The following is a 57,671-nucleotide window of genomic DNA, read 5'->3' on the forward strand; positions in this document are numbered from 1 at the left end:
GAAATCAAACGTTATGTGCAGCGCGTCATCGCCCTTGACGCCCGCAACGCCAGCATTCACGGGGCCTGCAGCCTATCGGTATCGGAGACCTGCACATAACTGAGCACTGTGCATAAGTGCCCAAAGCCGAAATTGACCGAGCTCCAGCAATCAGGCTGGCTGCTGTCACCCAGATTTCGCAACCCAATGGCCGCTTCCGGCGGCAACGGTCATTCGGCGCCTCGCAGCCTGGGTGACCGCTACGCATCCGGGTCCTGACGCTCTGGGAACGTCGTCCCGCAACGCCCGAGGTCAAGGCAGCAAACAGCCCAGCTGCAGTTCTGAAGAGCTTTGAGTCGGCGCTATCTCCGCGGGCATCGCGCTGCACGGGGCGGGGGGCTTCGAGGCGCGGGTTGTGTATCGCAACGTCAGATTCAAGAACGGTGTCTGGCGCGACGTGGGCTGGTGGCAGAAGAGCCTTCGGTCGCTGGATGTGCCATCAGAGCCGGCGTCCTTCGCAAGCGCTTAGGCGCGGCCCTGCGGCCAGAACATGATGACGGCCATGCCGACGAGGCTGATGGCCGCGCCGACCCAGTCGCTCCTGGATGGTTCGATCTTGTCCACCAGCCACAGCCACAGGATGGCAACGCCGATATAGACGCCGCCGTAGGCAGCGTACACACGTCCTGCGGCCGTGGGATGCTGGGCCAGCAGCCACGCAAACAACGCCAAGCTGAGCGCTGCGGGCACCAGCAACCAGGGCGATTTGCCTTGCTTCAACCAAAGGTACGGCAGATAGCAACCGACGATCTCGGCCAGCGCCGTCATCACGAACAAACCGAAGGTCTTGAGGATTTCCATCAGCTCATTGTCCTCAGCCAGCGTTGGCAAGAACTGCTTGCTCCTCAAGTGGCTTGAGGTTCTACCTTGTCGGCCGTGTCATCAAGGAGCCCTCATGAAACCCTGGAAACTTGCTCTCGGCCTGGGCGCCGCCTGTGCCGCGTGCTGCGCGATCCCGCTGCTGGGCATAGCCGGCGGGCTCGCAGCGTTCGGAAGCGCGCTGTGGGCTTGTGCCGACGAATTCTTGCCCGCCGCCGCTGTCCTCGCCGTGATTGCGGTGGGTCTGCTTGGCGTTTGGTGGTGGCGTCGTCGTGAAGCCGCTCGCCGTGCCAAATGCGCGTGCGCCGAGGCTTGCTCGACAGAGGCCCAGCATGCTTGCGGCTGAACCAGCGCCCATCGCCTGCACGCTGGGCCCAACGGAGATGGGGCCCCGGCTGGCCAGGATTCGTCGACTCACGCAAGCTCATCTGCGGGGTCACACGCTGACTGGCTCGACGCTGCACCTGGTTTACGACCCCGCTGCCGTCGACGAGGTGGAGCACATCGTGGAACTGGAAAGAAGCTGTTGCGCCTTCCTGGAGTTCCGATTGACGTCCGGCGCCGACGCCGTTCGCCTGGACATCACAGGCCCCGAGCACGCGGCCAGCGCGCGCTGGCTGTTCTCCCAGTTCCTGCCCGATGCGAAAGCTGAAGTCGCGCCAGCTTCGGGCTGCGGATGCAAACGCTAAGCTGAGCGCATGAACAAGTCGCCAAACCGCTCCATTGGCGTGGTCGCCCAGCAGACCGGCTGCTCGGTGCCGACGATCCGGTACTACGAGGAGATCGGGCTGCTGCCACCTGGGCCGCGCACGGACGCCGGTCGACGGGTCTACGGTGACGCCGCCGTAGGTCGGCTGACCTTCATTCGGCGCTGCCGAGATTTCGGGTTCTCCATCGAACAGGTGCGCGAGCTGGTGAGCTTGGTCGACCAACCTGATCGGCCTTGTTTGGAGGTGCGCGACATCGCGGCGCGGCACCTGGACCAGGTTCGGGAGAAGCTCGCTGAACTGCAGGCGCTCGAAGCCAGCATGACCCAGTTCGTCAACAGCTGCGACACCGCCTGCGCCGGTGGAACGGCAGTCGATTGCGCCATCCTGGAAGACCTCTCGCTGCCACTCGCAGCAACCCGTGCCGCTTGCTGCGCCGGGCAGACTTGAAGCCGTTCAGAACCGCCGAGCGGCGAGGTCCGATATGAAAAAGGCCGGCGATGAAGCCGGCCCGGACTCACGTCAATGAGACCTTACAGGCAGCACAGCAACTGCTGGATGCAGCAGGCGATGTCGCCGCAGCACGCCTGTGCGGCGAAGGCTGCGGCAGAGCCGCCGAGCAGAGCGACCGCAGCGGCGATCTTGATGAACTTGGATTTCATGGATGTCCTTTCGATGGTTGATGTACTTGCGAAGCAGGCATCAACCTAATCGGGAGGGGTCCACGGTTCGCGACGCGGGCCAGCGTCGAAGGACATGGTGGCCGACGGCCAATGGGGCTCGTCCGCCGGCAGCTCCACCTTGGCTTGCGGAACAGGTGCAGGCTGCGGCGCCGCGCACGCTTGGCAGGTGGCGCTTGCGCAATGCACCATGCCCTTGCAGCCCTGAAGGCAGCAATCGCTGTAGCCGGCCGACGCGCTCGCAACCGCTTGCCCGACGAAGGTCAGGCAACCGAAGAGCACCAGGAGGACGGCAAACAGCTTGCGCATGCGTCGATGATATTCCCGGGGTGACTGCGCTGGGGATCAGGGGCTATGGACCGATTTGAGGTGCCCGCGTGCTCTCGGCATGGCCGCAGGTTCCTGCGCAGCCTCAGACAGGCCAGCAAGAATGCCGCACTGGTCAGCGGACCTGGCTGCGCCGCACCGCTGCCGCAGCTCTGTGAGTTCGCGCTGCAGCGAAGTCAGCTCCGCCATGCACCGGGAGACGTGGCCGATGTGCTCGTCAAGCAGCACGTTGACGTCCCCGCAGTTGTCCGCTGGATGGTCCTTGAAGCGCAGCAGCACTCGCACCTCGTCGAGCGACATGTCGAGCCCACGGCAGTAGCGGATGAACTGGAGCCGCTCCACATGTTTCGTCTCGTAGATCCGGAAGTTGCCTTCCGAGCGAGCTGGTGCCGGCAGCAGCCCTTCGCGCTCATAGAACCGGATCGTCTCGATGACGGTCTCCGTGGCGCGGGCAAGCTCACCGATTTTCATGAACCGTCCCTCGGCGTTCCATGTGGACACCGCGCCGACGCGATCACGCGGGCCAGGTCTGGCGGCACGGGCAGCGGCTGGAAAGGACTGATGTCGGCGCCGCCCGTGTTGCCAGTCGGCACCCAACCAAGCGCCGTCTTGGTCGCCGCTCCGATGACGCGAAGCACTTGTCCTCGCAACTCCTTCCAGACGCGGTGCCTCAGCGACCAGGCAAGCATCTGAAGGTGCACGCGGACGTGCTGGACGGTTGATGCCTGGCCGAGCACATGCGCGCGCTCCAGGTGAGTGAAGCTGGCGGCCACGGCGCCCGACGCTTCAAGACGCCGCGATTCGGCGATTTCCGCGTCGACGTGCGGCGCGATATGTCGAGAGAAGTGAGTCACGGCAGGCCCTTCAATCAGCATGGGGCGGCTCGACCTTCGCCTTCAGCAGGCGCAGACCGTTGGCCACAACGAGCAGGCTGGCTCCCATGTCAGCGAAGACAGCCATCCACATGGTTGCGGTGCCGAACACCGCCATCACGAAGAACACCGCCTTCACCCCCAGCGCGAACGAGATGTTTTGCCAAAGCACGGCGTGGGTCTTGCGGGATAGCCGGATGACGGTCGGGATGCGCTGCAGGTCGTCGTTCATGATGACGATGTCGGCGGCTTCCATGGCCGTGTCCGTGCCTGCGGCACCCATGGCGATGCCGATGTCTGCCTTGGCCAAGGCCGGCGCGTCGTTGATGCCGTCACCGGTCATGCCGGTGAGGCCGAAGCGCTTTTGCAATTCCTCGATGGCCTTGAGCTTGTCCTCCGGCAGCAGGTTCCCCCGCGCCTCCTTGATGCCAGCGTGGCTGGCGATGCTCTGCGCCGTGGCTTCGTTGTCGCCGGTCAGCATGATCGGCGTGACGCCCAGGGAGATGAGATCTGCGACGGCGGCTTTCGACGAGGGCTTGATGGTGTCCGCCACCGCAAACAGCGCGATGACGCCTTGCTCGTCCGCCATCAGCGTGACCGTGCGGCCCTGCTGCTCGTGGCGCTTCAGATCGGCTTCCAGCTCGGAGTTGCATTGCCCCCGCTCCTCGATGAGGCGATGGTTGCCGAGCACATAGGTCTTGCCGCCGATGCTGCCTTGCACGCCACGGCCAGCCAGCGCGGAGAACTGGTCGACCGCCTCGTGTTCGAGGTTCAAGCCCTCGGCGATGGCTTTGGACACCGGATGGTCAGATCGACCGGCCAGGCTTGCCGCCAACCGCAGGACTGCTGCGGCGTCGTCGCGCATGGTCTTCTGGTCGACGAGCTTGGGCTTGCCTTCGGTGATGGTGCCGGTCTTGTCCAGCGCCACCGCCTTCAGGTTTCGTGCGTCTTCCAGGTAGGTGCCGCCCTTGATGAGAATGCCGCGCCGGGCGGCCGCCGCCAGCGCGCTGACCACCGTGACGGGCGTGGAGATCACCAGCGCACAAGGGCAGGCGATCACGAGCAGCACGAGTGCCTTGTAGATGCCCTGAAGCCAGGTGACATCCGTCAGCAACGGCAGCAGCACGGCCACGGCAACAGCCAGGGCAAAGACGGCCGGCGTGTAGACCGCCGCGAACCGGTCGACGAAGCGCTGTGTCGGAGCGCGCGATCCCTGCGCCTGCTCGACCGCATGGATGATGCGTGCCAGCGTGGAGTTGGAGGCCGCAGCCGTCACGCGGACCTCCAGCTCGCCGGTCTCGTTGATGGTGCCAGCGAAGACAGGATCGCCGACTGCCTTCTCGACTGGGATGCTCTCGCCGGTGACGGGCGCCTGGTTGATGGCGCTGTCGCCCCGCGTGACCGTGCCGTCCATCGGCACGCGCTCGCCAGGACGGATGCGAACGATGCTGTCGATGGCAACCGACGCGACAGGCACCGTGGCCCAGGCGCCGCCCGGTTGCTGGACCGTTGCTTCTTCAGGCGCGAGGTCCATCAAGCCCTTGATGGCATTGCGCGCCCGGTCGACGGACCGCGCTTCGATCAGCTCGGCGATGGCGTAGAGAGCCATCACCATCGCGGCTTCCGGCCACTGCCCGATCAGGAATGCGCCGGTGACCGCGACCGTCATCAGCGCGTTGATGTTGAGCTTGAGCCGGCGCAGTGCGGCGAAGCCCTTGGTGTAGGTCTCGACGCCCGCGAGCCAGATGGCAACCACGGCCAGCACCATGCCAAGACCTTGGGTCGCCCGCGTGTCCGGGAGCACGATCTCGATGCCTTCGGCTGCGATGGCGACCAACAACGCCAATCCGAGCCGAGCCACGCCTGCGCCAATGCCATGCTCATGGCCGTCCGACGGCGAGGCCGTCGAAGTGGCCGCAGCGGCCTCAACCGGCTCAGGCTTGAAGCCGGCCCGACGAATCGCTTCAAGCGCGGTGGGCAGCACGTCCGCTGGCGCGGAAATCGTCAGCCGTCGCGCACCGAGCTGGAAGCCGAGCGACGCAATGCCGCTGACAGGCTCCAGCGCGCGCCGGATCTCGGCCTCTTCGGCTGAACAGTCCATCGTGGGAATGCGATAGGTCTTGCCGCCGGCAATTGCGGGCGCATCGACGGGCTGGGAAGTGCTGGAGCAGCTTCCGCAGGCGCCGGACGAGCAGCTGGAAGCCGCGGATGAGGTGTCGTCTGTTTTGCTCATGAATGAATTGAAAACCCTGTAGCGGCTCCAGAGTCAAGCAGTTTCTTGATCGGCTTCGGCTGTTGGCGATGCTCCATCAGTCGCGGCCCGCCGCGGCGCCATCCTGGGCGACAGCTTCGGAGGCCTCGACAAGGATCTCCCGGCCACCGTTCGCAGCAATCGCCGCCACGATGAGGCCGAGGATCAGGTCTGGCAAATTCGACTCCCACCACATCACCAAGCCCCCGGACAAGACGATTGCGAGGTTCACGATGGAGTCGTTGCTCGTGAAGATGGCCGACGCCTTGAAGTTCACGTCATCGCCCTGGTGGCGCTTCAGCAGTTTCAGGCAGACCAGATTCAGCGCGGCATTCACGGCGGCCATGACCATCATCGCCGGCCCGAGCGGTGGCTCCCCGCCGAAGAAGCGGCGCAGCACTTCCACGAGCAGCAGCGCCGCAAGGGCGATCAGCAGCCAACCGGACAGCCGGGCTGCCCGCACCTTGATCGCTGCGGCTCGGCCCACGGCGTACAGGCTGACGGCATACACCGATGCGTCGGCCAGGTTGTCCAGCGCTGCGGCGATCAACGCGGTGGAGGACGCCCACACACCCACAGCGACGCCTCCGGCGCACTGGCCCAAGTTGATCAGCAGCACCGTCAGCAGAATGCGGCGGTCGTCGGCCTGATTGGCGTCCATCGTGGATGGGACGCTCTTCTTGCCGCTCTCCTTGCCGCCGTTCATCGTGAGCTCGGTGCGGTTGGCTTCACGGGGTGCCGGCGCCCGCCTTTCCTGTGCGCGCGGCGCTGCTGACGGCGCTCCTCCTGGCGCAGTCGCTTGCGCCTGCGGTGGTGCAAGGTCGCATGGATGGTGAGTGCGATCAGCACGACGGCCAGGATGCCAGCGCCTATCGCCCAGACGGCCACGCCGGAGCCGACCGAGTCCAACATGCGTTCACCGCGGCCGTGCATGTTGGCTCAGCCGAGCAGCGCTGCGGGCAGCTTCACTTGATCGCGAATCGCAGGTTCGCCGGTTTGCGGCCTTGCAGTTCCACCGTGGCGACGATCTTCGTGCCGGGAACCACCTTGAAGCTGCCTGATGCCTGCAGGCGGTCGGCAGCGGGCTTGAGCTCGACGACCGATTGCTCAGTGCCGCTGAGGATCGTCAGCTTGGCGCGGGCGCCCTGCACGCTGACAGGCTTGCCCTTCTCACGGGCATGCAGGGTGATGGCGTCCGGCTTGGCGACGAGCTCGTACTCTGTCGGGCCCGACTCGGCCAGGATGCCGCCGTGCAAAGGCTTGTGGTCGTGACCATGCTCGTCGGCGGAGTAGGCGGGGCCGGCCAATGCGATGAGGACTGCGGCAAGGGGAGCGAAGAGTTTCATGAAGGACTCCTGTTGGGATGGGTAGTTCTGACCTACAGCGCTTCCGCCGTGCGGTCGCTGGCCAGGCGCTCGGCATCGCGCCGGCCGAACAGCCAGAACATGGCGGGCGTCAGGAAGGTGTCGAGCAGCGTCGAGCTGATGAGCCCGGAGAAGATGACGACGGCCACCGGATGCAGGATCTCGGTGCCGGGGCGCTCGGCTTCGAACAGCAGCGGCGCCAGCGCAAAGGCCGTGACCAGTGCCGTCATCAGCACCGGGCTCAGCCGCTCCAGCGAGCCGCGCACGATCATCTTCATGTCGAACTGTTCGCCCTCGAAGCGCATCAGGTTCACGTAGTGGCTCACCTTCAGGATGCCGTTGCGCACCGAGATGCCGGCCAGCGTGATGAAGCCCACCAGCGCCGCCACGGACAGTGGCTGCCCGGCCAGCGCCAGCCCGATGACGGCACCGACGAGTGCCAGCGGGATGTTGGCCATGATGAGCAGGGCCAGCCGCGTGCTCTGGTAGCGCGTGTACAGCACCACGAACATCAGCACGGCGGAGACGATGGACAGCAGCCCGACGAGGCGGGACGCCTCCTCCTGCGCCTGGAACTGGCCGCCCAGCGTCACGAAGTAGCCTTCTGGCAGCTTGGTCGTGCTGACGACGGCGCGGATGTCGGCCACGATGTCCGACAGCGCACGTCCCTGCGCGTTCGCGGACAGCACGATGCGGCGCTTGCCGTCGTCCCGGCTGATCTGGTTCGGGCCGTCGGCATCCTCGATGGTGGCGATGCGAGAAAGAGGGATGCGGCCGCCAGGTGTCTCCACCAGGATCTGGCCGAGGCCTTCGACGGTGCGTGCGGACTCGGGCAAGCGCATCACCAGTGCGAAGCGCCGGCCGTTCTCGACGATCTGCGTGACCTTCTCTCCCTCGACGAGGCTTTGCAGCATGGCCAACACCTGCGGCGCCGGCACGGCGTACTGGGCGGCAGCTGCGTAGTCGATGCGCACCTTGATCTGTGGTGCGAGCACCTGCTTCTCGATCTCCAGGTCCGCGATGCCAGGAATGGTGGCGAGGCGCGAACGCAGTGCGTCGGCTTGGCCACGCAACGTGTCGAGGTCCTCGCCGAAGATCTTGATTGCGATCTGCGAGCGCACGCCCGACAGCATGTGGTCGATGCGGTGCGAGATCGGCTGGCCGATGCCGATGGCCGCCGGCAGGTTCACCAGCCGTGAGCGGATGTCCGCATTGATCTCGTCCATGCTGCGCGTGATCTCGGACGGTGGCTTCAGGCCGACGTCCAGTTCGCTGACATGCACGCCCTCGGCATGCTCGTCCAGCTCGGCACGGCCACTGCGGCGGCCAACGTGCGTGACCTCGGGCACCTGCTTGACGAGCACTTCGGCCTGTTGCGCAAGGGCAGAGCTTTCTGCGAGGGTCACGCCGGGGTTCAGGCGAAGCCCGATCAGCAGCGTTCCTTCGTTGAAAGGTGGCAGGAAAGTCGTTGCGAAGAACGGCACCGCCGCGCCGGCCAGCACCACCGCCACACCTCCAGCCGCCAGCGCTGCGCGCGGCCGGGCCAGCACCGAAGCCAGGCCCGTGTTGTAGTGCTGCTTGAGCCAGGCCAGCAGCTTGGTGTCGCCATGGTCCAGCGACTTCATGCGCGGCAGCAGGTAAAGGCTCAGTACCGGCGTCACGGTGACCGAGACGATCAGGCTCGCCAGCGTCGAGACGATGAAGGCGATGCCCAGCGGCACGAACAGGCGGCCCTCCATGCCCGGCAGCGCGAACAGCGGCACGAACACCAGCACGATGATGATGGTGGCGTACAGGATGGCCGAGCGCACTTCCATGGTGGCCATCGCTACGACCTCCAGCGGGCTGCGGCGCTTGTGCTCGTCGTGCGTACGCTCCTCTTTCAGCCGCCGCATGACGTTCTCGATGCCGACGACGGCGTCATCTACCAGCCCGCCGATGGCGATGGCCAGGCCGCCAAGGGTCATCGTGTTGATCGACAGCCCGAAGTAGCGGAACACCAGCGCCGTGATGAGGATCGACACGGGAATCGCCACCAGCGCGATGACCGTCGTGCGGACGTTGCCGAGGAACAGCAGCAGGATGGCGGCGACGAAGATGGACGCGCCGACCAGCTTGCCCTGCAACGTCGTGATCGACGCCTCGATGAAGCTGGCCTGGCGGAAGGTCACCTGTGGCGTTTGCATGCCGGTCGGCAGCGAGCGCTTCATGTCGCCGAGCGCCGCCTCAATGCTCTCGGTCAGCGCGATGGTGTCTGCCGTCGGCTGTTTCTGAATGCCCAGGATGACCGCCGGCTGGCCGCCGAAGCCCGCGTCGCCGCGCTTGGTGGCCGGCGCGAAGGTCACGTCTGCCACCTGACGCAGCAGCACGGCCTGGCCGTTGCGTGCCGTGATGGCGAGGTTGCGCAGGTCATCGAGCCTGGAGGTGCGACCGAGGTTGCGGATCAGGTACTCGCGGCCGTTGAGTTCCAGGAAGCCGCCCGAGGTATTGGACGAGAAGCCTTTCAGTGCCGCTTCGAGCTGGTCATGCGTGATGCCGAGGTCGGCCATTCGTGCCGTGTTCGGTTGCACCTGGAACTGGCGCACCTCGCCGCCGATGGGGATCACCTGTGCGACGCCGGGGATCGCCATCAGCCGTGGGCGCAGCACCCAGTCCGCATACTCCCGCACCGCCATGGCCGAGACCTTGGTCGTGTCGATCGGGATCGCGATCTGCATGATCTCGCCCATGATCGAGCTGATGGGGCCCATGCGAGGCACGACGCCCTCGGGCAGGCCTTCCTCCATCGACGACAGCCGCTCCGACACCATCTGCCGCGCACGGAAGATCTCGGTGCGCCAGTCGAAGGTCACGTAGACGAAGGACAGGCCGGCGCTGGATGTCGAGCGCACGGACTCCACGCCCGGCAGGCCGTTCATGGTTGTTTCCAGCGGGAAGGTGATGAGTTGCTCCACCTCCTCGGACGCCATGCCGCCCGCCTCGGTCATGATGGTGACCGTGGGCTTGTTCAGGTCGGGGAACACGTCCACCGGCATGCGCGACAGCGTGAACACGCCGTAGCCGACCAGCACCAGGCTGGCGATGATGACGAGCAGCCGGTTGGCCAGGCTGCTGTCGAGTAGCCACTTGAACATGCGTGAACCTCAGCGGACCTGGTTGACCAGGCCGGCGCCTTGCACCGCCACGCGCTCGCCCGCCTTGAGGCCGGACGTGACGATGACGTTCGCACCGTCCAGCGGCTCCGTCTGTACGACCCGCGGCGAGAAGCGCTCAGGCGCTGCCTTGACCCAGACGATGGTCTGGTTGGCGGGGTTTTTCATGAGCGCGGCGGCAGGCACCGGCACGCCGGCGATCTGGCTGCGCGTCTGCGCGATCACCTTGACGGGCTGGCCGACGGCGAACGAGCCCAGCGAGCCCCCGCTGGCGGTGAAGGCAATCGGCAGCGCCTGCTCACGAAGCGCGCGCGCTGCGCCGACGAACTTCAACGTCACCTTGTCCGTGCCGCTGGCGATGAATCCGCCGGCGATGTCATTCGCGACGGCCGCGTCGAACGCCACCGCCTCGACGCGCAGACGCGCCGGGTCGACGATCTCGAAGACCAGTTCGCGCGCATCGATCACTTGTCCGGCGACGGCCTGGGAAGACGCGATGACGCCCGATGCCGGCGCCAGCAGGGCCTCGCGGCTGTTCAAACCAGCGCCGATAGCAGCAGCACGCGCGCTGAGGCTGGCGACCTCGCTCTCCGCGGCCTCGATGTCCTTGCGCGGGACGGTGTCGGCCAGCTCGCGCAGCCGGGCGACCCGCTTCTGCGCAAGATCGCGCGAAGCGCGGAGCTCGGCCAGTTGCGCCGCCTGGCTACCTCGCTCCAAGGTGTCGGAAGCCGGTACCACGTACGCCAGCACTTCGCCCTTGCGCACGGTTTGACCAAGCGCCGGGAATCCTCGCGGGCCGGACTCCAGCCGGCCGGCAACCATGGCCTGAACACGGCCGCCGGCGTTGGGGTCCATGACGATGCGGCCATTGAGTTCAACGGCGCGAGGCAGTTGCTGCTGCGTGACCTCGACCGTGCGCACACCCATCTGGCGCTGCGCGGGCTTGGGGAGGAAGACGCTGCCATCGGGCAGGCGCTGAGGACCGCCAGAGACGGTCGGTGCCGGCCCGTGGTCATGGCCGTCATCAGCAAATACCGGCATCGCAGGGGCCAACAGCAGTGCGCCGGCAATGGTCAAGGCGCAGGCGGGGAAAAAGCGGGCGGCGCGGGTCATGCCGTCTCTCCAAAACGGTTGCCGCGGCGCATGCGCTTGCGCAACGCAGCGAGGCCGCCCAGCACCACGGCGGCGCCAACACCCCAGGCGGCCCAGAACTTCCACGAGCGATCCACATGGGTGTCGGCGTGCTCGTCGGCGTGAATGTCGATCTCGCCCGCCAGCAGGTCTGACTCGTTCCCGGCCGTGATCGTTGCCGTGACCGGCGTGACGCCTGGCTTCGGCTCCTGCGCCAGCGTGGCCGTGAACTCGCCATCGCCCTGGGCCTTGGCTGCCAGCTGTGCACCGCCGATATTCAGCGACAACTGAGCACCCTTGACCGGTGCATTCGTCGGCGCGTGGTCGAGGTAGAGCGTCAACTGCTTGCCGTCGATGACGCCGACCAGCTCGAACGCTTCGGACGTCGCCGTGAAGCGCGGCAAGGCGGCTGCCGCCGGCTCCTTGGCGCCGTCACCGTGGTCGTGGCCGTCGCCAGCTCGTGCCGTGCTGGGCCAGGCGGCCCAGACGGCGAGCGGCAGGATGGTGGCGAGCGCCAGGCGTCGCAGGGGGAGGGTTTGCAACCGTAGGGAGGTCATGGTGTATCACTCGGGCAGCAGGCCCAGCGCCTGCCGCAAACTGGAAATTGCCTGGTCGACGGCGATGCGGGCGCGGGCGTTCTGCCGCTCGGCCTCGAAGGCATCCAGCTCGACGCGAAGCCGCGTCGGCAGGTCCGTCTCGCCAAGACGGAAAGACTTGTCGTAGAACGCGCGCGTGTCCCGGGTGAGGGAGGCACGGCGAGCGGTGGCTTCTTGCGCAGCGCGGGCAGCAGTCAACCGGGCTGATTGCGCGGCGATGTCCGCAGCGATGCGCTGCTGCTCCATGACCAGCAGCTGTTCGGCTTCGATCAGATCAGCCTGCGCCGTGGCCGCACGTATGCCGGACTCGCTGCTCTGGCCCAGCGGCAGGCGCAGGCCGAACGTCACGGTCTGGCCATAGCGCTCGCCCGCTCCGCCTCGCTCGCGGGTGGTCAGCAAGGTCAGTTCGGGATTGGCGCGCCGCTGCACGGCGGCCAGGCCACGCTGCTGCTGCGCGAGGCGCACCCGGTCGGACAGTTCCGCCAGCGCGGGGTGGGTTACCGCCGTTTCGGCGTTGACCGGCACGTCGGGTGAGCGTTCGCCGGGTACCGCATCGCCTGCAGCCGGGAGGGCTCCCCAGCCCTGGAGCGCGGCCTGCGCTTGCGCGACGGCGGCTTGTGCAAGAGACAGCTCGGCTTGCGCGGAGGCGAGCGCAGCATCTGCCTGATGCTGGTCGGCGCGGGACAGGTCGCCCGCCGCAGCACGGCGGCCCACGTCGGCGGCCAATGCCGCTGCGCTGGCACGGCGCGCCTCGGCCAAGCTCGCATCGAGCCGAGCGAGTTGCAGCGTCCACCAGGCTTCGCGCACCTGGCCGGCCACGCGCCATTGCGCGGCGGCCACGCGGCTGTCTACCGTGGCCAGCTCCGCATCGGCCACCGCCCGGCTGCGGCTGCGCTCGCCGGGCAGCCACAGCGGCAGGGCGACGCCGGCCTCGTACTCGCGTGCGCCGGAACTGCGGGTGAGGCGGTCGGTGCGAGCCGAGGCTTCCAGCGACGGAGCGTCGGCCGTCCAGCGCTGCGCGGCAGCTTTGCGAGCCGCAGCAGCGTCACGCCGGGCAAAAGCCGCAGCGCCTTCAGGTTGTTGCGCCCAGGCCCGCTCGAAAGCCTGGCGCAGCGTCATGGGACTGGTGACTGCGGCCGATGAAGAGGCGGCGCCCTGCGCGTGAAGCGACAGTGGCATGCCCAAGAGCGCCAGGGCCAACAAGGCACAGGTGCTGCGGATGGGAAATCTGGGGGTGCTGTGGGAGGTCGGGCGTGAAAAGCGGGGCATACCGGGCGATGAATTCCTGGGCCTTCGGCGACGCCACTCGGGAGGAGGCGCCGCATGCAGGCTCACGTTGAGCGGCACTCTAGGAAGCAGGCCACGACACAGGCCCAACGCCAAGATGACAATTTCGTAATCTGGCCGGCGCGCGCTCGGCGGCCAAAATGACCTGCATGAAGCTCTTGGTCGTGGAAGATGAGGCGAAGCTGGCGGACTACCTCAGGAAGGGCCTGACCGAGGAAGGTTTCGTGGTGGACGTGGCGCGCAACGGCGTGGATGGCCTGCACTTGGCAGCCGAAGGGGATTACGACCTGGTGTTGCTGGACGGGATGCTCCCGGGCATCGACGGGCTGGCGGTGCTGGCCGCGCTGCGCCAGAGCCAGCAAACGCCGGTACTGATGCTGACAGCACGCTCCCAGGTCGAGGACCGAGTCAAAGGGCTGCAGGCCGGCGCCGACGACTACCTCGTCAAACCCTTCGCGTTCTCTGAACTGCTGGCGCGCATCCAGGCCTTGCTGCGCCGGGGCCGCCCCGCGCAGACGCCGACAGAAGCGACCGTCCTCAAGCTCAGCGATCTGGAGCTGGACCTGATCCGACGCAAGGCCGTTCGTGCCGGCAAGCGCCTGGAGTTGACCGCCAAGGAATTCAACCTGCTGAGCCTGCTGCTGCGCCGCGCGGGCGAGGTGCTGTCACGCACGGAGCTGGCCGAGCAAGTCTGGGACATGAACTTCGACAGCGAGACCAACGTCGTCGAGGTGGCCGTGCGACGCCTTCGCACCAAGCTCGACCAGCCGTTTGACCGACCGCTGCTTCACACGGTGCGAGGCATGGGCTACGTGCTGGAAGCGCGCGAAGCGTGACGACCGCGCACACGGCACCCGGGCTGGGTGCGGGACTTTCGCGCAGCTTGGCGCTGCTGACCGGCATCGGGTTGGGGCTAGTCTGCGCCGCCGTCTATGCAGTGCTCGCATTGACGTTGTTGCAGCGCCAGGACGAAACACTCGATCAGAAGCAGGCGGCCATCGCGCAGTTGCTTGGTGAACGAGGCCCGGGTCATAGCGTGGCCGAACTTCAGCATCTGCTCAGCGACGTACTCGCCGGACATGCCGAGCTGTCACTGCGCGTGACAACTGGCGACGGTGAGGTCATGTTCGACAAGGCTTCTGCGCAAGCCTGGCCGGCCAAGCAGCGACGCTTCAACGTGCCGGTGGCCGCGACCGGGCCGGCCACTTCAGTGCTGTTGGCTTTGGATCAGCGAGGCGATGACGCGCTGCTGCAGCGTCTGGCGTGGACGTTGGCATGTACGGCCGTCGGCGGCGCGCTCGCTGTGTCCGCTGGCGCCTACTGGCTGGTCCGCCGAGGGTTGGTACCGTTGCACCGTTTGGTGGACCAGACGAGGTTGGTGACGGCTCACGATCTGGCCAGACGGCTGGACGGCTCCGGCCAGCCGATGGAGCTGCAGCCGCTGATCGAGCAGTTCAACGCGCTGCTGGGTCGACTGGATGGGGCGTACCGGCAGATGGAGGCTTTCAACGCCGATGTGGCACACGAGCTGAACACCCCGCTGTCTACGCTGATCAGCAGTTGCGAGCTGGCACTGCGCCGTTCGCGAAGCGCAGAGGAATTGCGCGATGTGCTGGGTTCCAACCTGGAAGAGCTGCACCGCATGGCCGGGATCATCGGTGACATGCTTTTCCTGTCGCACGCTGATAGCGGGTCCGACGCGCGACGCGAACGCGTGGACAGCCTGGCGCATCTGGCCAGCGAGGTGATCGATTTCCACGAGGCCGCCCTGCATGAAGCAGGGCTGAGGGCGGCGGTCGTCGGCGAGACGGCCGCTCAGGTCGATGCGCGGCTGCTGCGCCGAGCGATCTCCAACTTGCTGGGCAATGCAACGCGATACGGCCTCCCGGGCACGACGGTGACCGTGCGAGTCAACCGGGTGGATGCGTCCAGCGTCGCGGTGTCGGTGGAGAACGACGGCCCGGTCATCGCGCCGGAGCACCTGCCACGCCTATTCGACCGCTTCTACCGCGTCGACGCGGCTCGCGCCGACGCCGACCGCAACCATGGCCTGGGTTTGGCCATCGTGGCGGCCATCGCGCGGATGCACGGGGGCCGCGCAACCGCCGAATCCAGCGGCGACACGACCCGCGTCGGCCTGCTGCTGTGCGACGCCTGACGCCAGATCAGCCGCGCTCGCTCTCGGCGCGAGAAACGTAGACGATCAGGTCCGGAGCGTTGAAGTCTGCGGGGGCGATGGCCTTCAGGTCGACGCGTCCGTGGTTGGGCACCTCGAACTTCCAAGTGAACGACTTGGCGCCGCTTCGGAAGGTCACCACATCGCCGCAGTCGACATTGAGTGCTTTGATCTTCGTGACATCGACCGTCTTGCCTGCGGTGGTCGCCTCGGCAACGGGCTTGCCGAGCCAACCCTTGCTCGCAGCTTCGCGCTTGTTGTCGTGAGCCATTGCGCTCGCCGAACCGAGCCCGAGGACGGCGGCGATCAGGGCGATAGGGGCAACATGGGTTTTCATGGGGAACTCCTCGTTCGCTGTTCCGGTCGCTCTCGACATGAGGCATCCGACAGCTCAGAAGAGACTCTAGAAATCGCGCCGCGTCATCAGCCCAACGGCCAGATTACTTTTGCGTCAGCGGAGAGCTGGCCTTATCCCGGCACGCCCCCCGAGCTGACGCGGCGGGCCTTGGTGTGACAACGGGGATACCTGGCGCTGCGTGCCCGGTATCCCGTGGACAACGCTTGTGCGTTGACCCCCGCGAAGATTGGCGACTCCTTCGACACCGCAACAGCAATAGATTTAGTGCTCAGGATCAGCGGACCGCTTGATTAACAGCATGGATTCACTGCTCAAGTGCACTGGATTCCCACCATTCCAACGCCTCAAGCAGCAGACCTTCCAGCGCAAGTTGACGGCGACAGCCGAGGTCTGCCTGGTCGGACGACCGCAGCGCGCTCAACACCAGTCGTTGAGGCAGCTAACCGGCCGGGTGAGCCGACGGCTGCTTCATGCCAGGCAGCGTGAATTCGGCGGCTGATCGCCCAGGACAGCAACCGCTGCGGCCCCGTCTTTCGCCACCGATGTCGAGCTTCGGCTATGGGCACAAAGCGGCTGCGCGCGCTCCGCCATCGAATGGCAGGACCTGCCCGATAGCTGGTCCGTCGGTCCCCGCGAGCGGCAGCTTCCTGGCGCCCTAACTCAGGGCTTCATTCGACTGGCTGGCCGTCAAGCGCACAGCGCCTTACGACCGCACTGGCGCGCCAAAGCGCCCCGCGCTGAATCTGCCAAGACTACGCCGCACTGGACGAGGCACACGCACGCCACCCACCTCCTCGGAGCCGGCGCCGAGCTGACCACGGTGCGCGACAACCTCCGGCACGCCTGGTTGGTGGCCACGACCTCGATGTACCTGCACACCGACGACGTCCGACGGGCCAAGCAGGTGGCTGATCGGTTTGCGGCTCCGCGTTCGTAGCCTACATTCCCGTCGCCCACACCCACCGGACCACCCATGCCGCCAATCACCTGCGAGGCCTGCCGTCAGCCCACGCCCGCTCACGATGTCGTGAACTACGGGTCGATGGAGGGGGGCTGCCGGCAGCTCTGCGGCCGATGCTTCAACGACGCCGCCGCGAGTCGCCTTGGTCTGCAGGAGTTCGAGCACGTGGCCTTCGAACCTGTGCGTATGGTCGACGGGCGTGGCGCTGAGCACGAGTTCCGGTTTCGAACCCGGCTGTTCGGGCCCGGCGTAGCGATCGACGCGTTCGAGCTGCGCGATAGCAGCCCGGCCGGGTATCAGTTTCAGGTGATCGGCGACCCAGACGACGACCCATTGGAGTTGCTGGGCAAGTTGATTGGCAAGATGCGCCGGGCCTTGGCTCTCACACATCTGGACGACACCGACCACGGGCCGCAAGTGAATGATCGCCTGATCCTCCGTGGCACCGTGGATAGCGATCCCGACGACGATCATCGTATGCCGATGGTCATCATCGATGGTCGCGAGATCTCCTGGGACGAACTCGGCCGCATGGTGTCGACTTTCGAGGGCTGGCAGTTCAAGCTGGAGTTTCGCGACCTGAGCGAAGAGATCTGACCAGGCCGAACAAGGGTGACCCCAACGTGCTGCCCTCTGCCGGGAGCACCAACACGGCGGCTGCCGCGAGCAATCCCACCGCCGCCGAGCCAGCCCACCGCCACGCAAGATTGCGCGCACGTCTGGCATCCCGCTTAGCTCGCTCTCGGGCCTGCGCATAAGTGATCGCGGCTTGCGTCCCTGGGATGGCCTGCCAGATGTCGGTCATCTTCTCGAAAACCTCCCGGTGCACCTCAGATTGTTTCAGCCATGAACGAAACTCATCCTCCATGTCCGTGCATCTGTCGGGTCCGTGCAGACTCGCCATCCACGCAGCAGCCTCGGCGGCAATCTCAGGCGTCACCTTGCCGTGTCCGACAGGGCGCCGCCGGTGATCGTTCGCTCCGGAATCGAAACTGCTCATACGCCCCTAACCTAGCCTCAAAACCCTTTCGATCCAACTACTTTCAGCCTCTTGATCTCGTCCAGGATCAACTGCATCGGCGTTCCGAGCATCTGGCGATCTACCTCCCTCGACCGCGACGCGGTCATCTGTTCGCACAAGGTGGCGCGTGCGCGGTTGAAGTGCCTGGCAACTGAGGCTGCTGGGCAGAGCCCAGCCTGAACCGCGAGGCCGGCCACCAGTGCCCTCGCCTGCGCGCCAACGGCACCTGGCAACGTTGACAGATCCTCACCACTCTCCAAGGCAAGGCGATGGGCGACCCATCGCTCCAACAGTGAGAGAGCGCCATCAATGTCCTGCGGCGACGCGGCTGCCACGAGCGCTGCAGCGGGCCCCTCGACTTCTCGCGCCATGCCAAAGGTCGGACCCGCCGAACCGACCGCCAACGCCAACCCGTGATTGAGCTCCCACTCTCGGAGTTCGGCATCGGACGGCCGCTGCCGGATCAGGCGACCCAGCTCGTTCCTTGCCTCAAATACCGTACCCCCGAACACGCCAAGCAACGGGCGCGACTCGAAGCCGTATGCACGACGCAGTCCCAGCGTCGTCCGCAGGGACGAGCTCACGTGGTTCCTTGGGGCGGTACACAAGCCCATGGCGACAGGCCGCCAGGCCAGCATGCGGACCTCGTACTTGAGCTCAGCATCAGTCCTGATTTCGTGCGTGCGATAGCGTTCTGCGAAGACCGGTCCCCGCTCTCGTTGAAATTCACGCACCCACCGCGCCACGATGGTGGCCACCTCACGGGCCACCGCGCGCGGAGCGTCGCCCGCAGGAATCCGCGCGAGCACGTGAATCTCCCTTGGCATGAGCAGGTAGTACAGCAGCGCACGACCGCGTTGCCGGTGCGCTTGCGTCAGGCGGTCAGTGATCTTCTCCAACAGCTTTGGGCTGGACACCAGATTGCGCCCCATCGCTGCCTGCCAGCAGAGGTGCCAGGTGGTCGCACCCTGGCGGTCCGAAACGGAGTTCTCCATATCTCAATGACGTTTCAGCCGCAAAAAAACTCAGTACGAGAACCAAGCACTGGAATAAATGTTCGGTCCAGCAGCCGAAGCGGCCCTTCCCAGCACGTCCTTCCCTCGGTCACCGAACCTGGCGCGCGCAACTGAGGAGCAGCAGCGGCGCTTCCACTAGTGGGCGCGTGCAGGTTGCGAGTCGACCAACCGGCCAGCCAAATCACCGAACGCATGCGTCGATGCGCATCGGTCGAAACGCGCATCCAGGACGCCTCTCTACGCCCGGCGACAGCGCGCCGCTACGGGGCCGAACGTCGCAACTCAGCGGCTTCCGCTGTTGCGAGCAGGAGCGGGCGGCCTCAATCTTTTCATCGCCGGATGGCTTTGTGCCGACGGCTTTCCTCAACGCAACTTCAAGGAGATCGTCATGAACGAAACACCGCAACTGGAACTGGTCGACCTGGGCGACGCCAAGGAACAGACCAAGGGCGAGCTGAACAAGCCCGTGCCTGAAGACAACCACGTCGGCCAATTCCGGGACATCTGATCCCTGAGCGACCAAGAGGGGTGCGAGCTCCGCTCGCACCCCTGGCAGGATCCCAATGACCACGACATCACCGATCCAACCTCGATATCGCCTTGCCGATCACGTTCGTGCGTGCCATGTCGACGGCCAGGTGATCCTGCTCGATCTCCAGCGCGGCAAGTACATCGGTATGGGAGGACCGCTGCTTGCGGAACTCTCGAGCCAAATCCTGGGCTGGCCAACAGCCTCAACCGCCAGCACTGGCCGAACGCCCGACGACGAAGTCCACCGCGGGATCAGCGAACTGCGCCGGCAGCATCTGCTGGTCGCCGGATCATCCGCGCCTCTCGCCGAGATCGACATTGCATCGCCGCTCGAGACGCTTGCCGAATCCGGGGAAGCACTCGCCAGCGAGAGGCGATGGCGCGGCCTCGCCAGCATCGCCTGCTCGTCGTTCGTCGCCGCACGCTGGCTCAAGCGCGACAGCCTGGCCACCATCGCAAGCAACGTCAGCCAACTGCGCCCCAGCCAGATCGGCACAGCCGCGAGCTGCCCTTCGGCTGACCTGCGCCGCGCCGTTTCCAGCTATCACAGGCTGCGACCGCTGATCATGACCTCGCAGGACAAGTGCCTGCATGACTCGCTGACCTTGGTGCGCTTCCTGGCTACCAGAAGCCTGTACCCGCGCTGGGTGATCGGCGTACGGACTCGACCTTTCGCTGCCCACTCGTGGGTGCAGGCAGGCAGCACCGTCCTCAATGACCTGCATGAGCGGGTACGTGGCTTCACACCCATCCTCGTCGTGTGAGCCGTGATGTTCCGCTACATCGGCTTTGCCTGGTCACCTTCGAGCGAGGAGCAGGCTGCACTGGCTGAGCGGCTCACGGCGGCGCTGAACGCTGGGCAATGGACCCGGGCGTTCTCATCTTCGGGACTACGCGTCTACGCCATGGGCTGCAAGCCGGGCGACCACGACATCTATTCCCTGCCGGCTGGTCGAGGTGTCGTGCTTGGCCGACTTTTCCGCCGGGGAAATGCCCATGGGCGCGGCTCGCGCCACATAGAGCTGACCGAACTGGAGGCTGAGCGCATCGTGCGGTCAGACGGTCAAGCGCTCATCGATCAGTTCTGGGGGCGATGGATTGCCTTCCTACCCTCATGGACAGGCGAGAGCCGCGTGCTTCGCGACCCCACCGGCACCCTACCTGGCTACACCCTGCAGATCGACGGCGTCTGCGTCGCGTTCTCGTGGCTGGAGGATGTGAGCCAGCTCCTGGACCTACCGGCCCCGGCAGTCAACTGGGATGCAGTCGCCGCGTCGCTTGTCATGGGCCGGCTTGGCGCCTACGAGACGGGCCTTCAGGGTGTCGCCCAGATCCTGCCGGGCGAGCTCACGCCCATGAGCGTGACGGATGCCGGCCCATTGCCGCTCTGGCGCGCGGTGGAGATCGCACGGCGCCCTGTCGACCTCGACCACGCGCGGGCCGCTCAGATGCTGCGCGACGCCACGACCGAGTGTGTACGGGGCTGGATGAGCTGCTACGACAACATCGTCCTCAGACTCTCCGGCGGTGTCGACTCCGCCATCCTGTTGGGCTGCCTCTACTCCGAAGCACCGACGGCGAACATCGTGTGCCTCAACCTGTACTCGCCGGGCTCGGACAGCGACGAACGCGGATACGCGCGGCTGGCCGCGGCAGGCGCGGGATGCCGGCTCATTGAACGCCACCGGGATGCCGACTTCAGGATGGATCTCGTGGCAAGCCCGGCGCTCACGCCGCTGCCCGGCAACCATATCGGCCGCCTGGGCTCAGACCGAATTGATGCCGAAGTCGTGAACGACCACGGAGCGTCCGTCATGTTCACCGGCGCTGGCGGCGATCAACTGTTCAGCGAGAGTCGCGGCACGTGGCCGGCAGCTGACTACCTGCAGTTGCGCGGGATTGATCGAGGGTTTGCAGCCGCAGTTGCCGATGCGGCTCGGCTGGGCCGGGTCTCCTACTGGCAGTCTCTGAAGCTTGCCTTCAGGGATCGCTTCGCGCGCCGGGATCCACTGTCGGGCGTCGGGCGGTATCTGACCCTGGTGCCCGAGGAGGTCGTCGACAACATCGTTCAGAAAGCGGCTCGCTTCATCCACCCCGGCCTGCTGGAAGCGACGGATCTGCCGATCGGCAAGCTGATGCAACTCCGATCACTGTCCTGCCCCTTCGAGTACTACAACCCGTATGCGCCGGCGACCTCGCCCGAGCTCGTGCATCCGCTGATGTCGCAGCCGCTGCTGGAGCTGAGCCTGCAGCTGCCCACCTACGTGCTGACCCGGGGAGGCTATGGGCGTGCACTGGCGCGAGCGGCATTTGCAGACCGTATCCCCGCCGAGATCGCCAGTCGTCGCTCCAAAGGGGGAACAGAACAACATGCAGCCTCGGTCCTGAATCAGAGCCTGCCGCTGGTCAGAAACCTGCTGCTCGACGGTGAACTCGTCAGGCGGGGGTTGCTGGACCGGCAACGGGTCGAATCCACGCTGGCGGGCCGCCCCTCGACGAATGGCGCATACGTGACCGAGGTCCACAGCTGCTTCGCGGTCGAAGCCTGGCTCACGCGCGTCATTCGTGGTGCCACAGTGGCCACTTCCTGAGCGCAGAGCGGTCATGCCGCGCTGCCCTGACCTAGTTTCAGTGCTGCGACTGCTGGTCGAAACGGCCGACCAAACGACGCGACGCTACATGCTCGGCGCGGCGCTGTTGGTGGTCATGGGCGGCGCTCTCGCCGCGCTCTCGCCGCTCGCGCTGAAGCACCTGGTCGACGCAGTCACGTCGTCCGCGGAAACGGGATCGGCAAGCCTGGCCAATGTCGTGGTGTGCGGCGCCCTGTACGTCGCTGCGCTCTGTGGCACGCGCCTCCTGAGCGATGTACGACCGATGCTGACTGGCGCGATTGACCAGCGGCTCGTCGCGGCGCTGCGCCGCCGCTACTTCCATCACGTGTTGCACATGCCACTTGGCAGCCTGCTTGAACGCCGCACCGGCGAACAGCTGCACACCGCTGACCTCGCCTGCGCGGGCGTTCAGCTCCTCGTCACCCACCTCATCCACAGTCTTGCCCCCGTGGTCGTGGAGCTTGCGGTCATGGCTGTCATCCTTGCCCAGCTGGGGCAGTCCTTGCTCCTGCTTTCGTTTGGCGTGACGGCAGTGCTGTACCTCGTGGTGTTCGCCATTGGCGCGCTGCGGCTGACCTTCCACGCCAAGGCCGTCACGGCCGCCAGTCTGGCGGTCCACGGGCACCTTGCCGGCGGGCTGGGAAGCGTAGAAACGCTGCGCTGCTTCGGCGCCCAAAGGCAGGCCGAAGATGAACTCGCGGCGGCGTCGCATGACCTCGCCGGTCGCTGGGGGGCCTACCACCGGACCAGCACGAGCACGGCTATCGCGGCGACCCTTGTGTTTGCGATATCGCTGAGCGCGTGCATCGCCGTGACAGCCGACAGCGTCGCGCGCGGCACGCTGACCGTTGGCGGCTTCGTGCTGACCAGTGTCTACCTGCTGCAGATGGTGCGGCCGCTGGAGGTCCTCGGATCGGCCGCCCGCGACCTCTCCCGCTCGATCGGTTTCGTGCGGCCCATGCTGGACTTCCTGCGGGAGGAACCGGAGGCGGTCGTGGCAGTTTCAGCGGCAGGGCCGCAAGCAGCAAGGGTCGGCCGCGCTGCTGGAGGGGCGCCAGCCATCCGGTTCGAAGGACTGAACTTCGGCTACACGCCCGACAAGCGCGTGCTCGACGGGCTGGATCTGGACGTCGCGCCGGGGCTGACTGTGGCCATCGTGGGGCCGAGCGGATCGGGCAAGTCCTCGCTGCTGCGCCTCTTGCTGCGGTTGTACTCACCGCAGTCAGGTCGCATCCTGCTGGATGGCCAGGCAATCGACACGCTGCGGCTCGACCAACTGCGTGGTCAGATCGCGCTCGTGCCGCAGGACGCGGCCCTGCTGCACGCGTCGATTGCCAGCAACATTGCGCTCGGCGCGCCCGCAGCGGACCGCGAGAGCATCGTTCGCGCTGCGCGTGCCGCGCAGCTTCACCAGCTCATCGTGTCGCTGCCAGACGGCTACGACACGCTCATCGGCGAGCGGGGGCTGAAGCTGTCCGGTGGTGAACGTCAACGCCTGGCCATCGCCCGCGCGCTGCTGCGAAGTCCAAGAATCTTCCTGTTGGACGAGCCCACATCGATGCTGGACAGCAGGACGGAAGCCGAAGTGATGCTCGCCATTCGAGAGGCTACGGTGGGCTGCACGACGCTCATCGTTGCCCACCGCCTATCGACCGTCATGCACGCCGACGAGATCATTTTCCTGAGCGAGGGGCGCATCCTCGAGCGCGGCTCGCACACCGACCTCATCGCACGGGTCGGACCGTATGCTCAGCTGTGGCGACACCAAGTGAAAGGTGCCACCGCCCCGCCCTCACCCCACGCTGGGTAGCGGGCATCGCGGACGCCTGTCATCCGCCTTCTTCAGCACCGCCATCACATCCCAGGCCTCGTACTGCACTCGCAGCGATGCGTCAGTCTCGTTGGCGAGCAGCGGCGCGCTGCGCTTTTCACCCTTGAGCCAGAACTTGAACCAGTCGATGTTCCCCTGGAGGGAGACCATCCTCTCGCTCGGCGTCGACAGCCCATGGGAGCCGCCTGGAACGAGGATCATTTCCGCCGGCTTGTACTGGCGGCGCATCAACGCATAGATGTCCCAGAAGTTGCGGACCGGCACGCCGTAGCTCTCGATGCGCAGCGCCGCCCGGACGCAATCGGTGTTCAGCGAGGGGTCGGTCTCGACCCACTTCGCCAGGCTCGGGCGCGCCGGGATGCCGCGATTCACCGTTTCCTTGTGCCCCCAGGTGTAGTCCGAGAAACCATAGGTCAGGGCGTAAGAGAACAGCGTGTTGGCGTCGCCGTCGGCGATGGTCGCGGCGCGGATGGGCAGGTCCGAGAACGTGATCAGGTTCAGCACCTTCTCGCCTGTCGCACTCCATCCGATGACGCCCACGCGGGCCGGGTCGACGCGCCCTTCTCTTACCAGCGCGTTGACCGCACCTCGAACGCCTTCGTTGAACACGAGATTCTGGTGAACGTCATCCTTGAAGGCCGCCCTTCCCGGCTGACCACGCATCGCCAGCACCATGACGCCCTCGCGGAAGAACGCACGCCCAGGGAATGCGCTCGTGCTCGCGCGGCCGCCCAGATTGGGGCCATCCAGGTAGAAGACGTCTGGCTTGAAGTTGTAGCTCTGAATGACCAGCGGCAAACGCTTGCCCGGCACGGCATCGCTCGGTATCAGCAGTCCCCCGTTCCAGCTTCGTCCTTTGGCGTCCCGCCAGCCATACGTCGACATCGACCCCCACGTCTTTACGTCGAACTGGGGATTCAGCGTCGTGAGGCGAACCGTCTGACCTGCCGGTCCGATGGCTATGGCGTCCGGCGGTTCGTTGACGCCCTCCTGCACACGCAGGGTCCAGCCCGACGCCAGGGTGAGCGCTGCCGGCGGCACCTCCTGCCAGCTCCCACCTTCCACCCGTTGGAACTGCCGCTGCTTGCCAGCATCGATGACTTCCAATCTCTCCCCGATCGGGGCCGCACTTGCCAAACGACCATTCAGCTTGGCGACGACAGTCCAACGGTTGCTGTCCGGCCAGTACTCGATGACGTGGGATGAGGTCGACACCGGCGTCCCGTCCGTCATCGGCAGATGTGCGCCGGCGAGCACCACGGAGTTTCCAGACGGATGCCAAACCTTGTCGCGGCGGGACTGACCGCCGCCGATGAGGGAGTCATCCGGCGCATCAAGGATCGTCTGCTCCCGCGCATCGTCGAGCCGCCAGGCCACCATGCGCCTGGCCGAAAAGGACATGGCACCACTGAAGTACCCCAGGGGGTCGCGATTGACCGCTGGCCCATAGACCTTGGCCGCTTCCTCCAGGAGCGGGTACTGCCGGCTCCAGGCCTTGGTTCGATCTCGCTCGAACTTCGGCAGCACCGCCCAACGGCCATCAGGCGAGATGTTGGCCACGGGCCACCCGAGGTTGGCTTGAATGAAGGGGTCGCCGAGCGGTCGCGCCGGACTGCCCGTCCCGACATCGGCGACATAGAAGCGGAACGCCCGCACTTGCTCCTTCAGCTCCTGCTGGCCGTACATCACGCCCCGGAACCACTGGTTGCCGACAACGATGCTGTTCGCACCGTCCTTCAGGGGGGGATTGGGCACCTGCACGACGTACACCACTCGCTTCAGATCACGCGACGCCGCGAACGACTCGATCGACGTGGAAGCGCTGGTGAGCTGGGTCAGCTTGCGGGTGGGCAAGTCAAGGCTGTAGACCTGATAGACCGCCTCCTTGATCTTCGCGCGGAAGATCAGCGTCCGCTCATCGAGCCACTGCACCTGCGTCAACGCCGGGTAGCCGGCTTCATTGTCGAACTTGGCGTCGAACACAAAGGCCGGCTCCGGCGGTGCCGGACGCCGCTCGGCCAGGCGTTCAGGGGCCAAGTTCAACAGGAGGATCTCGTAGCGGTTGGCATCGGCCGCAACGTCACCCTTGCGGGTGACGATGAAGGCCCGCGTGCCTGAGGGCGAGATCTGCTGCCGCAGGCCCGCAGCGTCATTCGCGTGCGGCTGGATGATCATCTTGAACTCGACAACGTCGCGCACGGTCGGTCCAACGGCGGACTGCGCGGCGGCCGGTCCAACCGCTGCGGCGAGCAGCGCCGACAGGACGGAGAGGATGTAGAAACGCATCTGGATTGACTTCTCGAGAATGGCGCGGCCCAGCCTCCCTGCGTTTGGGGCAGGAGGGCCGCGGTGGGGTGGGTAGCGGATCTGGGAGAACTTCCGAGGCGACCCTCGGGACTACCAGTCCAGCGACAGTCGCACGCTCAGGTAGCGGCCGCGCCAGTCGGCCTGCGTGATGTCGTAGTAGGGCGCGCCCTGCGCGAACTGAGGCTCGCGATTCGACAGGTTGGCAATGCTGGCGCCGAGCGTCGCGGTCTTGAAGCCAGGCAGCAGGTCTGGCCACAACTTCTTGATGTCGACGTTGCCGGCCAGGTCATGCATCCAGAAGTCACCGAGTCGGCGCTCGCTCGTGCCGGTGTCCTTGTAGCCGCCCACGTAGCGACTCGTCACGCCGACGCTCCAGCGTCCCTGCTCTAGACCCAGCGACAGACGGCCCTTCCACTGCGGCGCCCAATAGTCGATGAACCGCCGACCGAGCCTGTCTACCGCAGCGGCGCCGGGCGCCAGGACCACGCGGTACTCGCCAGTCCGAGTCGCCCCGGCGGAGACGGTCAGCCTGCCCACCGAGTTTTTCCACGCGTAGGCTGCCTCGACATCCGTGCCCGCGACGTCAACGCGACCAAAGTTGACCTCGGTCGACTTCACGCTGGTCACGACGCCCGGCTGACCATTGGATGCCGGCGCTCGCGTCACCAGCCCAGGAAACAGGCCTTCGTAGTCCAGCGCGGATTGCGTCGCCAGCAGCGCGATCATGTCGCGGATACGCATGTCCCAATGCGTGACGCTGAAGCGCGTGCCACGCCACCCTTCAGGCTCCCAGACAGCGCCAATGCCGCGCGCCCGCCCGTGCTCGGGCGCAAGGTCATGGTTGGTCGTCCGCAGCACCGTGCCACTGGTGATCAACTCGCCGCCACGGGCGGGGTCGGTCATCCGGTAGGTGGCCGCCTGATAGGTGACATCCGGAACGTGCGTCTGAAGAATCGTCGGCGGCTTGAATGAGCTCGCCGCAGAGGCGCGGATCAGCAGGCTTCGAAACGGCCGGACCTCCAGCCCGCCCTGGTAGGTGTTCGCAGAGCCGAAGTCGCTGTAATGGTCGCGGCGCGCAGCGACCGTGAGCGCTGCCAGGCTCCATCCCGCCACGCCGTCGCCCCCGCCCTTCAGCAGCGGCGCACGGGCTTCGGCGTACACCGACGAGCTCTCGCGAGTACCCCGCGTTGCGACCGTCGTCGTGACGTCGTAGACGTCATGTGCCGCCTCGGCGCCCAGCACCGTATCCACCGAGCCGGCCGGCAGCTTGAACAACGTGCCCCGGACCTGCGCGGCGAGCTGATCCTTGCGTCCGACGCTGCGTCGAAGGTTGTCGGACCAGATCCCCCGAAGCACCGTATCCGTGGCCATCCGCCCAGAGGAAAAGGGGTTGAGCGCCGTCGCCGGGTCGGTCGATGCAAGCGCCGCCGTCCGCGCCGACGCGTTGACGGCCTCGTTCCAGCTTTGCGAACCACCGCGGTCGCTGGCAGTCGATGCCGACACCTCCGCATCCCATCCGGCGCCCAGGTCGCCCCTGACGCCAACCAGCGCGCGGGTGAAGTTCGTCTGTCGGGACAGCCCCTCCGTGCCGTTCTCCGGATCCAGCGAAGTCGTGACATTGACGGCGACGCCGAACGGATTGAAGGGATTCGTCGCCGGCACAGTGACATTGTTCAGTCGCAGCCCGATGCCGGACGCCTGCATGCGATCCCTCGCATGGGTGACCTCGCCAAATGCCCACCAGTTGCCAAAGAGCCTGTGCTCCCCAAGGGCATGAACCGCCAGCGTTTCATAGCCATGCACGAGCGCCATGCCGCCACCCGATGCCCAGACGTTGCATAGGTTCTGCGTGCCCGCAGTTGCCTGGAAGTCGGTGAGCTGGAGTGGCTGGCCCGAAGCGCGCTGCGGAATGGCGGCAACAGCGGCGCCAAGCCCGGGCAGGTTGCCCGACACGCTGCGCACCGTCCCGGGCACGCAGTAGTTCAAACGCGCATCGGTGCCACCGAACCGCCGGTAGTCGCCGTCGGTGAAGAAGTCCCGCTCCTTCATGTTCAGCGGCGTGGAGCGGCTGTAGGAAGCCATGAGCAGGAACTCCCCGTCCGCAGTCTGCCCGCCCGTCGCCAGCGACAGGCTGCCATCGCTGAAGCCGCGGCCAGACCCCAACCGGGCCGTGAGCGACTGCCCATTGATGGCCTTCTTCAGGATCACGTTGACGACACCCGCCAGGGCGTCGCCGCCGTAGACCGCTGACGAGCCCAAAGGGACCACCTCCACCCGCTCGACTGCAGCCATCGGGATGAGGTTCAGGTTGAACACGTTGCCGGTGAACGAGCCGACGCCCTGCACCTTGCGACCGTTGATGAGCACCAGTGTCGAACCCAACGGCAGCCCGCGAAGCTGGACGGTTCCCTGCCCCAACGTCGTGGCAAAGCCGCCCTCCCCGGCCGACGCCGACACCTCGGTCAACGAGGCCAGGAAACGCTGAAGGTTGGGCTGACCGCTCTTGTCGATGTCCTCACGGGTGTAGACATTCACCGGCGCGGGGCCTTCCGCATCGAGCCGCTTCAAGCGGGAGCCGGTGACCTCCACGCGCGTCAGCTCCTGCGTGGGTCCTGCGTCACGCGCTGGCCCACGCTCGCCCTCATCCGCAGTCGGCCCAGCAGCCGGCTGGTCGCCACCCCCGGCCCGAGGGCTTCGTCCGGTGGGTGTCGTCGGGCCCGCAGGTGCCGGCGCGGGCTTCACGACCACCGCGCCGTTGGGCATCTGTTCCACGGTCATGCCACTTCCCTGCAGAGCGGCCTTGATGGCGTCGATGGGAGACAGTCTCCCGGACACCGGGCGCGCAATCCGACCCTGGACGGTCTCGGGCTCGAACAAGATCGAGGTGCTGGTCTGCCGACCGATGGCTTGCAGGGCCTGGGCCATCCCTTGGGAAGGCTGCTCGATGTGGTAACGGGCCGGCTGCGCGGGCTCTGCCGCAAACGAGTGGCCCGTACCCAGGAGGATGGAGATGAAGGTGCCGATCGGCAGCGCGCTGAGCACTCTGCGGAGGGCAATGCATCGGGGGAAGTCGCGTCTCATCTGATGTCCTTGTTGTGTTTGAGTAGCCACAACAAGATGACGTTTCAGTCGAGTGCCCAGCGGCCGGGACATGTCCCTACTGAGGTTTTTCGAGCTCCAACCGTCCACCGTCGGCGCGCACCTTCAGACCATGCAAGTGCGCGACAGCCTGAGCAAATCCAGCGTTGTCTCCCGTGCGATAGAGGCCGCTAACCCGCAGACCAGACTCGTTCAGCCCATCGAGCAAAACAATCTTTGTTCGGCTGTAGCGGTTCATCTCGGCCACGGCGTCCCGCAGTGTGGTCGCATCGAAAACGGCCTCATTGCGCTTCCAGGCGGTCACCTGGTCAACGTTCGGGCGATCAACCCTAGCCGGCACGGCCCCTGCGGAGCCTTCGCCTTGACCCAGGCGCAGCCGCTCGCCCGCCCGCATGGAAACCGCCTTGCCAGGAGCCACGGCATCAGCGCTGACCTCTGCGGCACGGCGAACGTTCACCTGGCCCTCGATCAAGGTCACGGTCAACTCACGGGAGGCACTCGCGGCCGGTGACGCATATCGCACCGAGAACGCGGTGCCAACGGCAACCACCTCGCTCCCGGAGACGCGCACGACAAACGGCCGCTTCAGTTCCCTCGCGACTTCGAAGAGAGCCTCTCCGCCATGAACGTTGACGGTCCGCTGCCGGTCATCAAAGCTCACCCGCACCTCGGTCTCGGTATTGAGCAGCATCCGCGAGCCATCGTCGAGGATGACCGCGCGCTGTTCGCCAATCTCGGTCCTGAAGGCGCCCTGCGCCCACCAGTTCTGGCCGACGAACAGCGCCACCCCCAACAAGCCGGCGGAGACGGCTCCGGCCGCCCACCAGCGCGCTCCCTGACGCCCCCCCCCGGACCGAGCGGCGTTCTTCGCCGCTACGGTGTCATACGCGGTCGCAACCTTGATCTTTCCCACGTTGATCCACGCATCCGTGCAACGCTCAAAAGCCAGGCGGTGAACGGGCGAGCGCGCCTGCCACGCACGAAAGTCGCGCTCCATCTCGGCGGACCGATCAGGACCATGGAGTCGACTGACCCACACCGACGCCTCAGCGAGGATCTCTCGCGGCACCTTCTGCTTGACCGCTGGCTCCCGTGGGGTGCCGGCTGCCGGCCCCGCCATGGCTACACGTCCTCCATCCAAAGGGCCGTCAGCATCACGCCCTTGGAGATGTGCTTCTCAACCGCGCTTCTGCTGATGCCGTACTTCAGCGCAATCTCGTTGTAGCTCATCCCTTCGACCCGGCTGTCGAGGAAGATCGACCGGGTTCGTTCATTCATCTGCGCAAGGCATTCGCCAACCTGGGCCAGTTCCTCACGCGACTGGACCACGTCCTCGGCGCTGGGCCGGCCATCCACGATGACGACGTCTTCCGGCGAGACCTCTTCACCGCGGACCAGCAACGCGCGGTGCGCGTCAATCGACAGATTCAGAGCAATCTTCATCAGCAATGCTTCTGGATGATCAACGGTCTTCTCTTTCGAGAACTGGGCGAGCCGGACGTACGCGTCTTGCACCAGGTCCTCGGCATCCTGCTCTGATCGGCAGCCACGCCGCATGAGCGCGGACACGGCCCTTGAGAATACGCTGAGCCAGTCGGTCTTCATCGCAATACCCGCTACGCCAGAGTCGGTACGCCTACGGCATCGGACATTGACAGGCCTGCACCAGAGGCTCGCCTTCCGACACCGCGCGCGGCCTCCGCATTCCCGCGTTCGCGATCCAGCCGTTGCTCCGCGCGGGCGAGAGACAAGGCAACGAAATCAAGAGCGGCGCCGGAATCACTGAAGGGGCCATGCTGAAGGATCGCTCGATTCAACCGGCCGCGCACATCTGCAGCAGTCCGGTCTGCCAAACGAACCAGTCCACGCAGTTGTTCGTTTAGGGAGAAGATCGGCTCGAATCGTGCCAGGGCGTCGCCCCAGAGCTGCACGACGTCTGGGTATTTTTCACCGAGGCCGGACCCTTGAAATCTGGCCAGTTCCGAGCGTCCCAACTCGAGAGTTTCGGCTTCTGCCGCCGCTCGGAAACAGCGCAACATTTCTTGTCTATGGCGCGGGGGCACCCGAGCAGCGACCGCTTCGAGCGCTTGTTCGACAGAGTCCACGATCTCGCCGTGGCAGTAGGCCAGCTTGAACGAGGCGTCCTCTCCCGCGAGATTGCCGACGCCAAGTCTGATGAACTCCGCGCCTCGCGCCTTCAGCTCACCGAACACCGAAGACCGTGGTGAGAACGTGCCGTCCTTACTCAGCCAAGCGCCAAGCACTTCACTCTCACCATTGATCAAGCTCCCGAGCGCCCAGCAGATCACCTGCGGTCCGTCGGCGTTCGCGATGAGGCGCAACTGATCGGTGGAGCTGAAGACTGCCGCGATATAGCGGCGACAGAGTGGCCGCGATAGCCAACTGTTGGCTGAGTAGGTGTTGCCCATGTCACGATTAGTAGGTTCGCGATTAGTGGACACTACCACACGATGTTGGGGCCATGGAACCCCTGCGCCTGCTGTTTGGACAACGTGTCGCCGCTTTGCGGCGCGCGGCTGGCTACAAGCAGGATGAGTTCGCCGAACGCTGCGGTTTTGCTCGCTCGTACATGTCGCGAATTGAGACGGGCGGCGCGAACCCATCGCTGGATGCGATTGAGGTCCTTGCACTTGCGCTCAAGGTACCTGTGAAAGAGCTGTTCCCATAGGCTAGGTACGGGGCGTGCGATGACAGCAGCGCCTCTGCCGATTGCAAACGCTAGATTGACGACGGTCTCCGCGCCGATCCGCTATGCAGCAGCGGAGGCGTTCGTCTGCAGTGCGTGGTCATCCATGCGTTGAAAGCACTGCTCGAAAGCGCAGACAGGCATCGGGCTGGCGCCATGTTTATGCTTGCCAGCGGCCTGATCATGATCTCCGCTGGCATCCTGGTGCTCGTCGTCAGCTGGCTGATCCGCCACAGAGCCAGGCGATCCCCGCCTACATCCAAATGAGCCTGAGCGGGATGCGATGCCGCCGCCGCGGCCGCTACCTTGACCATCTACACGCCCGATGGAAACAGCCATGAACAACCTCGTTCCCGGTCCCGCACCTGGTGATCACCAGAAATCTCCTGTCGAGTTGCCGACCGAGCCGGACAAACCTGCGGACGCACCCAGTACGCCGCAGCCTGAGGACAGCCCCGGACACGCCAACGCAAAGGCCATGCCCGACAGGCGCGCGCAAAGCGTCGAGGACCCAGAAGCCGACGGCAGCGATCGGGCTGACCGAGACCGAATCGCCGCGAGGCTCCGGATCCTGACTGGTTCAGCGCCGTGCCTTCATCCGGCGACGCGGTTGAACACCAGATAACCCGTGGTGCCGCTGATCGCCGCGCCGACCGGCGCGCCGAAGCCGCCACTGATCAGCATCGGTATCCGGACTTTTCGCGGGCTGTGAGCCTGCTGCCCTGCTGGCTTTCGCCAACGAGCTCTCAGTCGACGAATCGAGCTTGGGTACTCGCTGCGCGCGCCGGATCGCAACGCCGAATCCAGCGCACGCCGCCATCCGATGCCGGCCTAGATTCTTCACATCAATACATCGGAGCAGCGTCGTGCAGTTGAACTCGACCGTCCCCAGCGCGCCTCAGAATGAAGCCGATCCGGCCGACACCTTGCGACTGCCAAAAGTTCGGGAACGCACCGGCCTCGGCCGCTCCACCATCTATCGACTGATGGGCCAAGGGCTCTTCCCCTGCGCGGTCCAGCTCGCCCCAAGAGCGATCGGCTGGCACAAGGCAGACATCGATGCCTGGCTTGCCTCGCGGCCGAAGACGCCCCACTGACTAGCAGCTCGCAGCCAGGTCGACTATGTCGGCAGCGCCAGCTTCATCACAGCCCACACGACCAGCAGGAGGGCAACCAGCCGCGCCCATCGCCAAGTGGTGAAGCGGTAGCGGTGATTGACGAGTACCGCGCTGCACAGTCGAAACGCCGCGCACAGCGTGGCAACGGCTACGGCAGGTCGAACCAGGCCGTCAGCAGCGGGCACGTGCAAAACGAGCAACAGCAAGGCAAAAGGCCACGCGACGGCGTCAATAGCCGCCAGCAGCCGCCTGCAAGGCCAGTAAGCAGCATCGGGCCTGAGCTCTCTCGCGATGACGACAAACATGGTGGCTCCGTAGGATGCGGGCACCCTGCCCGGCCGCTCTATGGAACCACAGCCGCGGGCGGTGTAGGTACTGCACGGAAACCAATCGTAAGAGTGCTTTCGTTCGGCCGAATTGGGACAGCTTTGGACGATTCAGGCGGCGGAAACCTCCGTGACCGAACAAGCTGCGACGGCAGCTTCTCTCGTGCAACACGAAGTAGCAACCATGCACTTGTTCGGTCCACTGCGAGGCATGGGACGTGACTGCCCCTCGGGAGAGCGACGACGCGCCGCAGCTATCTTCGGATCAGGCCATGAAGCCAAGAAGTACGGCGTCAAGATCTGACTTGCTCACCGGAACTTTCACCGCTCATGTTTTCTCGGTTTGACGGCTGGGGAATACCGATTGGGCCCGGTGCTAAAGTGCCCAGCCCGTTTTACCCTTGCCACCGGTCAGTGACCGCCTCGACACCCAAGCCTTCCAAAGCGACCAAAAGCAGTCGTCACAAATTGCCGACGCTCGCTGATGTCGCGCGAGAAGCTGGCGTGTCTGATGTGGCGGCATCCTGCGCGATCAACGCCGGGAGAGGTTCAACTCGCGTTTCAGCGGAAACCCGCGAACGGGTGCTGGCGGCAGCGAAGCGCCTGCGCTACCTGCCAAACGCGACGGCGCGTGCACTTAGCCGTCAACGGACCAACGCCATCGGCTTCGTTGCGAACATTGCCTATGAGGAGCCAAACCTTTACTTCCAGGAGCTTTTCAACGGCGTCGTGCGGGGCGCGACTGAGGCCGAGCAGACCACATGCATCTTCCCACTCAGCGGTTGGGATGAAGCGCCGAAGCGCATCCCCGCGCTGTGTGACGGCCGGGTCGACGGACTGATCGTTCTAGCGCCGCATCTCGAAGATGACAGCACGACCTGGCTGCCACCCCATACGCCCTTGGTCACGATCCATGCAGGAGCGCACCTGCAGGCCCAGGTGAACGTCGAGGCGGACGACGAGGCGGGCGGTTTTGCCATCGTGGACCATATGTTCAACCTTGGCTATCGCCATATCCTCTGCGTGGGCGGACCGCCGCCCAACAAGAGCGCCGACCGCCGTGTCGATGGCTTTTTGCGTGCGCATGCCAAGAACGGAGTGGAAGTTGCTTTCGACCACGTGATCCGCACATGGTTCACTGTGGCGGACGGTCGACAGGCGATGGAGAAGTGGCTGCAGGCCCACCACGGTGAGCAACTGCCCGAGGCCATCTTCTGTGGCAACGACGACATCGCCTTCGGATGCATGGAAGCACTCGAGGCCCGAGGGTTGAACGTACCTCGGGACGTCTCGATCGCTGGCTTCGACCATACCTTGCTGGCCCGCACATTGCACATGGCAACCGTGCGTCAGCCCCTGCTCGAGATGGGTCGCCAGGCGGTCACCGTGCTCATACAACTGATCGAGGCGCAGAGAGGTGGAGGGCCCTACGAGGGCCCGCGCAACATCGTCCTGCCCGTCGAGATTGTTGCGGGTCGGACATTGGCCGCAGCCCCCCGCAATGCGCCGCTGACGATCCTCTGAACTTACGCGGGCACGCGGGTCGCGGCGCCGATGGGTTTTCCCTGATTAGTTCGACGTTCGATCGAAATATGATGGCCATCCGGTATGACCAAATCTGGTTTTTCTGGCGACCATTGCTTCGTGGTATGACCGAATATATTTTTGTCCGATTGATTCGACGCCGAATCACTTCGGACCGAATTTGTTGGAGCGGACCTGACCGCATCAGCCGAGGGCCTTTCACCGCCAGCCACGTCCAACGCCCTCCTCATCAGCCCATGTCTGACCTCTCTCTCAGCCCCCGGCAAGCCAAGCCGCATGCGCTCGTTGGCGACTTGCGCGACCCGGCCGGTCGTTCCAGGGCCAAGACTGGCCACGCGGAGGTCTGCCCCGAGTTCACAGCCGCGCCACCAATGCGCCTGACTGGATGGATCGACATTGGCGAGACCGCAGCCGCCGAGGATGCGCACGACTCCGTCCAACAGTCGCAAGCCGTCGTGCCTGCGCCTTATTGGCGAAGCCCGGACCGCAGGGTCTGGTGCTGGAGCCGCCACCGAAATTCATCGTCATTGTCGGGATGTAGGCCCACGCACTGAGCCACGTCCTTCCATAAAGCTCGTGTCCGGAGGAGACAACCGGCGGAGCACTTTCAAACTTGAAAGGTAGAACATGAGAACCTTGATACCAGCCCTGCTGCTCGCCTTCGGGGCGAGCGCAGGTAGCCTCGCGCAGGCGCAAAGCTGCGGCAGCGGCGGCGGCGCCACCGTCTGCCTCACGGCCACCGGCACGGCCAGCAACGTCCAGCTTGGCTGGACCGTCAGCGGCAGCGTCACGGCGCTGGAGGTCTACCGCGACACCGATGCCAACCCCGCCGGCCGCACCCGCATTGCCGTTCCAGGTAGCAGCGCCAGGAGTTACACCGACGCCTCGGGCAGCACCGGCACGCGCTACTGGTACTGGGTGAAGTTCACGACCAACGCCGGCAGCTACAACTCCGGCTCGGCCAACGCCACGCTCGGCACCGCCTGCACGCCGACGGCCATCACGCCCCACATCAACGCCAACGGCGCGTGGGCGCAGACGTCATCGGCCACCATCAAGACCGGCGCCTCGGCCACCCTCGGCCCGCAGCCGTCGTCCGGCGGCACTTGGAGCTGGAGCGGCTGCGGCACCGCCGGTGCATCGCGCGAGCAGACCGTCCAGCCGCCTGCAGCCTGCATGGCCACCGCCACCTTCACCAACAGCTGCGGCGCCAAGACCCAGCAGGCGTTCTCCATCAAGGTGGGCACCTGGACGAGCACGAAGTTCGGCGGCGGCGGCTATGTCACCGGCCTGGTCTTCCACCCGACCACGCCCAACCTGCTTTACGCACGCACCGACATCGGTGGCGCCTACCGCTGGAACCAGCCCACATCGACCTGGCTGCCCATCACCGACGGCGTGGGCTTCGGTGGCGGAGAGGCCCGTTTCCACGGCATCGAGAGCATCGCCGTCGATCCGACCGACGACCAGCGCGTCTACATGGGCGCCGGCATGTACACGCCCGAAGGCAACGGCCGCCTGTACATCTCCGGCAACCGCGGTGACCAGTGGACCCACGTCGCCCTGCCCTTCCCGCTGGGCGGCAACAACCCCGGCCGGGCCATCGGTGAACGCCTGATGGTAGACCCCAACAAGCCGTCGACGCTGTTCTACGGCTCGCGCACGGCCGGCCTGTGGAAGAGCACCGACTCGGGCCTCACCTGGGCGCAGGTGACGTCACTGTCCAGCGCCAAGCTGACCCAGGACCAGGTCAACGCCTTGGGCGGCACCAGCGCGATGGGCGTCGAGACGGTCGTCTTCGACACCGGCACCAAGGGCAGCGGCACGGCCACGCAGACGATCTACGTCCCGATCGCGCCGGACTATGTGCAGACAGCGGGCCTGGGTTCGAATCTGTACAAGTCGACCAATGGCGGTACGTCGTGGACCGCGATCTCCACCCCCATCTCCGGCTACCACATCCCGCACATGGTGCGCGCCGCCGATGGCATGTTCTATGTCGTGTTCACCAAGGGGACCGGCCCGGGCGCAGAAGGTCCCGCGCGGCTGTACAAGTTCGACGGCACCAACTGGACCTTGCTCCACAGCAACGACTCAGCCGGCTACGGCGGTGTGTCGGTCTCCGGCACCGGCGCGACCACGCGCATTGCGCTGGGTGTCACCAACACCTGGGGCAACTACAGCGGCCAGCAGATCATCCAGCTGTCCGACAACGGCGGCCAAACCTGGCGCGAGATCGCGGCCACCATGCCGCATACGCCGGCCGACGCGCCCTTCTGGGGCTGGCCCGACGACATCGAGATCAATCCTGCCAACCGGGATCACATGCTGTACGGCCATGGCGGCGGGGTCTGGGAAACCCGCAACGCGTCCTCGGCCACGCCGAGCTGGATCGAGTTGAATGACGGCATCGAGGAGACGGCCGTGCTGGGCCTGGCCACGCCGCCGGCCGGTGCCACGTATACCGTGATCAACAGTTCGGGCGACGTCGGCGCCTGGGTGCACACCAACCTCTCGACCAAGCCGACGCTGACGCCGGCCACCGAATGGAGCAACAGCTTTGCCGCCGACATGGCGTGGTCGGACCCGCAGTACATGGCCACCATCGGCGTGCACCTGGGCAACAACTCCGGCTTCGGCATGTGGTCCGGCGACGGCGGCAAGACCTGGGCGAAGTTCGCCAGCTACCCGACGGGCGTCGCCGCCAACACGGGTGGTGAAGCGAGCATCGCCATCACCGGGCGCAACAGGGCGATCTGGGCGCCTGGCAACTCGGTGCCGTCCTACACCCTGGACAACGGCGCCACCTGGGTGCCGACCAACCTGCCGGCAATCAACAGCGTCTTCCCCCGCGCTTACCACCTGGTCGCGGATCGCAAGAACCCGAACAAGGTCTATGCCTACGATTCCGGTGGCCACTGGTGGGGCACGCCGGGCAAGGTCTATGTGTCGACGGACGGTGGCCGCACGTTCACGCTGAGCCAGGGATCGGTGAACGCAGGGCTGGCGCCGAACTACTTCGGCAACACCTCGCTGGCGGTCAACCCCAACGTCGAGGGCGAGCTGTGGCTGGCCGACGGCCATGCGGTGTATCGCTCGACCGATTCGGGTGCGACCTGGACCAAGCTCAGCCACTTCGCGTCGATCTTCACCGGCAACCCCTGGGCCCACGTGAACGGCGCCTCGGCTGTGGCGCTGGGCAAGGCCAAGGCCGGCAGCGGCTACTCGGCGGCGGTCTATGTCGTGGGCGTGATCAACGGCGTGTGGGGCGTGCATCGCTCCGACGATGCCGGCGCCACCTGGACGCGCTTCAACGACGACGCCAACCAGTTCGGCGGCATCGGCGTGATGGCGGCCGACCAAGCCATCTACGGTCGGATCTACATCAGCGGTACCGGCCGAGGAATGCTCTACAGCAACTGAAGCAAAGGTCGGCAGGCTGGCGTCCAGATCATGGCGCCAGGCCTGCCGACACATAACGCTCGTGACCGGAGGAGACAACCGGCCGAGCACCTTCACTGAAAGGTAAACCATGAAAACCTTGATACCCGCCCTGCTGCTTGCCTTCGGCGCGAGCGCAGCCCCATTGGCACAGGCGCAGAACTGCGGCAGCGGCGGCGGCACCACCGTCTGCCTGACCGCCAACGGCACGACCAACAACGTCCAGCTCAACTGGACCGTCAGCGGCAACGTCTCGCGCCTGGAGGTCTACCGCGATACGGACAGCAACCCCGCCGGCCGCAGCCGCATCGCGGTGCCGGCCAGCAGCGCCAGGAGCTTCGCCGACGCCACGGCCGCCGACGGCACGCCCTACTGGTACTGGGTCAAGTTCACGACCAGCGCCGGCAGCTACAACTCCGGTGCGGCCACCGCCAAGCGCAGCAGCAGTTGCCCCGCCACGGCGGTGACGCCCTACATCAGCGCCAACGGCTCCTGGACCCAGACTTCATCGGCCACGATCAGCGCCGGCAACTCGGCCATCCTCGGCCCGCAGCCCATCACCGGTGGCTCGTGGAGTTGGAGCGGCTGCGGCACCTCGGGCTCGGCACGCGAGCAGATGATCACGCCCGTCGCCAGCTGCTCGGCCACCGCCACCTACACCAACAGCTGCGGCGCCAAGACCTTGCAGCCGTTCGCGATCACCGTGGCAGGCTCCATGCGTGACCTGACGAGCGTCCAGCTGTCGCAGCAGATGTCGCCGGCCTGGAACGTGGGCAACTCGCTGGACGCCTCGCCCAACGAGACCAACTGGGGCAACCCGCGGATCAACCAGCAACTGATCAACGCGGTGAAGGCGGCCGGCTTCAAGACCATCCGCCTGCCCGTCAGCTGGAACCAGTACGCCGACGCCGACGGCAACATCAGCCCGACCTTCATGGCGCGTGTCACCGAGGTCGTCGGCTATGCCCGCAACGCCGGTCTCTACGTCGTGCTGAACACGCACCACGAAGGCAGCTGGCTGATCCCGACCTACGCCTACCAGGCGAGTGCCAACGCACGCCTGGCCAAGCTGTGGACGCAGATCGCCAACAACTTCAGGAACCACGACGACTACCTGCTGTTCGCCGGTACCAACGAGGTGATGGTAGCGGGCGACTACGGCCCGCCGACGGCCGAGTACCAGGCCGTCCAGAACGGCTTCAACCAGGTCTTCGTCGACACGGTGCGGGCCACGGGCGGCAACAACGCCAAGCGCCACCTCGTCGTGCAGGGCTTCAACACCAACATCGACTCGACCTTGAACGGCTTCATCAAGCCTGCCGACTCCGCGACGAACCGGATGTTCCTGGAAGTGCACTTCTACGACCCGTTCAACTTCGCGCTCAATGACAAGAGCACGATCTGGCAATGGGGTGCCATCGCGACCAACCCGGCCGTGACGGAGACCTGGGCCAACGAGGCCTACGTCGACGCGCAGTTCCAGAGGCTGAAGACCCGCTACGTCGACGCCGGCATGCCGGTGCTGATGGGTGAGTACGGCGCGATCCTGAAGTCCGAGTACGACCCGGCAGGTGTCTACCGCACCTACTGGACCAAGTACGTGACCAAGTCCATGTTCCAGCGCGGCATCGTCCCGGTGTGGTGGGACAACGGCTACGACGCCAACCACCAGTTCGGCCTGTTCAACCGCACCACCGGTGCGCAGTACTACCCGGACCTGATCAAGGCCATCGTCGACAGCGCGAAGTAGAGCGCGGGTGGGGCCCGCCCCACCGATGCGTGCGGGATGCCTCGGCGTCCCGCGCCATCTCTTTTTTCGGGCTCTGCGTCTTCAATGAGCAGCAGCCCTCTTCCTGACAAAAAGCCATGCCCCAGCAACTCTCCCGCCGTTCCCTGCTTCAGGCCACGGCCGCCACGATGGGCGCCGCCGGCCTGCCTGCCGCGCAGGCCGCGCCCTCGCCCTTCAAGCCAGCCTGGGATTCCATCGTCGGCGGCTACCGCACGCCCGACTGGTTCCGCGATGCCAAGTTCGGCATCTGGTCGCACTGGAGCGCGCAATGCGTGCCCGAGATGGGCGACTGGTATGCCCGCGAGATGTACATCCAGGGCAACTGGCAGCACGACCACCACATCAAGACCTACGGTCACCCGACCCAGGTCGGCTTCATGGAGATGAACAACCGCTGGAAGGCGGAGAACTGGAACCCCGAAGCGCTGATGGACCTGTACGCGAAGGCCGGCGCGAAGTACTTCGTCTCGCTCGCCAACCACCACGACAACTTCGACGCCTACGACTCCAAATATCACGCCTGGAACTCGGTGCGCGTGGGCCCCAAGAAGGACATCGTCGGCACCTGGGCCAAGCTGGCTCGCGCCAAGGGGCTGCGTTTCGGCGTCAGCAACCACTCGGCGCATGCCTGGCACTGGCTGGCACCTGCCTATGGGTACGACCCCGAAGGCCCGCTGGCCGGCCAGCGCTACGACGCCTTCAAGCTGACCAAGGCCGACGGCAAGGGCAAATGGTGGGAAGGCCTGGACCCGCAGGACCTCTACACAGGCCGCAACATGGTCATGCCCGACGGCATCAGCACCGTGCGCACCGCCAAGGAATGGCATGAACGCAACGACCGCGTCTGGGACGAGAAGGCCCCGCCGCACAACCCGGCGTTCACGCGCCAATGGTTCCTGCGCTGCCGTGACCTGATCGACAGCTACCGGCCCGACCTCGTCTATTTCGACAACTCCGGCCTGCCACTCGGTCAGGCCGGCCTGGACATCGCGGCGCACTACTACAACGCCAGCATGGCCTGGCACGGCGGCAAGATGGAGGCCGTCATCAACGCCAAGGAGATCCCGCACGAGTGGCGTGGCGGCGTGGTGGAGGACGTCGAGCGCGGCCAGCGTGCCGACATCGAGCCGCTGCCCTGGCAGACCTGCACCTGCATCGGTGAATGGCACTACAAACGGAGCTACTTCGACGGTCACAGCTACAAGTCGGCGGCCAGCGTCATCCACCGCCTGGTGGACATCGTCTCCAAGAACGGCAACCTGCTGCTGTCCATCCCGCAGCGTGGCGACGGCAGCATCGACGCCGACGAGCGCAAGATCCTGGAAGGAATCGGCGAATGGATGGGCCGCAACGGCGAGGCCATCCATGGCACCCGGCCGTGGCGCACCTTCGGCGAAGGGCCAACGCGGATCGGCGGGGGCATGTTCAGCGAGAACCAGGTCAAGGACTTCACCGCCCAGGACATCCGTTTCACGGCCAAGGCGGGTGCGCTCTACGCCATCGGGCTGGCCTGGCCGACGAACGGCGTCATGCGCATCGCCGCGCTGGCGCAGGACTCGGCGCTGGCGCCCGGCGCGATCGAGCGCGTCGAAGCCGTGGGCTCCACCGACAGCCTGCCCTTCAAGCGCACGCCGCATGGGCTGGAAGTGCGGCTGCCCGAAGGCCTGGCCGGCACCCCCGCGATCGGGCTGAAGGTCCGCGGCCCGGGCCTGGCATGAGCAGCCGCCTTTTCGCTGAAAGCACGCCATGACACCGAAACTCTCCCGCCGCTCGCTGCTGCAGGCGACGGCCGCCACGATGGGCGCCGCCGGCCTGCCGGTTGCGCAAGCCGCGCCCTCTCCCTTCAAGCCCACGTGGGATTCCCTCATCGGCGGCTACCGCACGCCCGACTGGTTCCGCGACGCCAAGTTCGGCATCTGGGCGCACTGGAGCGCGCAGTGCGTGCCCGAGGCGGGCGACTGGTATGCCCGCCACATGTACATCCAGGGCAGCGGGCAATACGACCACCATGTCAAGAACTACGGTCACCCGACCAAGGTCGGCTTTATGGAGATGAACAACCGCTGGAAGGCGGAGAACTGGGACCCCGAAGCGCTGATGGACTTGTACGCCAAGGCCGGCGCGAAGTACTTCGTCTCGCTCGCCAACCACCATGACAACTTCGACGCCTACGACTCGAAATATCACCCGTGGAACTCGGTGCGCGTCGGCCCGAAGAGGGACATCGTCGGCACCTGGGCAAAGGCCGCCCGTGCCAGGGGGCTGCGCTTCGGTGTCAGCAACCACTCGTCGCACGCCTGGCACTGGATGCAGCCGGCCTATGCCTACGACGCGGAAGGCCCGCGGGCCGGCCAACGCTACGACGCCTTCAACCTGACCAAGGCCGACGGCAAGGGCAAGTGGTGGGAAGGCCTGGACCCGCAGGACCTCTACACCGGCCGCAACATGGTGAGGCCCGACGGCATCACCACCGCAGCCGCCGCCGCCGAATGGCATGAGCGCAACGACCGCATCTGGAACGAGAACCCCCCCGCGCAAAACCCGGCGTTCACGCGCCAATGGTTCCTGCGCTGCCGTGACCTGATCGACAGCTACCGGCCCGATCTCGTCTACTTCGACAACTTCGGCCTGCCACTGGGTCAGACCGGCCTGGACATCGCCGCGCACTTCTACAACGCCAGCATGGCCTGGCACGGCGGCAAGCTGGAGGCCGTTCTCAACGCCAAGGAACTCCCGCATGAAAGGCGTGCGGGCCTCGTCGAGGACGTCGAACGCGGCCAGCGCGCCGGCATCGAGCCCCTGCCCTGGCAGACCGACACCTGCATCGGCGACTGGCACTACAACCGCCACTTCCTCGAAGGCCATCACTACAAGTCGGCGGCCAGCGTCGTCCACCGCCTCGTCGACATCGTCTCCAAGAACGGCAACCTGCTGCTGTCCATCCCGCTGCGCGGCGACGGCACGATCGACGCCGACGAGCGCAAGGTGCTGGACGGGCTCGCCGCATGGATGGGCCGCAACGGCGAGGCCATCCATGGCACCCGCCCGTGGCGCAGCTTCGGCGAGGGGCCGACGCAGATCGGTAGCGGCATGTTCAGCGAGAACCAAGTCAAGGGCTTCACCGACCAGGACATCCGCTTCACCACCAAGGCCGGCGCGCTGTACGCCATCGGGCTGGCCTGGCCCAAGAACGGTGTCATGCGCATCGCCGCGCTGGCGCAGGACTCGGCGCTGGCGCCGAGCATGATCGAACGCGTCGAAGCCGTGGGTTCCACCGACAGCCTGCCGTTCAAGCGCACCCCGCAGGGGCTGGAGGTCAAGCTGCCCGAAGGCCTGGCCGGCACGCCGGCCGTGGCGTTGAAGGTTCGCGGAAACGGCCTGGCGTAAGCACGCATGGATAGCAAACGCACCCTCTCCCGACGCGAGGCGTTGCGGGCCGCCCTCGCCGCTGCCGCCACCCCACTGGGCGCTGCGGCAGCAACGGCCGCGATGGCTACCTCCACCGTTGCGAACGCCGCCGCCGGCAACGCGGCGCCTGGGAGCGCCGCGGCCCGCCGCGCGCAGGCATCGTTAGCCCCGGAATGGGTGCTGACGACGCCCCAGGGCACGCTGCGGATCAGCGCGCTCTGCGACCGGGCGTTGCGCGTGCGCTTCCTGCCGCCGCAGACCCCGATGCAGGCGCCGCCGCCCAGCCTCGCGCTGCTGCCCGGGCGTGCCAAGCCCCTCATGAAGCAGACGTCGCGTGCCGACGCGACCCGCCTGGAGCTGCCGGCCATCCGCTGCGAGGTGAACCACGAGACCGGCGCGCTGCGCTTCTTCGACCGCAACGGCGCCTTGCTGCTCAGTGAAGCGCCTGGCACCCGGCGGCTGACGCCGTCGCGGCTGGGTGACGAGCCCGTGTTCATCGCCGAGCAGGCGTTCGAGTCCCCCGTCGGCGAGCGGCTCTACGGCACCGGCTGCTTCCAGGACGGGGCCATGGACCTGCGCGGCTTCCCGCGCCGCCTGACGCAGGTGAACTCGCAGATCAGTCTGCCGTTCATGCTGTCCAGCCGCGGCTATGGCTTGCTCTGGCACAACAACGGCATGGTCGAGCTGAACATGCCCGAGCAGCGGGTGGCGCTGACCCGTGCCAACGTCGAAAGCAAGTCCGAAGTCGTGGATGTGACGACGACCACGGGCAATGCGCAGGTCGTGCGCAACCTGAAGCGCTTTGAAGGCACGTTCGAGACGAGAACGGCCGGCCGTTTCGCGTTCCTCCTCGACGTCGGCCGCGCCATGGGTTCGCGCCACTCCGTGGAGATCGACGGCAAGTCCTGTGTCGAGATGGTGAACCACTGGCTGCCGCCGACGGTCGGCTTTGTCGTGGAGCTGCCGGCGGGCGAGCATCACGTACGCGTCCACGCCGACGACGGCGACTCCCCCTCCCTGCGCTTTGGCGCCGTGCACGCCAGCACGACGTGGCGCTCCCCGGTGGCCGATGCCATCGACTACGTCGTCATCGCCGGCCCCAGCGCGGACGAGGTCTTCGAGGGCTATCGCGAGATCTCCGGCGCCGCGCCCATGATGCCGCGCTGGGCCTATGGCTACATCCACTGCCGCGAACGCTTCCGTTCGTCGCAGGAGATCGTCGACACGCTGCGCGAATTCCGCCGCCGCAAGCTGCCCGTCGACGTGATGGTGCAGGACTGGCAGTACTGGGGCCGCCACGGCTGGAACGCCATGCGCTTCGACGAGGCCCACTACCCCGACCCGGCAGCGCTGGTGCGCGAGGTGCACGGCTTGAACGGGCGGCTCATGCTGTCGGTGTGGGCCAAGATCGCGCGCGACACCGAGCTGGGCCGCACCACCGCAGCCGGCGGTCACTACATCGACCAGACCGACTGGATCGACTTCTTCGACCCCAAGGCCGCCGCCTTCTACTGGAACAACCAGCGCGAACGCCTGCTCAAGCTCGGCATCGATGCCTGGTGGCAGGACGCGACGGAGCCCGAGAACGACGACCTGGTGGGCCGGCGCACGGCCGCAGGCCGCGGTGAGCGCGTGCGCCTGGCCTACCCGTGGTACGTGACGCGTACCGTTTACGAAGGCCAGCGCCAGGCGGCGCCTGACCGGCGCGTGATGATCATGACGCGCTCGGCCTTCCCCGGGCAGCAACGCCATGCGGCAGCCACCTGGTCGGGCGACATCGGCAACGACTGGGACACGCTCAAGCGGCAGATCCCCGCAGGCCTGAACATGGCCGCCGCCGGCTATGCCTACTGGACGGTCGACGCCGGCGGCTTCTTCCGCCCGGGCGACGGTCAGTACACCGATAAGGCCTACCACGAGCGCCTGATCCGCTGGTTCCAGTACGCCACCTTCCTGCCGCTGCAGCGCGTGCATGGCTACATGACCAACACCGAGTTCTGGCGCTACGGCGACACGGTGGAGACGGTGGCGCGCCAGTATCTCGAGCTGCGCTATCAGCTGCTGCCCTATCTCTACAGCCTGGCCCACGAGGTCCATGCGAAAGGCGCACCGATCATGCGCCCGCTGGTGTTCGACTTCCCGCAGGACCAGCAGGCCCTGGACCAAGCGCACAGCTATATGTTCGGCCGCGCGCTGCATGTGGCGCCGGTGACGGCGCCGGACGTTGCAAGCTGGCCCGTTTACCTGCCGCAGTCCGCCGGCGGCTGGGTCGATTTCTGGACGGGTGAACGGCGCGCCGGTGGCCGCACGCATGACGTGGCGTCGCCGTTGGAGCGCATGCCCGTGCACCTGCGCTCGGGCAGCATCCTGCCGCTCGGGCCGGTGCTGCAGTCCACCGCCGAGGCCACCGGTGAGGTGCTCGACCTCTACGTCGTGCCCGGCGCCGACGGCGCCTTCGACCTCTACGAGGACGGCGGCCTGGACTATGCCTACGAGAAGGGTGGCTTCAGCGCGATCCGCATGACCTGGGACGACAAGCGCGGCGTGCTGCGGCTGGCGGCGCGCAGCGGGCGCTTCGCCGGCATGCGCACGACCAAGCGCCTGCGCATCCACCGCCTCGGCGACGGCGGGTCGGCGCTGCAGTCCACACCGTTGCGCGAGCTGGTCTACACCGGCCGCGCCGTCGAAATACGCCTGGGCTGAACGCTCTCCAAGACCAACCCGGCTCACGCATCCATGAAGACCACCACTCACCTCGCCATCGCCGCGCTCGCCTTGGCCGCCTCGGGCGCCCAGGCGGCCGACGCCGTCATCGCATCTCCCGACGGCCGCGTCGAACTGCGCATCGCCGACAACGGCAGCCAGTTCAGCATCAGCCGCCGCGGCGAAGCCGTCATCGCGCCCTCCCCGCTGGGGCTGGAGCTGGATGGCCAGCCCCTCGGCGCATTGACGCTGGAATCGCGCCAGGACGTCGCAGAAGACCGCGTCATTCCCCTCGTCGCCACGAAGGCGGCCACGGCGCGCGACCACTACCGCGGCGCGACCCTCACCTTCCGCGAGGCGGGCGCAGGCCGCCGCCTCTTCATCGATGCCCGCGCCTACGACGACGGCGTCGCCTTCCGCTACCGCCTGGAAGACACCGGCCCGGTGAAACTGCGCGGCGAACGCACGGCCTTCGTGCCGGCCGGCGACCCGTCGTGCCTGGTCACGCCCTCGGATGGCTCGCACGAGCAGTCGTTCGAGCGCCTGCGCGTCTCGCAGCTGAAGCCAGGCGTCGCCTACGACGTGCCGGTGGTCTGCGCCACGCCGTCCGGCCGCACCCACTACGCCATCACGCAGGCCCACCTAAAGGGCTACACCGGCGCCTCGCTGCGGCAGGAGGGCAACGCGCTGCGCCTGCACCTGTCCGGCGTGCCGGGGCGCGCCGGCCCGGCCTTCGTCTCGACGGCTGGCCTGACGACCGCCTGGCGCGCCGTCATGCTGGCCGACCAGGCCGGCAAGCTCATCGAGTCGCACCTCGTCGGCAACCTCAACCCGGCGCCCCAGGGTGACTTCAGCTGGGTCAAGCCCGGCAAGGCGGCGTGGGACTGGTGGTCCGGCCCGCTGGTGGGCATGAAGGCCGACATGGGCGCCTACAAGCGCTTCATCGACTTCGCCGCCGAGTCCGGCTTCCCCTACTACCTGATCGACGTCAACTGGGCCTGGGGCCCGAGCGGCTGCTGCGACGCCCACCCCGAGACCGACATCACCCGCCCGGCGAAGGGCATCGACATGGCCGAACTTGCGCGCTACGCCGAGGCCAAGGGCGTGGGCCTGCTGCTGTGGGCACACTGGGTGCATGTGGACGCGCGCATGGACGAGGTGCTGGACACCTACGTGCGCTGGGGCATCAAGGGCGTCAAGGTCGACTTCATGAACCGTGACGACCAGCAGGTGGTGGACTTCTACGAGCGCATCGCCGCGGCCACCGCCAAACGCAAGCTGCTGCTGGACCTGCACGGCGCCTACGTGCCCGCCGGCCTGCAACGCACCTACCCCAACTACATCACGCAGGAGGGCGTGCTGGGCGCCGAGTGGAACAAGATGGACCGACGCATCACCCCGCAGCACAACCTGACCCTGCCGTACACACGCATGCTGGTGGGGCCGATCGACTACACGCCCGGGGGCTTCCGCAATGCGACGCCGCAGGGCTTCGAGGTCCGCGAACTGATGCCGCAGACGCAGACGACCCGCGGCCAGGCGCTGGCCATGTATGTCGTCTACGACAGCCCGCTGCAGATGGTCTCCGACGACCCCTCGAGCTACAGGGGCGAGCCGGGGTTCGACTTCATCAAGCGCGTGCCCACGGCCTGGGACGAGACCCGCTTCATCTCCGGCGAGCCGGGGCAGGACATCGTGCTGGCGCGCCGCCAGGGCAAGACCTGGTACCTCGGCGCGATGACCGGCGACCAGGCCCGCACGCAAAAGGTTTCACTCGGCTTCCTGCCACCCGGCACCTGGCGCGCCACGATCTGGCAGGACGGCGAGGTCGTGCGCGAACTGCGCCGCACGCAGCGCAAGGTGACCCGCGAGGACGTGCTGAGCCTGTCCCTGGCCACAGCGGGCGGCGCTGCCGTCGTGCTGGAGCCGCTGCCTCTCCCGTGATCGGCGCCCCCCTTTCAACCAACCCAACCCCGTTATCCGTCATGAAAAAGTACAGCAAACAACGCACCGCTCTCTCCGTCCTCACCGCAACCCTCGTGGCTGGTGTTGCGAGCACGGCCACGACACCGGCCATCGCCTTTGAATGGAAATCCAGCGAGCCCCTGGTCAGGCCGCCGGCCGACCCCAAGGGCATCTTTGGCGTCAAGGACCCGACCATCGTCTACCACGACGGCCGCTATCACGTCTTCATGACCACGGCCGCGAAGAGCGGCTGGGGCATGGCCTACACGAGCTTTGCGACCTGGGAGGAAGCCCCCAAGGCGCCTCAGTTCATGCTCGACAAGTCGCCCATCGGGCCTGGCTACCGCGCTGCACCCCAGGTCTACTACTTTGCGCCGCAAAAGCTCTGGTACCTGATCTACCAGGGTGGCGACCCGCTGTACTCCACCACCAGCAACATCGCCGACCCGATGTCGTGGACCGCGCCGAAGCCCTTCTACTCGGCCGTGCCGGCAAGCGTCAAAAAAGCCAATGGCGATGCAGCTTGGCTCGATTTTTGGAACATCTGCGACGACAAGAAGTGCTATCTCTTCTTCACCGGCGACAACGGCCGCTTCTACCGCGGCGAGACGACGCTGGCGCAGTTCCCTCAGGGCTTCTCCGAACCCGTCGTCGTCATGGATGCGAAGCGTGACGACGTGTTCGAGGCGAGCAACACCTACAAGATCACCGGCACCAACCAGTACCTGACGCTGATCGAGGCGATCGGACCCAAGGGCAGGTATTTCCGCGCCTGGACAGCGGATCGCCTGGATGGCGCCTGGCACCCCGTTCCCGGCGCGCCGATGAACCTGTTCGCTGGCACCGACAACGTCAAGTTCAACGGCCGCATCTGGTCCGAGGGCGTGTCCCATGGCGAGCTGATCCGCGACGGCATCGACCAGACGCTAAGCATCGACCCCTGCAAGCCGCTGCAGTTCCTCTACCAAGGCCTGGACATGGAAAAGGGCAAGAACTACGACTACATCGAGCTGCCCTACCGCCTGGGCGTGATCACCGCCACCGGCCCCAACGCCATCAGCGCGCTGTGCAAGAAGTGATCGTCCGCCCTGCCGCAAGGCTCGACACCCCATGACCGCCAAGATCCCTTTCCTCCTGCGGGCCGTCGTGCTCACCTGCGTCGCTTGCCTCGCGGCTCCCGCCGTGCAGGCCGCACCGGAGGCACAGACGGCCCTTGCCCACAACCCGCTGATCTGGGCCGACGTGCCGGACATCGCGGTCATCCGCGTCGGCAAGACCTACTACATGAGCAGCACGACGATGCACATGAGCCCGGGCCTGCCGATCATGACCTCGACGGACCTGGTGAACTGGCGCATGGCGTCCTACGCCCATCAGAACCTGGCCGACAACGACGCCATGCGGCTGGAGAACGGCAAGAACGCCTACGGTGCCGGCTCCTGGGCCAGCAGCCTGCGTCACCACAACGGCGTGTTCTACGCGTCGACATTCGCCTACACCAGCGGACGGACCCACATCTACAGCACGCGCGATCCGGAGCGGGGCCCGTGGAAGGAGACAAGCTTCGAGCCCGCGCTGCATGACCACAGCCTGTTCTTCGACGACGACGGTCGCGTCTACATGGTCTACGGCGGCGGTCGCATCACGCTCGTCGAGCTGAAGCCGGACCTCTCCGGCATCAAGCCCGGCGGTGTGAACAAGGTGCTGATCGAGAACGTCAACACCGTCTTCGGCACCGACCTGGGCGGGCTCAATGGCGAAGGTTCGCAGCTTCTCAAGGTCGACGGCCGCTACTACCTCTTCAACATCGCCTCGCCCGGCAGCCGCTGGGCGCGCACCGTCATCGTCAGCCGCGCCGACAGCATCGACGGCCCCTACGAGAGTCGCATCGCGCTCGACGACCGCGGCATCGCCCAGGGCGGCCTCATCGACACGCCGGACGGCAAGTGGTACGCCTATCTGTTCAAGGACAACGGTGCCGTCGGCCGCATCCCCTACCTCGTGCCCGTGACCTGGAAGGATGGCTGGCCCGTGCTCGGCACCGACGGCAAGGCGCCGATGACGCTCGACATCCCCTCCGGCCGTCAGGGGGTGTCCGGCGTCTCGGGCATCGTCGCCTCCGACGAATTCGACCGTCGGCCAGGCGAGCCCGACCTGCCCCTGGCCTGGCAATGGAATCACAACCCCGTGCCGCGCGACTGGTCGCTCACGCAACGCCCGGGCTACCTGAGCCTGTCCACCAGCCGCGTCGTCGCCGCGCTGCCCGAGGCCACCAACACCCTCACCCAGCGCACCTTCGGCCCGAACAGTTCCGCCACCACCCGCATCGACGTGAGCGGCATGAAGGATGGCGACTGGGCCGGCCTGAGCGCCTTCCAGAAGAACTACGGTTTTGTCGGCGTCAGGATGAGTGGTGGGGTCAGGTCTCTCGTCATGGTGAGCGCCGACGCCGACAAGCCCGAAGAGATCGCCTCCGTTGCGCTGACTGGCAAGACCGTTCACCTCAAGGTCGACATGGAGTTCCAGCCCGCCCCTGAAGTCGCCCGCTTCTCCTACAGCCCGGATGGCAAGACCTGGACGCCCATCGGTCGTTCGTCGCGCCTTGCTTACACCGCGCCGCACTTCATGGGCTATCGCTTCGGACTCTTCTTCTACTCGACCAAGACCGCCGGCGGGCGGGTGGACTTCGACTACTACCGGGTCGAGCCCGCCGGCGGCTCCCGCTGATCTTCGTGCGCGAGTGGGTTGCCGCAGTCGAGGCACGGAGCGCCAGTTGCCCCGCAAGGGGCAAGGATTCCCTCATGAACAAGTGCAGTAAACGGTCCTTCGTCCTTTCCATCCTTGCCGCGAGCATCACCGCCGGTTGCGGCGGTGGCGGCGGTGGCGGCGACACGCCACCGCCCCCATCGTCCGGCGGCGGGACGCCTCCGCCTCCGCCACCACCGCCCGCGGCCGGCAGTGGTGGGACGACATCCCCTGCCGCGAAGTGGACGAGCGTGACATGGGGCGGTGGCGGCTACGTCACCGGCCTGGTCTTCCACCCGACCACCCCCAACCTGCTGTATGCACGCACCGACATCGGTGGCGCCTACCGATGGCACGAGGCCACGTCGTCCTGGCTGCCCATCACCGATGGTGTCGGCTTCGGTGGCGGCGAGGCCCGTTTCCACGGCATCGAAAGCATCGCCGTCGATCCGAACAACGACCAGCTCGTCTACATGGCCGCCGGCATGTACACGTCCGAGGGCAACGGCCGCCTGTACATCTCCAGCAACCGCGGTGACCAGTGGACCCACGTCGCCCTGCCCTTCCCGCTGGGCGGCAACAACCCCGGCCGGGCCATCGGTGAGCGCCTGATGGTGGACCCCAACAAGCCGTCGACGCTGTTCTACGCCACGCGCACGGCCGGCCTGTGGAAGAGCGCCGACTCCGGCCTCACCTGGGCCCAGGTCACGTCGCTGTCCAGCGCCAAGCTGACCCAGGACCAGGTCAATGCCCTGGGCATCAACAGCGCGATGGGCGTCGAGACGGTTGTCTTCGACACCGGCACCAAGGGCAGCAGTACGGCCACGCAGACGATCTACGCGCCCATCGCGCCGGACTACGTCATCACAGCGGGCCTGGCCTCGAACCTGTACAAGTCGACCGATGGCGGCGCCTCGTGGACGGCAGTTGCGACGCCGGTCTCCGGCCATCACATCCCGCACATGGTGCGCGCCGCAGACGGCGTCTTCTATGTGGCCTTCACCAAGGACACCGGCCCGGGCGCCGGCGGCCCCGCCCGTCTATACAAGTTCGACGGCAGCCACTGGACCCTGCTGAAGGACCCGAACAGCGGTGGCACAGGGTCGGGCCTCGGCCTCGGCGGCCTGTCCGTCTCCGGCACCGGCGCAACCACGCGCATCGCACTGGGCGTCACCAACTCCTGGGGCAACTACAGCGGCCAGCAGGCCATCCAGTGGTCCGTCGATGGCGGCAAGACCTGGCGCGAGATCGCGGCCACCATGCCGCGCACGCCGGCCGACGGCGCCTTCTGGGGCTGGCCCGACGATGTCGAGATCGATCCGCTCAACCCCGACCGCGTGCTGCATGTGCATGGCGGCGGCGTCTGGGAAACCCGCAACGCGTCCGCTGCCTCGCCGAGCTGGAACGAGGTGGTCGACGGCCTGGAGGAGACCGCGGTGCTGGGCCTGGCCACGCCGCCGGCCGGCGCCACGTACACGGTGATCAACAGTTCGGGCGACGTGGGCACCTGGGTGCACACCAACCTGGCGACCAAGCCGACCCTGACGCCGCGCACCGAATGGAGCAACGGCTTCGCCGCCGACATGGCGTGGGCCGACCCGCAGTACATGGCCACCATCGGTGTCGTGCTGGGCAACAGCACCAGCTTCGGAATGTGGTCCGGCGACGGCGGCAAGACCTGGGCGAAGTTCGCCAGCTACCCGACGGGCGTCGCGGAGAACCGGAGTGGAGAAGCGAGCATCGCCATCACCGCGCGCAACAAGGCGGTCTGGGCGCCTGGCAACTCGGTGCCCTCGTACACCTCGGACAACGGTGCCACGTGGGTGCCGACCAACCTGCCGGCGGTCAACACGGTCTTCCCGCGCGCCTACCGCCTGGTCGCGGATCGCCAGAACCCGAACAAGGTCTATGCCTACGATTCCGGCGGCCACTGGTGGGGCACGCCAGGCAAGGTCTATGTGTCGACGGACGGTGGCCGCACGTTCACGCTGAGCCCCGGTTCGGTGGCCGCAGAGCTGGCGCCCAACCATTTCTCGAACACCTCGCTGGCGGTCAACCCCAATGTCGAGGGCGAGCTCTGGCTGGCCGACGGCAATGCCGTGTACCGCTCGACCGATTCCGGCGCGACCTGGACCAAGCTCAGCCACTTCGCGTCGATCTTCACCGGCAACCCATGGGCCCATGTGCAGGGCGCCTCGGCGGTGGCCCTGGGCAAGCCCAACCCGGGCGCCGCCCACTCGGCGGCGGTCTATGTGGTGGGCGTGGTGGGTGGCGTCTGGGGCGTCTACCGCTCCGACGACGCCGGCGCCACCTGGCAGCGCTTCAACGACGACGCGCACCAGTTCGGCGGCATCGGCGTGATGGCGGCCGACCAGAACATCCCTGGCCGCATCTACGTCAGCGGCACCGGTCGCGGCCTGCTGTACAGCAACTGAATCACTGATGAACAAGACCACCTCGACGGGCCTCCTGCCCGATGAACCCGCCCGCCGCAGCTTCGTGCGCACCGTGGCCGGCGCCGGGCTGGCCGCCGTGGCTGGCGGGTCGGCGGCTGCCGCCGCTGCCCCTTCCGCAACCACCCCCGCCGCCAGCGCCCCCGAGCCCGGCCTGCCCTTCCACGCCTGGGCGCCCACGCCGCCGATGGGCTGGAACAGCTGGGACGCCTTCGGTGCCAGCATCACCGAAGCGGAGTACCTGGACAACGCGCGCATCCTCGCCGAGCGCTTGCTGCCCTTTGGCTACGACACCGCCACCGTCGACATCCAGTGGTACGAGGCCGGCGCGAACCCCTGGGGCTACCGCGCCTTCGCGCCGCTGGTGCTGGACGGCAACGGCCGCCCGCAGCCGGCGCCCAACCGCTTCCCCAGCGCCGCCGGCGGCCGCGGTTTCGCGCCGCTGGCCGCGCAGGTGCACGCCATGGGCCTGCGCTTCGGCGTGCACATCATGCGCGGCATTCCGCGCCAGGCGGTCGGGCAGGAGCTGCCCATCGCGGGCAGCAAGTACCGCTGCAACGAGGTGGCCAACCCGGGCTCGACCTGTGCCTGGAACACCGACATGTGCGGCGTGAACCCCGACCACCCGGGCGCCTTCGACTGGTACCGCGCCTGGTTCGCCCAGCTGGCTGCCTGGGGCGTGGACTTCGTCAAGGTGGACGACATCGCCTCGCCGATCTACCACGCCAAGGAAGTGGCGATGATCCGCCGCGCCATCGACGCCACCGGCCGCCCCATGGTGCTGAGCCTGTCGCCGGGCCCGTCGTATCTGGAGCAGTCGGCCCACCTGCAGGCCCACGCCAACCAATGGCGGGTCTGCAACGACTTCTGGGACACCTGGCCCCAGCTGCGCGACAACCTGGTGAACCTCGTCAAGTGGGCGCCCCATGCCCGCCCCGGTGCCTGGCCCGACGCCGACATGCTGCCGGTCGGCAAGATCGGCCTGCGCAACTACGACGGCGAACCGGCCCAGCGCGGCGAGCGCGACACCCGCTTCACGCGCGACGAACAGCTGCTGATGATGACAGCCTGGACCTGCGCGCGCAGCCCGCTGATCCTGGGCAACGACCTGCGCCGCCTCGACGACTGGACGCTGCGCCTGATCACCAACCCCGAGGTGCTGGCGCTGCTGCGCGTGCCAGGGGCGCGCGAGTGGCACTCGGTGGCCCAGGGCCATCGCTTCGTCTGCAACGGCCCGCAAGGCACCTGGGCGGCGTGGCTGAACACCGGCGACGAGCCCTGGCAGGTGCCACTGCCCGCGTGGTTGCCCGACGCCCGCCGCGACTGCTGGGTACGCGCGGACCTCCCGGCCGGCACACGCCGGCTCACCATCCCCCCGCATGGGGCCCGCCTCGTGCGCTGCGGCGTAGCTGCCGCGGACACCACGAAGAAGGCCCGCTGACGGGTGTCAGTCACCGCCCTCATTTCCACATCGCTCATGAACAAGACAACATCGACGGGCACTCTGCCCGATGAACCCGCCCGCCGCAGCTTCGTGCGCACCGTCGCTGGCGCCGGACTGGCTGCCGTGGCCGGCGGCTCGGCGGCAGCCGCCACCGCCCCTTCAGTCAACACCGCCGCTGCCAGCGCCCCCGAGCCCGGCCTGCCCTTTCACGCCTGGGCCGCCACGCCGCCGATGGGCTGGAACAGCTGGGACGCCTTCGGTGCCAGCGTCACCGAGGCCGAGTACCTGGACAACGCGCGCATCCTGGCCGATCGCTTCCTGCCCTTTGGCTACGACACCGCCACCGTCGACATCCAGTGGTACGAGGCGGGCGCCACGTCGGGGTGGTACCGCGACTTCGCGCCGCTGGTGCTGGACGGCAACGGCCGGCCGCAGCCTGCGCCCAACCGCTTCCCCAGCGCTGCCGGCGGCCGCGGCTTTGCGCCGCTGGCCGCGAAGGTGCACGCCATGGGCTTGCGCTTTGGTGTGCACCTCATGCGCGGCATCCCGCGCCAGGCGGTCGGGCTGGAGCTGCCCATCGCAGGCAGTAAGTACCGCTGCAACGAAGTCGCCAACACGCACTCCACCTGCGCCTGGAACACCGACATGTGCGGCGTCAAGCCCGAGCACCCTGGCGCCTTCGACTGGTACCGCGCCTGGTTCGCGCAGTTGGCCGAATGGGGCGTGGACTTCGTCAAGGTCGACGACATCGCCGCGCCCAACTACCACGCCAAGGAAGTCGAGCTGATCCGCCGCGCCATCGACGCCACCGGCCGGCCGATGGTGCTGAGCCTGTCGCCCGGGCCTTCGCATCTGGATCAGTCGGCCCACCTGCAGGCCCATGCCAACCAATGGCGGGTCTGCAACGACTTCTGGGACACCTGGCCCCAGCTGCGCGACAACCTGGTGAACCTCGTCAAGTGGGCGCCCCACGCCCGCGCTGGCGCCTGGCCGGATGCCGACATGCTGCCGGTGGGCAAGATCGGCCTGCGCAACCACGACGGCGAACCGCCGAAGCATGGCGAGCGCGATACCCGCTTCACGCGCGACGAGCAGTTGCTGATGCTCACCGCCTGGACCTGCGCACGCAGCCCGCTGATCCTGGGCAACGACCTGCGCCGCCTCGACGACTGGACGCTGCGCCTGGTCACCAACCCCGAGGTGCTGGCGCTGCTGCGCGTGCCCGGGGCACGTGAGTGGCACTCGGTGGCCCAGGGCCATCGCTTCGTCTGCAACGGCCCGCAAGGCACCTGGGCGGCATGGCTGAACACCGGCGACGCGCCGTGGCAGCTGCCGCTGCCCGCCTGGCTGCCGGACGCCCGTCGCGACTGCTGGGCACGTGCCGACTTGCCTGCAGGCACCCGCGTGCTGACGGTGCCGCCGCATGGCGCGCGCTTGGTGCGTTGCGCCTGACGGGTATCGCTGAGGCGGTCATGCTGTGCGTGATCGCAACCACCCGCACCGGAAACCCTCTTTCTTCAATACCAACACCTCTCTCGCGGCAGTTCCGACACCCCGATCATGAAGCTGAAAAAGACCTTGCTTGCCTGCACGCTGGCCCTGGCCGCGCTCAACCCCGCGTTTGCCCAGAGCGCCGAAGGCCTTCCTGACTGGCCCGGGGCCGGTCAGCTGTTCGCGGGTGTGAACTACCAGCCCGTGGACCGCACGCTGGAGCAGGTCAAGCGCGACGTTGCGCTGATGAAGCAATCTGCCTTCAAGGTCGTCCGCATGGGTGACCTGGCCTGGGACTACTTCGAACCCGAGGAAGGCAAGTTCGACTTCAAGCATTTCGACGCCGTGATGGCCGAGGTGCACGCCGCCGGCATCAAGGTCATCCTCGACATCCCGGGGCAGCCGGCGCCGATGTGGCTGCACCACAAGTACCCGGGGGTGGACATCGTCAACCAGGCCGGCACACGCCTGGCGCCGGCCGAGCGCTACATGGACAACACCGCCGACCCGGACTACCGGCGCCTGGCCACCCGCATGGCCGACACGCTCGTCAAGCGCTATGCCAAGCACCCCGCCGTGCTCGCCGTCGGCTATGACAACGAGGTCGGCAACGGCTTCATGTCCTACTCGGAGGCCGACCGCAAGCGCTTCGTCGAATGGCTGAAGAAGCGCTACGGCAGCATCGAGACGCTGAACAAGGCCTGGGCCACGCAGCGTTGGTCGCGCCGCATCGGCAAGTGGGACGAGGTGCGCCTGCCTTTGGCCGACGGCCCCGGGCCCGCCGAGCGCTACCTGGACCTGCGGCGCTTCTGGTCCGACATGACCCTCGCCACGCTGGCCGACCGGGAGGCGGTGCGACGCAGGCACACGCCGGACAAGCCGGTACTGTCCAACTACTGGGACTGGTCCGGCCGCAAGGGCTTCGACTACCTGGGCAGCTACCGCGATCACACCACCTTCGGCGCGATGGGCTTCTATGCCGGCGACGCCATCAACGGCGGCTGGAAGGCGGCGCTGATCAAGGGCGGCATGACGGTGCCCACCTGGTTCAACGAGTTCACGGCCGGCGGCGGCGGCTCCTACGGCAGCAAAGGCTGGTCGCGCATGTGGGCGCACTTCGTCCTGCTGATGGGTGGCCAGGCCGCGCTCGCCTGGACCTTCAACAGCCACCTCGGCGGCGAGGAGCAAGCGCTGTGGGGCCTGATCGACCATGACGACCGACCCTCATGGCGGCTGGCCGAATGGGCCCGCATTGCCGGTGACTACGCCAAGCTGGAGAAGCTCGGCTTCCCGCGCAAGGTCGAGCCCAAGGTGGCCATCGCCTATTCCTTCGACAACGTGCATGCCACCAGCCCCAACGGCCCGAGCAACACGGTGCGCCAGTACATCAAGGCGCCCT

Annotated in this window: 46 protein-coding genes and 1 pseudogene (1 of these 47 running past the window's edge); 26 read left to right on the top strand and 21 right to left on the bottom strand. The window is 66.7% G+C overall.

The window, feature by feature from the left end:
- Positions 1–504: 504 nt before the first annotated feature.
- Positions 505–840: a YnfA family protein gene (locus tag ACG00Y_RS23230; RefSeq protein ID WP_394483046.1), complete on the bottom strand. Its 336-nt coding sequence runs from the start codon at positions 838–840 to the stop codon at positions 505–507.
- Positions 841–934: 94 nt separating this feature from the next.
- Here ACG00Y_RS23230 and ACG00Y_RS23235 point away from each other — a divergent pair, with 94 nt between their 5' ends.
- Genes ACG00Y_RS23235 through ACG00Y_RS23245 form a run of 3 tightly spaced genes read left to right on the top strand, consistent with a single transcriptional unit; the run spans position 935 to position 2,015 of the window.
- Positions 935–1,204, top strand: coding sequence for a hypothetical protein (locus ACG00Y_RS23235; RefSeq protein WP_394483048.1), 270 nt, complete (start codon positions 935–937; stop codon positions 1,202–1,204).
- Positions 1,191–1,547 (top strand): hypothetical protein, encoded by a 357-nt coding sequence (locus ACG00Y_RS23240; RefSeq protein ID WP_394483049.1) that lies wholly within the window; start codon positions 1,191–1,193, stop codon positions 1,545–1,547. Before ACG00Y_RS23235 ends, ACG00Y_RS23240 begins: the two co-directional genes overlap by 14 nt.
- A gap of 9 nt (positions 1,548–1,556) precedes the next feature.
- Entirely contained in the window at positions 1,557–2,015 is a 459-nt protein-coding gene (locus ACG00Y_RS23245; protein ID WP_056261315.1) for a MerR family transcriptional regulator, read from the top strand.
- Positions 2,016–2,098: 83 nt separating this feature from the next.
- Here the strand turns inward: ACG00Y_RS23245 and ACG00Y_RS23250 are convergent, their stop codons facing one another.
- From ACG00Y_RS23250 to ACG00Y_RS23300, 11 genes are all read right to left on the bottom strand, one after another.
- Positions 2,099–2,227 carry a hypothetical protein gene (locus ACG00Y_RS23250; RefSeq protein ID WP_255354391.1) on the bottom strand — a complete coding sequence of 43 codons (129 nt, stop codon included), beginning with the start codon at positions 2,225–2,227 and terminating at the stop codon, positions 2,099–2,101.
- A gap of 45 nt (positions 2,228–2,272) precedes the next feature.
- Complete coding sequence (locus tag ACG00Y_RS23255; protein WP_394483051.1) at positions 2,273–2,554, bottom strand: hypothetical protein; 282 nt, start codon at positions 2,552–2,554, stop codon at positions 2,273–2,275.
- Between the two features lie 36 nt (positions 2,555–2,590).
- Complete coding sequence (cadR, locus tag ACG00Y_RS23260; RefSeq protein WP_394483053.1) at positions 2,591–3,043, bottom strand: Cd(II)/Pb(II)-responsive transcriptional regulator; 453 nt, start codon at positions 3,041–3,043, stop codon at positions 2,591–2,593.
- A complete protein-coding gene (locus tag ACG00Y_RS23265) occupies positions 3,040–3,447 on the bottom strand; it encodes a DUF3703 domain-containing protein (RefSeq protein ID WP_394483055.1) in 408 nt (135 codons plus the stop codon). Before ACG00Y_RS23265 ends, cadR begins: the two co-directional genes overlap by 4 nt.
- Positions 3,437–5,677 carry a heavy metal translocating P-type ATPase gene (locus ACG00Y_RS23270; RefSeq protein WP_394483057.1) on the bottom strand — a complete coding sequence of 747 codons (2,241 nt, stop codon included), beginning with the start codon at positions 5,675–5,677 and terminating at the stop codon, positions 3,437–3,439. The genes ACG00Y_RS23265 and ACG00Y_RS23270 overlap by 11 nt, the downstream gene beginning before the upstream one ends.
- 76 nt (positions 5,678–5,753) lie before the next feature.
- Positions 5,754–6,401 (bottom strand): cation efflux transmembrane domain-containing protein, encoded by a 648-nt coding sequence (locus tag ACG00Y_RS23275; RefSeq protein ID WP_394483059.1) that lies wholly within the window; start codon positions 6,399–6,401, stop codon positions 5,754–5,756.
- 259 nt (positions 6,402–6,660) lie between these two features.
- Positions 6,661–7,041, bottom strand: coding sequence for a hypothetical protein (locus ACG00Y_RS23280; RefSeq protein ID WP_394483061.1), 381 nt, complete (start codon positions 7,039–7,041; stop codon positions 6,661–6,663).
- 32 nt (positions 7,042–7,073) lie between these two features.
- Positions 7,074–10,193, bottom strand: coding sequence for an efflux RND transporter permease subunit (locus tag ACG00Y_RS23285; RefSeq protein WP_394483063.1), 3,120 nt, complete (start codon positions 10,191–10,193; stop codon positions 7,074–7,076).
- Positions 10,194–10,202: 9 nt separating this feature from the next.
- Complete coding sequence (locus ACG00Y_RS23290; RefSeq protein ID WP_394483065.1) at positions 10,203–11,324, bottom strand: efflux RND transporter periplasmic adaptor subunit; 1,122 nt, start codon at positions 11,322–11,324, stop codon at positions 10,203–10,205.
- A complete protein-coding gene (locus ACG00Y_RS23295) occupies positions 11,321–11,884 on the bottom strand; it encodes a hypothetical protein (RefSeq protein WP_394483067.1) in 564 nt (187 codons plus the stop codon). The genes ACG00Y_RS23290 and ACG00Y_RS23295 overlap by 4 nt, the downstream gene beginning before the upstream one ends.
- A gap of 21 nt (positions 11,885–11,905) precedes the next feature.
- Positions 11,906–13,117: a TolC family protein gene (locus ACG00Y_RS23300; RefSeq protein ID WP_394483069.1), complete on the bottom strand. Its 1,212-nt coding sequence runs from the start codon at positions 13,115–13,117 to the stop codon at positions 11,906–11,908.
- A gap of 257 nt (positions 13,118–13,374) precedes the next feature.
- Here ACG00Y_RS23300 and ACG00Y_RS23305 point away from each other — a divergent pair, with 257 nt between their 5' ends.
- Positions 13,375–14,061, top strand: a complete 687-nt coding sequence (locus ACG00Y_RS23305; protein WP_394483071.1) for a heavy metal response regulator transcription factor — start codon at positions 13,375–13,377, stop codon at positions 14,059–14,061.
- 47 nt (positions 14,062–14,108) lie between these two features.
- Positions 14,109–15,383 (top strand): heavy metal sensor histidine kinase, encoded by a 1,275-nt coding sequence (locus ACG00Y_RS23310; protein ID WP_394483073.1) that lies wholly within the window; start codon positions 14,109–14,111, stop codon positions 15,381–15,383.
- A 7-nt stretch (positions 15,384–15,390) separates the two neighbouring features.
- Here the strand turns inward: ACG00Y_RS23310 and ACG00Y_RS23315 are convergent, their stop codons facing one another.
- Positions 15,391–15,738 carry a CzcE family metal-binding protein gene (locus ACG00Y_RS23315; RefSeq protein WP_394483075.1) on the bottom strand — a complete coding sequence of 116 codons (348 nt, stop codon included), beginning with the start codon at positions 15,736–15,738 and terminating at the stop codon, positions 15,391–15,393.
- A gap of 319 nt (positions 15,739–16,057) precedes the next feature.
- Between ACG00Y_RS23315 and ACG00Y_RS23320 the strand changes: the two genes are divergently transcribed.
- The 3 genes and pseudogenes from ACG00Y_RS23320 (at position 16,058) to ACG00Y_RS23330 (ending at position 17,317) form a co-directional block, all read left to right on the top strand.
- The gene (locus ACG00Y_RS23320; RefSeq protein ID WP_394483077.1) at positions 16,058–16,258 is read left to right on the top strand and encodes a hypothetical protein; all 201 of its coding nucleotides are present in this window, start codon (positions 16,058–16,060) and stop codon (positions 16,256–16,258) included.
- A 177-nt stretch (positions 16,259–16,435) separates the two neighbouring features.
- Positions 16,436–16,696 (top strand): annotated as a pseudogene (locus tag ACG00Y_RS23325) (tyrosine-type recombinase/integrase); the annotation flags it as partial.
- Positions 16,697–16,732: 36 nt separating this feature from the next.
- A complete protein-coding gene (locus ACG00Y_RS23330; RefSeq protein WP_394483079.1) occupies positions 16,733–17,317 on the top strand; it encodes a DUF7686 domain-containing protein in 585 nt (194 codons plus the stop codon).
- Here the strand turns inward: ACG00Y_RS23330 and ACG00Y_RS23335 are convergent.
- Together ACG00Y_RS23335 and ACG00Y_RS23340 are read right to left on the bottom strand one after the other, a co-directional pair.
- On the bottom strand, positions 17,280–17,720 hold the full coding sequence (locus tag ACG00Y_RS23335) for a DUF4880 domain-containing protein (protein WP_394483081.1): 441 nt from the start codon (positions 17,718–17,720) through the stop codon (positions 17,280–17,282). The genes ACG00Y_RS23330 and ACG00Y_RS23335 overlap by 38 nt on opposite strands.
- Before the next feature lie 17 nt (positions 17,721–17,737).
- Positions 17,738–18,736: a hypothetical protein gene (locus ACG00Y_RS23340; protein WP_394483083.1), complete on the bottom strand. Its 999-nt coding sequence runs from the start codon at positions 18,734–18,736 to the stop codon at positions 17,738–17,740.
- A 584-nt stretch (positions 18,737–19,320) separates the two neighbouring features.
- Here ACG00Y_RS23340 and ACG00Y_RS23345 point away from each other — a divergent pair.
- The 3 genes from ACG00Y_RS23345 to ACG00Y_RS23355 are packed head-to-tail and all read left to right on the top strand — an operon-like array spanning position 19,321 to position 23,710.
- Complete coding sequence (locus ACG00Y_RS23345; RefSeq protein WP_394483085.1) at positions 19,321–20,052, top strand: lasso peptide biosynthesis B2 protein; 732 nt, start codon at positions 19,321–19,323, stop codon at positions 20,050–20,052.
- Positions 20,053–20,058: 6 nt separating this feature from the next.
- Entirely contained in the window at positions 20,059–21,879 is a 1,821-nt protein-coding gene (locus ACG00Y_RS23350; protein ID WP_394483086.1) for an asparagine synthase-related protein, read from the top strand.
- A gap of 40 nt (positions 21,880–21,919) precedes the next feature.
- Positions 21,920–23,710, top strand: coding sequence for an ATP-binding cassette domain-containing protein (locus ACG00Y_RS23355; RefSeq protein WP_394483088.1), 1,791 nt, complete (start codon positions 21,920–21,922; stop codon positions 23,708–23,710).
- Here ACG00Y_RS23355 and ACG00Y_RS23360 read toward each other — a convergent pair.
- From ACG00Y_RS23360 to ACG00Y_RS23380, 5 genes are all read right to left on the bottom strand, one after another.
- Positions 23,693–26,017 carry a prolyl oligopeptidase family serine peptidase gene (locus tag ACG00Y_RS23360; RefSeq protein ID WP_394483090.1) on the bottom strand — a complete coding sequence of 775 codons (2,325 nt, stop codon included), beginning with the start codon at positions 26,015–26,017 and terminating at the stop codon, positions 23,693–23,695. The two genes, ACG00Y_RS23355 and ACG00Y_RS23360, sit on opposite strands and share 18 nt — an antisense overlap.
- Positions 26,018–26,128: 111 nt before the next feature.
- Entirely contained in the window at positions 26,129–29,119 is a 2,991-nt protein-coding gene (locus ACG00Y_RS23365) for a TonB-dependent receptor plug domain-containing protein (RefSeq protein WP_394483092.1), read from the bottom strand.
- Between the two features lie 76 nt (positions 29,120–29,195).
- The gene (locus ACG00Y_RS23370) at positions 29,196–30,257 is read right to left on the bottom strand and encodes a FecR family protein (RefSeq protein ID WP_394483094.1); all 1,062 of its coding nucleotides are present in this window, start codon (positions 30,255–30,257) and stop codon (positions 29,196–29,198) included.
- A 2-nt stretch (positions 30,258–30,259) separates the two neighbouring features.
- A complete protein-coding gene (locus ACG00Y_RS23375; protein ID WP_394483096.1) occupies positions 30,260–30,742 on the bottom strand; it encodes an RNA polymerase sigma factor in 483 nt (160 codons plus the stop codon).
- 11 nt (positions 30,743–30,753) lie between these two features.
- Entirely contained in the window at positions 30,754–31,566 is an 813-nt protein-coding gene (locus tag ACG00Y_RS23380) for a transposase (protein ID WP_394483098.1), read from the bottom strand.
- Positions 31,567–31,619: 53 nt separating this feature from the next.
- On the opposite strand from ACG00Y_RS23380, the gene ACG00Y_RS23385 reads away from it, so the two are divergent.
- Both ACG00Y_RS23385 and ACG00Y_RS23390 read left to right on the top strand, forming a co-directional pair.
- Complete coding sequence (locus tag ACG00Y_RS23385) at positions 31,620–31,826, top strand: helix-turn-helix domain-containing protein (RefSeq protein WP_394483100.1); 207 nt, start codon at positions 31,620–31,622, stop codon at positions 31,824–31,826.
- A gap of 884 nt (positions 31,827–32,710) precedes the next feature.
- Positions 32,711–32,941, top strand: a complete 231-nt coding sequence (locus tag ACG00Y_RS23390; RefSeq protein ID WP_394483101.1) for a helix-turn-helix transcriptional regulator — start codon at positions 32,711–32,713, stop codon at positions 32,939–32,941.
- Positions 32,942–32,964: 23 nt separating this feature from the next.
- Here the strand turns inward: ACG00Y_RS23390 and ACG00Y_RS23395 are convergent, their stop codons facing one another.
- Positions 32,965–33,267, bottom strand: coding sequence for a hypothetical protein (locus ACG00Y_RS23395; RefSeq protein WP_394483103.1), 303 nt, complete (start codon positions 33,265–33,267; stop codon positions 32,965–32,967).
- A gap of 435 nt (positions 33,268–33,702) precedes the next feature.
- Here ACG00Y_RS23395 and ACG00Y_RS23400 point away from each other — a divergent pair, with 435 nt between their 5' ends.
- The 13 genes from ACG00Y_RS23400 to ACG00Y_RS23460 all read left to right on the top strand — a co-directional run.
- Positions 33,703–34,812 carry a LacI family DNA-binding transcriptional regulator gene (locus ACG00Y_RS23400; protein WP_394483105.1) on the top strand — a complete coding sequence of 370 codons (1,110 nt, stop codon included), beginning with the start codon at positions 33,703–33,705 and terminating at the stop codon, positions 34,810–34,812.
- Between the two features lie 648 nt (positions 34,813–35,460).
- Positions 35,461–38,256 carry a dockerin gene (locus ACG00Y_RS23405; protein ID WP_394483107.1) on the top strand — a complete coding sequence of 932 codons (2,796 nt, stop codon included), beginning with the start codon at positions 35,461–35,463 and terminating at the stop codon, positions 38,254–38,256.
- Between the two features lie 109 nt (positions 38,257–38,365).
- Positions 38,366–40,024: a cellulase family glycosylhydrolase gene (locus ACG00Y_RS23410; RefSeq protein ID WP_394483109.1), complete on the top strand. Its 1,659-nt coding sequence runs from the start codon at positions 38,366–38,368 to the stop codon at positions 40,022–40,024.
- A 116-nt stretch (positions 40,025–40,140) separates the two neighbouring features.
- The gene (locus tag ACG00Y_RS23415; protein ID WP_394483111.1) at positions 40,141–41,781 is read left to right on the top strand and encodes an alpha-L-fucosidase; all 1,641 of its coding nucleotides are present in this window, start codon (positions 40,141–40,143) and stop codon (positions 41,779–41,781) included.
- Between the two features lie 28 nt (positions 41,782–41,809).
- Complete coding sequence (locus ACG00Y_RS23420) at positions 41,810–43,450, top strand: alpha-L-fucosidase (RefSeq protein ID WP_394483113.1); 1,641 nt, start codon at positions 41,810–41,812, stop codon at positions 43,448–43,450.
- A gap of 102 nt (positions 43,451–43,552) precedes the next feature.
- Entirely contained in the window at positions 43,553–46,174 is a 2,622-nt protein-coding gene (locus ACG00Y_RS23425; RefSeq protein ID WP_394483115.1) for a glycoside hydrolase family 31 protein, read from the top strand.
- Between the two features lie 33 nt (positions 46,175–46,207).
- Positions 46,208–48,118, top strand: coding sequence for a glycoside hydrolase family 97 protein (locus tag ACG00Y_RS23430; protein ID WP_394483116.1), 1,911 nt, complete (start codon positions 46,208–46,210; stop codon positions 48,116–48,118).
- Between the two features lie 41 nt (positions 48,119–48,159).
- A complete protein-coding gene (locus ACG00Y_RS23435; protein ID WP_394483118.1) occupies positions 48,160–49,218 on the top strand; it encodes a glycoside hydrolase family 62 protein in 1,059 nt (352 codons plus the stop codon).
- A 31-nt stretch (positions 49,219–49,249) separates the two neighbouring features.
- On the top strand, positions 49,250–50,866 hold the full coding sequence (locus ACG00Y_RS23440) for a glycoside hydrolase family 43 protein (RefSeq protein ID WP_394483120.1): 1,617 nt from the start codon (positions 49,250–49,252) through the stop codon (positions 50,864–50,866).
- Between the two features lie 269 nt (positions 50,867–51,135).
- Positions 51,136–53,319: a dockerin gene (locus ACG00Y_RS23445; protein WP_394483121.1), complete on the top strand. Its 2,184-nt coding sequence runs from the start codon at positions 51,136–51,138 to the stop codon at positions 53,317–53,319.
- A 7-nt stretch (positions 53,320–53,326) separates the two neighbouring features.
- Positions 53,327–54,778: a glycoside hydrolase family 27 protein gene (locus ACG00Y_RS23450; protein ID WP_394483123.1), complete on the top strand. Its 1,452-nt coding sequence runs from the start codon at positions 53,327–53,329 to the stop codon at positions 54,776–54,778.
- A gap of 36 nt (positions 54,779–54,814) precedes the next feature.
- Positions 54,815–56,233 carry a hypothetical protein gene (locus ACG00Y_RS23455; RefSeq protein WP_394483125.1) on the top strand — a complete coding sequence of 473 codons (1,419 nt, stop codon included), beginning with the start codon at positions 54,815–54,817 and terminating at the stop codon, positions 56,231–56,233.
- Positions 56,234–56,341: 108 nt separating this feature from the next.
- Positions 56,342–57,671, top strand: the 5' portion of a protein-coding gene (locus tag ACG00Y_RS23460; protein ID WP_394483127.1) for a beta-galactosidase. Its footprint extends 722 nt past the window's final position; 1,330 of the gene's 2,052 nt are visible here — the first part of the coding sequence; it begins with the start codon at positions 56,342–56,344; its stop codon lies beyond the right edge, outside the window.

Origin of the sequence: Pelomonas parva, assembly GCF_043555835.1 — a bacterium.
GTDB lineage: Bacteria > Pseudomonadota > Gammaproteobacteria > Burkholderiales > Burkholderiaceae_C > Pelomonas > Pelomonas parva.

Excerpts from the sequence above, each read along its gene's own strand:
- ACG00Y_RS23230 (WP_394483046.1), bottom strand. The coding sequence starts at position 840 with ATGGAAATCCTCAAGACCTTCGGTTTGTTCGTGATGACGGCGCTGGCC.
- ACG00Y_RS23235 (WP_394483048.1), top strand. The coding sequence starts at position 935 with ATGAAACCCTGGAAACTTGCTCTCGGCCTGGGCGCCGCCTGTGCCGCG.
- ACG00Y_RS23240 (WP_394483049.1), top strand. The coding sequence starts at position 1,191 with ATGCTTGCGGCTGAACCAGCGCCCATCGCCTGCACGCTGGGCCCAACG.
- ACG00Y_RS23245 (WP_056261315.1), top strand. The coding sequence starts at position 1,557 with ATGAACAAGTCGCCAAACCGCTCCATTGGCGTGGTCGCCCAGCAGACC.
- ACG00Y_RS23250 (WP_255354391.1), bottom strand. The coding sequence starts at position 2,227 with ATGAAATCCAAGTTCATCAAGATCGCCGCTGCGGTCGCTCTGCTCGGC.
- ACG00Y_RS23255 (WP_394483051.1), bottom strand. The coding sequence starts at position 2,554 with ATGCGCAAGCTGTTTGCCGTCCTCCTGGTGCTCTTCGGTTGCCTGACC.
- cadR (WP_394483053.1), bottom strand. The coding sequence starts at position 3,043 with ATGAAAATCGGTGAGCTTGCCCGCGCCACGGAGACCGTCATCGAGACG.
- ACG00Y_RS23265 (WP_394483055.1), bottom strand. The coding sequence starts at position 3,447 with ATGCTGATTGAAGGGCCTGCCGTGACTCACTTCTCTCGACATATCGCG.
- ACG00Y_RS23270 (WP_394483057.1), bottom strand. The coding sequence starts at position 5,677 with ATGAGCAAAACAGACGACACCTCATCCGCGGCTTCCAGCTGCTCGTCC.
- ACG00Y_RS23275 (WP_394483059.1), bottom strand. The coding sequence starts at position 6,401 with ATGAACGGCGGCAAGGAGAGCGGCAAGAAGAGCGTCCCATCCACGATG.
- ACG00Y_RS23280 (WP_394483061.1), bottom strand. The coding sequence starts at position 7,041 with ATGAAACTCTTCGCTCCCCTTGCCGCAGTCCTCATCGCATTGGCCGGC.
- ACG00Y_RS23285 (WP_394483063.1), bottom strand. The coding sequence starts at position 10,193 with ATGTTCAAGTGGCTACTCGACAGCAGCCTGGCCAACCGGCTGCTCGTC.
- ACG00Y_RS23290 (WP_394483065.1), bottom strand. The coding sequence starts at position 11,324 with ATGACCCGCGCCGCCCGCTTTTTCCCCGCCTGCGCCTTGACCATTGCC.
- ACG00Y_RS23300 (WP_394483069.1), bottom strand. The coding sequence starts at position 13,117 with ATGCCACTGTCGCTTCACGCGCAGGGCGCCGCCTCTTCATCGGCCGCA.
- ACG00Y_RS23305 (WP_394483071.1), top strand. The coding sequence starts at position 13,375 with ATGAAGCTCTTGGTCGTGGAAGATGAGGCGAAGCTGGCGGACTACCTC.
- ACG00Y_RS23315 (WP_394483075.1), bottom strand. The coding sequence starts at position 15,738 with ATGAAAACCCATGTTGCCCCTATCGCCCTGATCGCCGCCGTCCTCGGG.
- ACG00Y_RS23320 (WP_394483077.1), top strand. The coding sequence starts at position 16,058 with ATGGATTCACTGCTCAAGTGCACTGGATTCCCACCATTCCAACGCCTC.
- ACG00Y_RS23330 (WP_394483079.1), top strand. The coding sequence starts at position 16,733 with ATGCCGCCAATCACCTGCGAGGCCTGCCGTCAGCCCACGCCCGCTCAC.
- ACG00Y_RS23335 (WP_394483081.1), bottom strand. The coding sequence starts at position 17,720 with ATGAGCAGTTTCGATTCCGGAGCGAACGATCACCGGCGGCGCCCTGTC.
- ACG00Y_RS23340 (WP_394483083.1), bottom strand. The coding sequence starts at position 18,736 with ATGGAGAACTCCGTTTCGGACCGCCAGGGTGCGACCACCTGGCACCTC.
- ACG00Y_RS23345 (WP_394483085.1), top strand. The coding sequence starts at position 19,321 with ATGACCACGACATCACCGATCCAACCTCGATATCGCCTTGCCGATCAC.
- ACG00Y_RS23350 (WP_394483086.1), top strand. The coding sequence starts at position 20,059 with ATGTTCCGCTACATCGGCTTTGCCTGGTCACCTTCGAGCGAGGAGCAG.
- ACG00Y_RS23360 (WP_394483090.1), bottom strand. The coding sequence starts at position 26,017 with ATGCGTTTCTACATCCTCTCCGTCCTGTCGGCGCTGCTCGCCGCAGCG.
- ACG00Y_RS23365 (WP_394483092.1), bottom strand. The coding sequence starts at position 29,119 with ATGAGACGCGACTTCCCCCGATGCATTGCCCTCCGCAGAGTGCTCAGC.
- ACG00Y_RS23370 (WP_394483094.1), bottom strand. The coding sequence starts at position 30,257 with ATGGCGGGGCCGGCAGCCGGCACCCCACGGGAGCCAGCGGTCAAGCAG.
- ACG00Y_RS23375 (WP_394483096.1), bottom strand. The coding sequence starts at position 30,742 with ATGAAGACCGACTGGCTCAGCGTATTCTCAAGGGCCGTGTCCGCGCTC.
- ACG00Y_RS23380 (WP_394483098.1), bottom strand. The coding sequence starts at position 31,566 with ATGGGCAACACCTACTCAGCCAACAGTTGGCTATCGCGGCCACTCTGT.
- ACG00Y_RS23385 (WP_394483100.1), top strand. The coding sequence starts at position 31,620 with ATGGAACCCCTGCGCCTGCTGTTTGGACAACGTGTCGCCGCTTTGCGG.
- ACG00Y_RS23395 (WP_394483103.1), bottom strand. The coding sequence starts at position 33,267 with ATGTTTGTCGTCATCGCGAGAGAGCTCAGGCCCGATGCTGCTTACTGG.
- ACG00Y_RS23405 (WP_394483107.1), top strand. The coding sequence starts at position 35,461 with ATGAGAACCTTGATACCAGCCCTGCTGCTCGCCTTCGGGGCGAGCGCA.
- ACG00Y_RS23410 (WP_394483109.1), top strand. The coding sequence starts at position 38,366 with ATGAAAACCTTGATACCCGCCCTGCTGCTTGCCTTCGGCGCGAGCGCA.
- ACG00Y_RS23415 (WP_394483111.1), top strand. The coding sequence starts at position 40,141 with ATGCCCCAGCAACTCTCCCGCCGTTCCCTGCTTCAGGCCACGGCCGCC.
- ACG00Y_RS23420 (WP_394483113.1), top strand. The coding sequence starts at position 41,810 with ATGACACCGAAACTCTCCCGCCGCTCGCTGCTGCAGGCGACGGCCGCC.
- ACG00Y_RS23425 (WP_394483115.1), top strand. The coding sequence starts at position 43,553 with ATGGCTACCTCCACCGTTGCGAACGCCGCCGCCGGCAACGCGGCGCCT.
- ACG00Y_RS23430 (WP_394483116.1), top strand. The coding sequence starts at position 46,208 with ATGAAGACCACCACTCACCTCGCCATCGCCGCGCTCGCCTTGGCCGCC.
- ACG00Y_RS23435 (WP_394483118.1), top strand. The coding sequence starts at position 48,160 with ATGAAAAAGTACAGCAAACAACGCACCGCTCTCTCCGTCCTCACCGCA.
- ACG00Y_RS23440 (WP_394483120.1), top strand. The coding sequence starts at position 49,250 with ATGACCGCCAAGATCCCTTTCCTCCTGCGGGCCGTCGTGCTCACCTGC.
- ACG00Y_RS23450 (WP_394483123.1), top strand. The coding sequence starts at position 53,327 with ATGAACAAGACCACCTCGACGGGCCTCCTGCCCGATGAACCCGCCCGC.
- ACG00Y_RS23455 (WP_394483125.1), top strand. The coding sequence starts at position 54,815 with ATGAACAAGACAACATCGACGGGCACTCTGCCCGATGAACCCGCCCGC.